A 57,671-nucleotide genomic window follows, 5' to 3' on the forward strand; every position below is an offset into this window, starting at 1 on the left:
TGGTTATTCCGCAGTCTTAGCACAGGAACAGTACGACCACAGGGCTAAGCAAAAAGGTCGGAAGTCTTGTTTAACACCAAAGTTGAAAAAGGAAATTGAGAACGGTTTAAAATCCTCCTGGTCGCCTGAACAGATTTGTGGGCGCTATCAGCTTGAACAAAAGCCAATGGTAGCTTTTAAAACCATCTATAACTGGCTCTATGCTGGTTTGATTGATCTGGATTTAAGCGTCCTCCGTCGTAAAGGAAGAACTCGACAACCCAAAGAAACACGTGGGACATTTAGGATTGGCACGCCGATTGCCAAACGTCCTAAAGAGGTTCGGAATCGTGAAACTTTTGGCCACTGGGAGCTTGATACTGTAGTGTCTTCCAGAGGCAAAAGCAAGGGGTGTTTAGCGACTTTTCTAGAGCGAAAAACTCGTTTTTACTTAGCCTTCAAGATACCAGATAGAACAGCCAAAGCCATGTTTTCAGCCATCGAACAACTTTGTAAGCTATTTCCAAAAGAGACTCTTAAAACCTTCACTTCAGACAGGGGAAAAGAGTTCGCCTGCTATCCTCTAGTAGAGAATTTAGGAATTTCCTTTTTCTTTGCGGACGCCTATTCATCTTGGCAGAGAGGAAGTAATGAAAACGCAAATGGCTTACTAAGAGAATATTTCCCAAAGAAAACAGATTTAGCTGCTATCTCTGATGAGGCTTTGAACAAGGCCTTATATGATATCAATCACCGACCACGAAAATGTTTAGCTTACAGAACTGCTTATGAAGCTCTAGTGGATGAGTTAGAGTAAATGTTGCACTTATTCTTGCAATTTATCTTTTCAAAATCTTCCTGCGCAATGCTGACGTAAATCGTATCACTAGAATCTTTGATAAAAGCCATAACCGTACGGTCCAGCTGTTCAAATAAACCAAGTGTTTCAAAAGGAACTGTTTGCATAGAACTCTTACTTGTTAAATATCCACCAGAAAATAGAAAAGTGATTGATTTTTAACAAGTATAACCTCTCTTTCTTCACTCTTTATCCTTTATTCTATCACAAATATTTTACAAAAAGATAACCTAAGCATACAGGTTATCTTTTTTTGTTGACAAAGGGGCTGTGTCAGCCCACAATCGCTTCTGCAATATCTTCTTGGCTAATTCCAGCGAAATAGCGAGCAATATCTAGTTTTTCAAGAGCATGTAGAACGTCCTCGCGCTCATACTTGACGCCTTTCAAAATTTCTTCTACTGCTGCCACATCTTCGATTCCAAAGAAATCTCCGTAAATTTTGATGTTTTCGATTTTTGACTGAACAACATTGGCAAAGATTTCCACTTTACCGCTAGTAAATTTGGTGACACGACGAACATTGTATTCTGGTGATTTGCCATAATTCCAATCCCAAGTAGCAAATTTGGTTTCCTTGATGTGGTTGATTTCAGCTAGTTCATCATCGGAGAAGACATATTCTGTCATTTCTGGATATTCTTTCTTCATGTAGTCTAGCAGGAGGTCACGAAATTGCTCGACAGTAATCTTTTCAGGCAATTCATCAACGATATTGGTTACACGAGCTCGAACAGATTTGACACCTTTGGACTCGAACTTGTCCTTGGAAACTTTTAGGGCATTCGCCAAGACAGATAATTCGACGTCAAACAGCAAGCAACCGTGGTGCATGATTCGGCCATTGATGTAAGCCTGAGCATTGCCACAGAATTTTTTTCCGTCAATTTCCAGATCGTTACGCCCTGTAAATTCTGCTTTTACACCTAATTCTTCCAAAGTCTTGATGACCGGAATAGAGAAGCTCTTAAAATCAAAGGCTTTGTTCTCAGATTCTTTGGAAATAATGGTGTAGTTGAGATTGTTATAGTCATGATAGACAGCTCCGCCTCCGCTGATACGACGAACAACCTCAATGCCATGCTCTCGGACATAGTCGCGATTGATTTCTTCGATGGTATTCTGATGACGTCCGACAATGATAGACGGTTTATTGATCCAAAGCAAGAAAATCATATCTTCATCAAGGAGATGCTTGAAGGCATACTCCTCAAGAGCAATGTTAAAAGCTGTATCATTACTGTTGTTAATAATGTATTTCATCTCAATCGTGCCTCTTATCTTTTCTTCGGAGCATGAATAGCCAGGCCAAGTACGTCTGCAAATGCTTCGTACATAACTTCTGAGAATGTCGGATGACCGTGAATGGTTTTGAGCATTTCTTCTACTGTTATTTCCATTTCGATGATAGTAGAGGCTTCATTGATTAACTCAGCTGCAGCAGGACCGATGATGTGAACACCGAGAACTTCTCCGTATTTCTTATCAGCAATCACCTTGACAAATCCTTGAGCAGCATCAGATGCAATTGCTCGTCCGTTTGCTGCGAAGTTGAATTTACCGATAGCTATATCGTATTTTTCACGAGCTTGTTCTTCTGTCAGACCGACTGCCGCAACTTCTGGTAAAGTGTAGATAGCTGCTGGAGTTAGATTTAATTTAGCAACTACGTGATTGCCTTTGAGAGCGTTCTCTGCAGCTACTTCTCCCATACGAAAAGCTGCATGCGCCAACATCTTGGTACCGTTAATATCTCCAGGCGCGTAAATTCCTGAAACAGAAGTTTCCATATATTCATTGACCCTGATACGACCGCGGTCTAGTTCAAAGTCAACCTCGCCAATTCCCTCCAAATCAGGCACTCGTCCGATAGAAAGCAAAGCTTTATCAGCTATGATATCTTCCTTTCCTGCAACTTTGATGCGGAGCTTGCCATTTTCTTCGATAATTTCTTCCAACTTGGTCTCTGTCAAAATGGTCATGCCCTTGCGCTCAAGAATGATCCGAAGGTTTTTAGAGACTTCTGCATCCATAGCTGGAACAATCCGATTCATCATTTCGACAACCGTCACCTTACTACCAAAGGTCATAAAAGCCTGTCCTAGCTCAATACCAACAACGCCACCACCAATGATTACTAAACTTTCTGGAACTTCCTTCATATCTAGAATATCATCGCTAGTCATAACAAGTGGTGATTCCATTCCTGGAACGTTAATCTTGCTGACTTTTGATCCACCAGCTAAGATAATCTTCTTGGTCTCAAGAAGTTCAGCACCATTCACCAAGACATTCTTATCTTTGGTAATGGTACCAATTCCTTTGTAAACATCAACGCCGTAGCTGCGAAGCAGACCTGCAACGCCTCCGACAAGTGTATTGACAACCTTGTTTTTAGTTTCCAGAACTTTATCCATATTGACGGTAAAGTTTGGATTTTCAATGATAATACCACGGTTGGCTGCATGGCCCAGATTTTCGATAATCTCTGCATTGTGGAGATAGGTCTTGGTCGGGATACAGCCGCGATTGAGGCAGGTACCGCCCAGTTCAGACTTTTCGACCAGGGCGATCTTGCCACCTAATTGAGCGGCTTTAATCGCTGCCACATAACCAGCTGGTCCGCCACCAATAACCACAATATCATAAGCGTCATCACTCTTGCCATCATGATTTGCAGAAGTCGCAGCAGGTGTAGCTGTTTCTGCGGGAGCAGCAGTTGCACTTGGGATATTTTCTCCTTCTTCGCCTAGATAACCGATAACTTCCGTTACAGGAACAGTCTCACCGTCTCCTTTCAAGATAGCAATCAGATAGCCGTCTTCCTCTGCTTCTAACTCCATGCTGACTTTATCTGTCATGATTTCCAGAAGGATTTCTCCTTCTTTTACAAATTCGCCAACTTTTTTATTCCATTGAACAATCTGTCCTTCTGTCATATCAACGCCGGCTTTTGGCATAATTACTTCTAAGGCCATGTTTTTATTTTCCTCTCATTTTAACTTTTTTTACACCAACATTGAAATCGGATCTTCAATCAGTGCTTTTAGGTCTTTCATGAATTTAGCACCTGCCATACCGTCCACAACTCGGTGGTCAATGGTTAATCCAAGACTCATGATTGGTCGAATAACAATCTCTCCGTTCACTACGACTGGTTTTTCAACGGTTGAGCTAACTCCCAAAATCGCCGAATTGGGCTGATTGATAATTGGTCCGAACGATTGAACACCAAACATTCCTAGATTACTAATCGTAAAAGTTGAGTTTTGCAATTCACTTGGTGCTAATTTTCCATTTAAAGTCCGTTCAATCACATCCTTAAAGGCAACGACTAACTCAGACAGACTCATTTTTTCGGCATTGTAAACCACCGGTGTCATAAGCCCGTTGTCCATACCAACAGCCATAGCCAGATTAACATAATTGTGCATAATAATAGTTTGCCCGTCCTCTGTCAGAGACGAATTAAGATAAGGGTGCTTCATCAAAGTTTTGACAACTGCCATAGAAAGCAAATCCGTGACCGTAATTTTCTTTCCTGTCGCTTCCATAATTGTCTCTAAAACCTTCTTGCGTAGCGCCAGCAGCTCTGTCATATCTACATCATAATTGAGAGTGAAAGTTGGTGCTGTCAGATAAGAATCCACCATTCGTTTTGCAATGACCTTCCGCATTGGCGTCATTGGAAGGCGTTCAATTTCTCCATAAGGAGTGATGGTGTCAGGTATTTCTTCCCCTTTCTCAATCTGAGCAGGTGACTTGATGCTGTCTGACTCAACATTTTCAGGCAGCAAAGCCAGAATATCCTTTTTCATAATCTTGCCGTGCACGCCTGTCCCTTGGATTTCCTGCCAAGCAATATTATGCTCTTTCGCAATCCGTTTTGCAAGCGGGGATATTTTTACAACATTTTTTACTTTATAATTTTCTACATCTTCTTGATGAACACGACCATTGGCTCCTGAACCAAGTACATCGTAGAGGTTGATGCCCAGTTCATCTGCTAACTTTCGAGCCGCAGGGGTCGCTCTTAATTTTTTGTCATCCATGATCTCTCTCATTCTTAAATAATTCATTGGTTGAGGCACTATTTGCCCTATTTCTTTGTTTTCACAAAGTTTCTACTGTTAATATTAGCAAAAATCGGGGGTAAATTTTTAATTGTTTTACATAATTAAGGTTATGTAAAACTAAATTTGCCGTTTATTTCCAGTTTACTCTTTATGATAAGTCTTACGGATAGCATCTTTGATACTTTCAACTGTCGGAATCATAGCGTTTTCAAGGTTTTGAGCATAGGGCATAGGAACATCTTCGCCAGCACAGCGGTGAATTGGTGCATCCAAATAGTCAAATGCTTCTGATTCAGAAATGATAGCGGAAATTTCACCGATATAACCACTGGTTTTGTGGGCATCATTGACCAGAACGACTTTTCCTGTTTTTTTGACTGAGTTGATAATGATATCCTTGTCCAGAGGTACCAAAGTACGTGGATCCACCACTTCTACCGAAATGCCTTCTTCTGTCAATTCTTCAGCTGCTTGCATGACTCTACGGAGCATTTTCCCATAAGTCACAACTGTCACGTCCGTTCCCTTTTTTTTGATGTCACCAACACCGAGAGGAATTGTATAATCAAGGTCAAGTGGAACTTCTCCCTTTTGGTTGAATTCTGATTTGTACTCAAGGATAATAACAGGATTGTTATCGCGGATTGAGGATTTTAACAAGCCTTTCATATCTGTAGGAGTGCCTGGTGCCACGACCTTTAAGCCCGGAATGTGTGTAAACCAAGATTCCAAAGATTGCGAGTGTTGAGCAGCTGAACCGACACCATTTCCAGCTGCGCAGCGGATTGTCATCGGAACCTGACCTTTACCACCGAACATATAACGTGTTTTAGCGGCTTGGTTGACAATTGCATCCATGGCAATCACAGAAAAGTCCATGAAGGTCATATCTACAATCGGGCGTAGTCCAGTCATTGCTGCTCCTGCTGCAGCTCCCGAAATAGCTGCTTCAGAAATTGGACAATCACGTACTCGTTCTGGACCGAATTCTTCTAACATTCCGACGGATGTTCCGAAATCTCCTCCGAAAATGCCGACATCTTCTCCTATTAACAACACATTTTCATCAAGACGCATTTCCTCAGACATGGCAAGGATAATGGTGTCACGGAAGGACATTGTTTTTGTTTCCATTATTATTCAATCTCCTCTCTTTAATCTGCATAAATATCTTCAAAAGCTGACTCAAGTGGTGGGAATGGACTTTCTTCCGCGAATTTTACAGATGCTTCTACTGCTTCTTTAACCTCTGCTTGGATAGCCTCTAACTCTTCATCGCTTACAATCTGATTTGCTAGCAAGTATTTACGAAGATTTTCGATTGGGTCTTTTTTCTTCCACTCTTCTACTTCTTCGCGCGTCCGATATTTACCAGGGTCAGATGAAGAATGGCCCAACCAGCGATAAGTGACACTTTCAATCAAGACAGGTCCATTACCACTTCGAACATGTTTAACAGCCTTTTGAAAACCTTCATAGACATCGATGACATTGTTCCCGTCTGGAATAAACATCCCAGGAATGCCATAAGCGGCACTGCGCTCGTGAATGTGCTCTATATTGGTCATTTTCTTAATATCCGCAGAAATACCATAACCATTATTGATACAATAAAAAATCACTGGCAACTTCCAAATAGAGGCCATATTAACTGCTTCATGAAAAACACCTTCGTTCGTTGCTCCGTCACCAAAGAAACAAACGACAATCTTTCCTGTATGGTGCATTTGCTGAGTAAGGGCTGCACCGACTGCAATTCCCATACCTCCGCCGACAATACCATTTGCCCCTAAATTTCCAGCATCCAAATCAGCAATGTGCATGGAGCCGCCTTTTCCTTTGCAGGTTCCATTGTATTTGCCCATGATTTCTGCCATCATGCCATTTAGGTCAATTCCTTTAGCAATCGCCTGACCATGACCACGATGGTTAGATGTAATCAAATCATCAGGATCGAGGGCCAACATAGCTCCAACACTTGCTGCTTCTTCTCCAACTGAAAAGTGAGTCATACCTGGAACTTTCCCCTTTTTTACGAGTTGAGCAATTTTCAAGTCCATCCGACGGATTTCTTCCATCTTCCGAAACATCTCTAATAAGAGATTTTTATCTAACATTGCCATATTTTTTACCTTTCTAAACTTGATTTCTACAATCACATTCTAACCAATCCTAAAAAAACTGTCAAAATTTATGCTTGCAGAATTTCACAATTCAAATCAGCTCGCCTTACTGGCAAGCTGATTTGAATTGATTGAACTAAAATTTCACAAATTACTGTTTTTCTACTTTTTTCCAAAATCCTCTATCATTTGATCGATTTCCGAACGACTTGGTGTTGTCAAAATATAATGAACATCTCCTTGTAAGTCTGCAAATGCCTTTGGCATGATTTTGACCGCTTTTAATTTATCGCCGTACTTCGCACGCAATTCTTCTTCCGAATACACATAATTTGAGGTTGAACGGCGTGAAGTAACCAAGCCATATTGTGCTTCAACTTGAGGTTGTGGGAAAGGTTCACCATTCACAATATCTGCATACCCACGATAAAGGTCAATGGAGTGAGCAAAGTTATACAAATCAATCGTAAAAGCACCTGCTGGACGATTGTTATATTCTATGGCAATATAATCATCTCCGTCACGGAAAAATTCAATATGGAAGAAACGTTCTTTCATGCCAAACGCTTTAATGATAGCTTCTCCATATTGACGTAATTTTGGATCCATGTCTTTTATAATATAATATGAGTTTTCATAATGATTCAAAACTAAGTCTAAAGGAGTATAAGCATAGTCAAAAGTCGTTGAAAACACAATATTTCCTTTTGAATCCAGTAATCCGTCAAACGTACAAATTTGTCCAGAATCAACGAATTTTTCAAAGAAATAAACGGTTTGCTTATCCCACTCTTGTTTAAATTGTTCAACATCCTCAGTAGTTTCAAGTTTATAAGTTCCTGCTGCACCAACTCCATTGTCTGGCTTCGCAATCATCGGAAGTCCAATTTTACTGACAGCCATGTCAACTGCCTGCAAGGTTTTTACAATTTGACCAGGAACGACAGGAACTCCAGCCTTTTTAAAGAGTTTCTTCATTTCAGACTTAAATTTTGTCTTTTTCAAGTCTTTTGGTTTTGGTCCTACAACATTAAATTGTTCACGCAATTTTGCGTCTTGATCCAACCAATATTCATTGTGTGACTCAATGCGGTCAATTGGTCCATGCTTGTAAAAAAGGAAAGCTACAGCACGTTTCACTTCATCAAGATTTTCTAGATTTTCCACACGAAAATATTCTGTTAAAGCATTTTTCAGAGGTTGATCTAATTGATCATAAGGCTCTTGCCCAATCCCTAAAACAGTAATTCCTTTGTTAGCAAGTTCAACGGTAAATTGTTGAAAATTTTGTGGATAATAAGGTGAAATAACGATATAGTTCATAATATTATTTCCTTTCTAATCATAAGTTTAATTGACTTAGAAAATAAGGCATTTGCTTACGCCACCAAATCCAGTCATGCGAAACATCATATCCCCATTCAGCAAACCATGCAGGAATGTTCTTATGCTCAAAGGCTTCTTTTAAGGTATAGAAAGAAGGTAGTCCGTCCTGCTCCCATGCACCAAGTCCTGTACAGACAATGATATCAGCATTGCGATAGCGGTCAATAAACCAGCCATCGTTTTGATTCCAAATGTAATCTGCTGGTGAATTTTGATAAATTGCTTCATCATCTAAACAATCACCGACAAAGAAGCGGGCATCGTAAACTCCACTGAGGGCGATGACCTTGTTAAAGACATCGGGGTGCTGGAGAAAGAAATTGACAGCATGATAGGCTCCCATAGAACAACCTGTCGTCATCATTGGATCAAACCAACCTGTTTTATGCTTGATAAAAGGAATGGCTTCCTCAATGACATAGCGCTCATAAGCTCGGTGCATTTCTGCGCGGTCGTGAGGAGCTTTCCAATCAGCCAACCAACTTTCACTATCTACACTACTCAAAGTGAAAAATTGGATTTTTCCTGTTTCGATAAACCATGAACAAGCCTCAATCATACCAAAATCTGCATATTCATTGTGACTGCCTCCTGATGAAGCAAAAACGACTACAGGCATCCCAGCGTGTCCATAACGATTCACATACATTTCACGATTTAAATGACCGCTCCAATGACTTAAAAATTCAACATGCATATAAATACTCTCTCCTCATATTTTTAATTGATTTATTTACCATTTTTCACTAAAGAAACGAAGGCAGTCAGGCAAATGCTCAGCCCAGACTACTTCATTGTGTTCTGCCCCAGATTGGATATGAAACAACAGATTTTCCAAATCTAAACCGCCCGCAATTAACTGACGAAAGTAGGTTAATGACGAATCAATATAAGCTTGCTTGATGTTGCCAGCCATCAAGGTTTTATCCGTATCATCGACTTCTTCCGTTCCGACATAAATATAAATACGCTGATCTGCTAATAGGTTATGGCGTTCTATATAACGATTGAACGCTTCCTGGTGTAGCCAGTTTGCAGATGAGAAAACACCTAAGCAACCAATTTGCTCTTGGTATTCAATTCCCATAAACTGCGTAATATTTCCACCCAAGGAAGAACCAATCATGGCTGTATGTGTTCTGTCTGATTTGGTGCGATAATGCTCGTCAACAAAGGGTTTGACAACTTCCATGACAAATTCAGCATACTCTGTCCCCTTGCCCCCAAATTGCATGTCTGGAATAGCCGACTCCTGATATTTCCAAGCAGAATACTCATTCATTCGATTAAAACCGTCATTGTCAATAGCCACCACAATCATTTTTTCAATGTCCGGATTTCGCTTAATTGTTGGAATAATTTTCCAAGAATGACCGCTAAAGGCCTCCTTGCTGTAAAGGACATTTTGACCGTCGTGAAAATAAACTACAGGATAGGATTTCTTAGTATCTTGTTCATAATTTCTAGGAAGAAGCACCCGAACACGACGTTTTTGTTTAGTGTAAGGTACTTCTAATTCATGTTCTCTTACTTCAAGATAGAAATAGGATTGATTCATTATCAGAAAACTTTCTATTTTCAAAATTTTTATCTATTATATCATAAAATATGCAAAAAAGTTAGGAATTTCCTAACTTTTTTAACACTTTTGTAACAAATCCTCATTATTTCTATCTTTTACAGGAGAAAATTAGAGATTTTGATAGTTTTCGATAGCTTGTAGCGCTCGTTCAGCTATTTTTTCATACCGCTCTTTCTTGTCTCGAATCCGAGGACCGTCCAACTCTTTGATAATTCCAAAATTGACATTCATTGGTTGGAAATGTTTGCTGTCAGCATGCGTGATGTAATGAGGTAAACTTCCAATAGCAGTTGTTTCTGGAAAGACCAGTGATTCTGCTCCATTGAAAAGTCTGGCTGCATTGATACCAGCTACCAGTCCAGATGCAGCAGATTCCACATATCCCTCTACACCAGTCATCTGGCCAGCAAAGAAAATGTTCTCTTTCTTTTTAGACTGGAAAGTTTGAGTCAGAAGATTTGGTGAATCCATGTAAGAATTACGGTGCATCACACCATATCGAACGAATTCTGCATTTTCCAATCCTGGAATCATCCGAAAAACACGCTTTTGTTCGCCCCATTTAAGATGTGTCTGAAATCCAACGATATTATAAAGACTTCCAGCTGCATTGTCCTGACGAAGCTGCACAACTGCATATGGTGTTTTAAATTCACCATCACGAAGTCCTTTATAGTCATCTGGATATTCCAAACCAACTGGCTTCATAGGTCCATAGAGCATGGTTTTTATCCCTCTCTTAGCCATCACCTCAATCGGCATGCAGCCTTCAAAGTATTTTTCTTTTTCAAAGATATTTAACGGTGCTTCTTCAGCATTGACTAAAGCATCGTGAAAAGTCATAAATTCACTCTTAGTCATAGGAGCATTGAGATAAGCGGCCTCTCCCTTATCATAACGAGACTTGAGATAAACTTTTTCCCTATCAATCGTATTGATATCTACAATCGGTGCTGCCGCATCATAAAAGTAAAATCCAGTTCCATCATTTAGCGCGTGGATTTTTTCAGCAAGTGCATCACTTGTCAAAGGCCCTGTCGCAATAACAGCAATCGTATCATCAGGAAGTTCAGTAATTTCCTCACGAATAACCTCAATGAAAGGATGGTTACTTAACTCATCGGTGACTGATTTTGAAAAACCGTCTCGGTCAACTGCCAACGCCCCTCCAGCTGGTACGCGTGTAGCTTCTGCTACTCGCATAATGATGGAATCCAAACGGCGCATTTCTTCTTTTAAGAGACCAACTGCATTTGTCAGCGAATCTCCCCGTAGAGAGTTAGAGCAAACTAGTTCTGCAAACTCGCTAGTCTTATGTTGCGGAGTAGATTTCACTCCGCGCATTTCATACAGCTTAACAGGAATACCACGTTTAGCAATCTGATAAGCTGCTTCACTGCCAGCTAGACCAGCTCCGATGACATTGATGTAAGATTGAGACATGAAACGAATACCTCTTTGGGAAGAGATTCCCACAAATCTTTCTAATTATTCTTTACTATTATAACAGAAAAAGCCTCTACTGACGAGTGAGACTTTCTACAATGATTATGCTAATCACTAAATAAAAATAGTTTTATCAACAACATCAACTGATGTTTCTTATCTTCTATCTATTGATTTAAAAGCTTTTCCAAATAGGCAATTTTAGCAAAATCCTTATCATTATTTTGTTCATTCCGATAAGAATCTTGCGAAGATGCTCGGTAAATGCTGAGATATTGCTCTGCGTTAGGAAGGAAATAAACCACTCCCGCTGTTTGATATTTCGCTAATTCATCTAAAGGAATCCCAGCAAAGTCTTCCAAAGTATTCATAGCACCAAACTCAACTGATAGATCTTCCTTTTGAAATTCATGCTCATGCAGATCTACTAAGTGATAACCAAGCCGATTCATAATTACTTCAATCTTTTTAAAATCATAAATCCGCTCCTCATCAGGTGCCTCCCAGCCTCTTGGGTCTCCCGGCACATGGATATCAATATCTCGCACTTGCCAGTATCGACCAGTTACCTGTTCAAGCCCTAGTGAGCCCATAAGCAAAGGAGTGATTCCAATTCCATTCAATTCCTTTGCAATTTTTAAAAATTCATCAAATTTCTCTTTCATACAGTTTCCCTTGCTACATTAAAGAAAATTTACATAAAATAAATTATGTAAACATCTTTAGCTTATTTTACTTTTTCTTCCTCATAGTCACCATTACTGCAGACAACTTGTTTGCCACCACCGCGAACTTTCTTTTCTACAAGATACTGACCACATTTCGGGCAAGAGCGACCAACCGGTTTATCCCAAGAAGTGAAGTCACAATCTGGATAGCGATTACAACCATAGAAAAGGCGATTGCGTTTGGTTTTGCGCTCAATAATTTGCCCTTGATGACATTTAGGACACTCGACACCAATTTCTTTAACAATTGCTTGGGTGTGACGACAGTCAGGGAAATTGCTACATGCATAGAATTTACCATAGCGCCCCAATTTGATAACCATAGGACTTCCACAAACTTCGCAGTCAAATCCAGCAGGCTCGTCTTTGATTTGAATTTTTTCCATTTCAGTTTCTGCTTTTGCAACTTCTTTTTCAAACGGTTTATAAAATTCATCAATAACTTTTTGCCACTGCTCTTTTCCAATCTCAACATCATCTAGCTTGGTTTCCATATCAGCGGTAAACTTCACATTGACAATATCGGGGAAAAATTCAACAATCAAGGAATTGACAATTTCACCAAGTTCAGTTGGCTCAAAGCGCTTAGAAACTAATTTTACATAGTAGCGTTTTTGAATCGTTTCAATTGTTGGTGCATAAGTTGACGGACGACCGACACCATTTTCTTCCAAAGTCTTAATCAAAGTTGCTTCTGAATAGCGTGCTGGGGGTTGTGTGAAGTGCTGTTCAGGATTGGTATTGACCCGTTTCACTGTATCGCCTTTTTCCATATCAGGCAACATTTTATTCTTATCAGAATCATTGTAAATAGCTAGATAACCGTCAAATTTAACTTGACTACCATTTGCAGCAAATTGAACACCGTTTTGTCCCAATTTCACACTCATAGTGTCAAATACTGCTGCAGTCATTTGACTAGCCACAAAACGATTCCAAATCAGCGTGTACAGTTTTAATTGATCTTTATCTAGATATTTTGCGATATTTTCAGGTGTATTGAACACGCTTGACGGACGAATAGCTTCATGAGCGTCTTGTGCACCAGAAGCATTTCGGACTCTGCTGCCATGTTTAGAATATTTCTCGCCAAAACGGTCTGTAATGAAGGTTGCAGCTTCGTTTTGAGCAACTGGACTAATACGAGTGGAGTCTGTACGCATATAGGTAATCAAACCTTGCACACCAGAACCAATATTGATTCCTTCGTAGAGCTGCTGAGCGACCATCATGGTCTTGCGAGTTCGGAAATTGATTTTATTGGCAGCATCTTGCTGCATAGATGACGTTGTGTAAGGCAGCGGTGCATTACGTTTGCGTTCCTTTTTCTCAACGCTTTCGACAGTAAATTCATCGCCTTTGATATGAGAAAGAACGTTTTTTACTTCATCGTTGGTAGCAAGTTTCATCTTCTTACCATTCATGCCGTAAAAGTTGGCTTGAAATTGACGAGTGCCTTTTTTGAAAGTTCCGTCAATCGTCCAATACTCTTCTGGTTTAAAGGCATTGATTTCGTTTTCGCGGTCAATGATGAGCTTCAAGGCAACAGATTGCACACGTCCAGCTGACAATCCCTTTTTGACCTTTTTCCAGAGAATTGGAGAGATAGAATACCCCACAATACGGTCAAGAACACGACGCGCTTGTTGAGCATCTACCAAATCCATATCAATCTGGCGCGGTTCTTTAAAAGCGTTTTTAACTGCATCTTTCGTTATTTCGTTGAAAACAACACGATTTTTATCTTGCTCATCCAGATGTAAGATATGAGCCAAATGCCAAGAAATAGCTTCTCCTTCACGGTCCGGGTCACTCGCAAGATAGACTTGTTTCGCTTTTTTAGCTTCTTTTTTCAAATCATTGATAAGAGGGCCTTTCCCACGAATATTGATATATTCTGGCTCATAGTTGTTTTCAAAATCGATGGACATGGTAGATTTTTTTAAATCGCGAATATGTCCAACACTGGCTAAAACCTTGTAGTTCCGCCCTAAATATTTTTCAATTGTTTTTGCTTTAGCTGGCGATTCTACAATCACCAGATTCTTTTTAGCTGTTGTTTTTTTCTTTGTTTTCGTTACCAATGCAAACACCTTCTAAAAGTAATAAACCTCATAGAGTTTAAACTATTTTTTTTAAGATGTCAACTAGTAGCATTCTCTTATAGGAGAACTTATTTTAAAATTGGAACTCAGAAAGTACGTCAGCGCCTGATGTGATGCACTTTGCACCCTCTTGAATCAAATGATGACAGCCGTCACTCCTTCTGTCTACAATTGACCCTGGAATAGCAAACACATCTCGTCCTTCTTCCATTGCACGCTCACAAGTAATTAGGCTTCCTGAGCGCATTTTGGCTTCAGCGACAATAACGCCTCTGCACAAACCTGCTATAATGCGATTCCGTTCTGGAAAATGAAATTTCAATGGCTCTGATTCGGGACCGTATTCACTAAGCACCAGATGGTGTTCTCCCAAATAAGATTGAAGTTTTTTATTGGCTCTTGGATAAAAAACATCTAAACCTGTTCCAATAACGGCAATAGTACGACCGCCATTTTGCAATGCTGCCATGTGAGCTGATGTATCAATTCCGCGCGCTAAGCCGCTCACGATAACTAGTTCATTGTTTAACTCTTTAATAATTTTTTGAACAGACTGGCTGCCTGTTCGGCTACTATTGCGACTTCCCACAACGGCTACTTTCGGTAATTTCAATAAATCTAAGTTTCCTTTGTAGAAAAGGAGAACAGGTGGATTGTAAATTTCGCTCAAATCCCAGGGATATACATCATCCAAGATAGAAAAGGACGGAAACTTTTCAAATTCTTGACGTAATAAATCATCATCTAACTGCAAGTATTTTTCAATGAAAAGAGCTGGATTGCGGCATTCTGAAACAACTGCCATATCTTTGGCTGACAATTCTTTTTCATGTATTTCTGCATATTCCAATACATTGATAACTTGTTGGTTGGTCAAACCAGCTTCTTTTAATTTATAAATATCAAAATTATCCATTTTATCATTCCTTTTACTTTTTTAATTGCATTTCAAATATATTATTCGCAAAAGAAATTAAAAAATGAGAATTTCTCGCTTTTTACATTTTATCTAATTCTTTAATAATCCGAGCTGGATTCCCTGCTACAACGACATTATCACCATAAGATTTGGTGACAACCGAACCTGCGCCTACTACGACATTATCTCCCAATGTTACCCCAGGCAAAATCGTTACACCACCACCTGCCCAGAAATTATCCCCAATAGTTATCGGCGCACCGTACTCTACACCTGATATGCGCTCTTGGGCGTCTAAAGGGTGGAGAGGAGTCAGGAGTTGACAATTCGGTCCGAACAATGCATTTTTTCCAATTTTAATCGGGCAGACATCAAGCATGGTCATGTTCCAATTAGAATAGAAATTTTCTCCTAAGTGAATGTTGATACCATAATCGCAGACAAAGTTTGGTTTAATCGAAATGTTCTCACCAGTTGATCCAAACCATTCTTTGACTAGTTCACTTCTTTTTTTACTGTCTTGTTCTGCGTTAAAGGCGTATTGAAATCGACGAGAACGAGCTATAAGTTTCCGTAATCCTGAATCTTGCGGATTGTATAATTCTCCCGCAATCATTTTTTCATATTCAGTTTTCATTGACTTTCCTTTTCATTCTTGATAAGTGAATGGTTAGATACATTTGTTCATCATCAGACGTCTGATAATTTCGTGTCTGCTTGAGATATTGTGTGATCTTAACAGTGGTCTCATAAGCTGACGGATACTTGATTTTCAGCAAATCAAACATGTCATTGTCGTCTAACTCTTGATATCCGACGTCTGTTAAAACACGTTCGCAGAAAAATTTCAGATGCGTAATAAATCGTTGGACATAAATATCATCGTCATCTAATGAAATTTCTAAGCTATATTTGACAATCGTCATGATTTCTTCCATTAGCTGTGTCAAATCTTGAGCAGCCACATTGCCGCTATCTAATTCAGCATTGACAATGGTAAGAGCCATAAAGCCGGCTTCATCCAAAGGTAAGTCTTGTCCTAAATAATCACTTAACAATTGATTAGCATACTTCCCCACTTCAAATTCGTCAGGGAAAAATCGCTTAATGTCCCACATCAGAAAATTTTTCATGAAAAATTGATCTTTTGTCCGCAGAACAACACCATACATATGATCAGCCATTACTAAAAAGGCACTATCTTGCAATTTCTTATTTATTTTTGCATGTGCATAAGTAATAATCTTATCGGCCATTTCAATGATGTCAGCAGGCAATTCTAACAACAATTCACGTTTGTTTTCTGATAAAACATATTTTTCTCAATCAGACTGTCCCGAATGTCATCTCCTGCTTTACGACCAAATGCTAGCCCACGTCCCATTAACACAACTTCTTGGTGATTTTCTTCAGAAATGACTACATTATTGTTTAAAACTTTACTAATAATCATATTTAGCTCTCTGTCTTTTCAATCATAGATTTAATGGGTTCAAAGGTTTTTCGGTGAATAGGAGTAATTCCTTTTTTCTTTAAGCCCTCTAAATGATGCTGGGTCCCATAACCAACATTGTGTGCAAAATCATAACCTGGATAAGTCAGCTCATAATCTGTCATCATGCGATCTCTCGTTACTTTTGCCACAATCGAAGCGGCCGCAATAGAGAGCGAATTGGCATCTCCTTTGATGATAGACAGTTGTGGTATTGAAACATCTAGCTGCATAGCATCAATCAAGAGATGTTGCGGAGAGATTTCAAGATTTCCCACTGCTTCTAACATGGCTAATTTCGTCGCTTCATAGATATTCACCTTATCAATCACTTGATTATCCTTAACACCAATACCAACTGCAACGGCTTGTTTTAGCACTTCTTGATAGATTTCTTCATGTTTTTTCTTGGGTATTTTCTTGCTGTCATTGAGACCTTTGATTTTACAATTTTGAGGTAAAATAACGGCCGCTGCCACAACAGGTCCCGCTAACGGACCACGCCCAACCTCATCAATACCAGCAATGTATTGACAACCAGTAGCATAAAGTTCCTTTTCATAGCGCAACATTTGCTCCAAACGATGGTCTTCGTCCAATTCAGCTTGGATTTGTTTTTTACGCTTCATAATGATCTTGTGGACACCAGCCCGACTATCATCTCGAAATTGCTCAAAAACGGGACTATCTATGTCTGTTATTTCAGATAATAGCTTTTGCACTTCTTTAATCGTTGTCATTTATATCACCTAAAGTATCCAAGGTATAACGCCCTAATTTACCATCGCGAATATCTTTTATGAAAAGACGATAAAAGCGGTCATAATCATCTCGAAATCCTAATTTTTGTGTCATATCCATAATGATTTCCGGTGCGTCTTCTTCCAAGTCCATTTGCGTGAACCGTTCTTGAAGTTCCTTTGGATAATGTTCTTTGAAATAATTGATCCCAAAAATAGTAACCTCATCCATTGGAAGTAAATCGTCTTTAATCGCTCCTGTTAAAGCGAGTTTCAAAGCAACTTTTTCATCTTCAAACTTAGGCCAGAGAATCCCTGGAGTATCTAAAATTTCCAAGTCCTTATTCGACTTGAGCCACTGCTGTCCTTTGGTAACACCTGGTTTATTTCCAGTCACAGCGATTTTTTTACCAGCTAAACGGTTCATCAGGGTGGATTTTCCGGCATTAGGAATACCAATAATCATCGTTCGCAATGTTTCAATTTGAATGCCGCGCTCTTTTTGCCGAGCGATTTTCTCTTTCATCAAAGACTTAGCTGCTTCTGTGACTTTTTTTACAGTTGATTGTTCTTTTGAATTGATTGCCAATGTCTTGATGCCTTGACTTTCAAAATATCTTCGCCACTCTTTCGTCAAATCAGCATCAGCTAAATCTGCCTTATTTAAAATAAGGAGCTTAGGCTTATCGCCCACGATTTTAGTTAGCATGGGATTTTGACTGGATAATGGCAAACGCGCATCTACTAAAATTGTCACAAAATCCACAAATTTGATATTTTCTTGTACTTGTCTCCGAGCCTTTGACATGTGTCCTGGAAACCATTGAATTGTTGCCATGAAAACCTCTTTCTTACAGTAATCTAACATCTTCATTATATCAGAATTTTAAATAATCCGCATTGATAAGTAGAGCAATAAAAAAGCCTTTCAAAAATAAAAGGCAATTTTCAAATTTTAATGATATAAAGCAGGTTTTCTATCTTGCTTATCGGTAAATGGAAGTCTTGGTTCACGAATTCTTTTTACATAATCAACTATTTCTTTTCCTTCATAGTCAAATTCTGCAACGGCAAAAAATTGATCATGATAAAAGAAAAATTTATAATGATTTTCAAATGCTTCCTTGAGCCATTTTTCTTTTGCAATGATAGAACGCATGGGATAATCATCTACAGCAGCAACCCACACAGGCTTACGATGCGCGTGGGTTAAGAGCAAATCTGCCATATGGATCATCGTTTCCTTTCCCTGTTTCAGCAAAATAATGCTATGACCATTGCTATGACCGCCCGTATGAACCAGTTGAATTTCTGGAATGACATTTAAATATTCAGTAAATGTCTCAACCTGATGTTGAATTGGTTCCCAATTTTCTCTGAGATACGTTCCTCGCGTTCGATTGTTTGGATTCATCATTTCGTACCATTCAATGTCATTGACAAAAATCTTAGCGTTGGGAAAGGTTGAAACCAATTGATTATTCTCATCTAGTTTCGTTAAACCACCAGAATGATCGTGGTGCATGTGGGTCATCAACACATAAGAAATATCTTCAGGAGTTAGACCTAAAATTTCTAAACTTTCCTCAATTCTGCTTTCAGACAGAATTCCTAGATTTCGTCTCTGTTTATCAGAAAGTTTAGCAGTATTAAAACTTGCATCAATTAAATAATTTTTGTTCTTGTATTGAATCAATATTGGATCAGTTAACTCAATCATCATATTTTCTTCAGTTGTTGGATAATAGCGTGACCAAACAACTTTTGGCACAGGACCAAACAAGGTACCTGCATCCGTCATTTTATCAGCTCCACGTAACCAAGTCAATTTCATGTCTCCAAATTGATACTCTTGTAGAGTGAGTTTTGTCATTTATTACTCCTTTAGCCATCTTTCGGCAATTTCTCGTCTAATCGAATTTCCAGACCGACCATAATTTTCAATAGTTTTAGCGTCTTGTAAATAACGTCTGATATTGATTTTATCAAACTTTTGAAAAGGCCCGATAAGTCTAATAATTTCATCGGATATTTCAATTGCCACTTTAGTTGTGTATAATTTTATGCGAGAAACAAATTTTGCATCTTCTTCTATCTGACTAGGATAGGAGGCAAAATAAGCTTCTGCCGAGCATAGTTTATTATATAAATCAGCAAACTTATTTTGGTGAACCTCGACATCAATCAAGCGTTTACCAAATTCTCTTTTCACTTTTGCAAATTCAATTCCTTTCTTAAAAGCCCCCTCAGCAATCCCTAACGCAATAGCACTTAATCCAAGTTGCATATTTTTGATTATATTCGCGAATTGGATATCTCCAAGCAATTCACCTCCCAGCAAAGCATGCTGTGGAAGAAAGACATTTTCTAAAGTAACTGAACTCAAAGGAAGGCCTATTAACCCTGGCTTTTCAATTTGTTCACCAATAAGAACATTTGAATCATTCGGATCAACAATAAAGAGTCCGTACTTCTCCTTCTTACCTTGTTCTTTTACTTTTGCCAAAATCAACAACATATCTGCAACACTACTATTAGAAATCATAGCTTTTTTTCCTGAGAGATACCAGCCCTGCTCGGTTTTTGTCGCATAAGTTTCAAGATCTTCCAGTCCATTTAGGTGCTTATACTCACAAAATCCCAGACCTGCTATATAGTTGCCTTTCAGTAATTTTTCAAGGTATAATTCCTTTTGCTCTGTTGTCCCAAAATTTAAAATAGAATAGATACCATAGCAACCTTGGGTTAATAAAATAGCTGAAAGAGCAGCAAATTCATTCGCAATTTTTCGGATAAATGTGATGAAATCAGAACTCAAGGTGTGATTTTTTTCAGATAAAATAGGCGAAAATATCTTTATATCATTCGCTAAATCATCCCATATCTCTCTTGGGAAATAATGTGACTCATCATATTCTCTTACATAGTTTCTGATTGCTGTATTGACATAGGAATCAAGCATCATTGCTGTAGTGCTATTTTTTGACATTGATTCTCTCCTTTATTAAGTATCAAGGCTCTGAAATAGGCTGATAATAATCTTTTAAAAGTTCTTCATAAACATATGCTTCAACTTCATTATAATTTGTTTTATAAGGTCTGCAGAACCAAATATTAAATGGTATAGGATCTTTAAAACGGACAACTTTAAATTTATCTTTATCTACAAAGTATTCTACTGGACGAGGTAAAATGGCAATCATATCGTTTTTATAAGTAGACTCTGTTAAAAAGTCCCATGTCGATGATAAATATGTAAAATTCGTTTTAATTTTTTTATTTTTTAATTTCTCTGTTATCAATTCATAAGTGGTAAATGATTTATTAAATGTTGCTAAATCATAAGCGGCGATATCTTTCCATTCTAGAAATTCTTTCTCTGCTAAAGGATGATTTTTATCCATATAAGCTGCATATTCATCGACTTGTATGATGTATTGCTCGTATTTTTTGGTATCCAAACTAGTTGGTTCAATCAATAAAACAAAATTCAGATCACCTTCGACAAATTTTTGGCGTAAATCCTTACTGCCTCCCTCTACGACTTGAATATTGATGTGTGGATTATCCTTTAAAAATTTAGGAAGAGCACTAGCAAAGTAAACGCGTAAAACCAAAGAAGGAATACCTAAGCTAATGGTTCCTTTTTGTTTTTGAGCTTCCATATGAATCATGGACTGCATTTCTTCATGGCGATTGACAATTTCGGTAGCAAATCGATAAATTTTCCCACCAGCTTCTGTCAGACTTTCTAGTCTTCCATTTCTACGATTAAAAAGCTGAAGTCCTTCAGTAGTTTCAAAATTTGTGACAAATTGACTCAAAGCAGATTGACTAATATGAATTTTTTTAGCAGCAATCGAAAGATTACATCCGCATTCGACGATATTAATAAAGTAAGTCATTTGAATAATATCCATGTTAATCATCTCCTATCTTTCAATATTTTGTAATATAATTGTCAGGAATAAAATAGCAACTGATCTTTTTAATGCAGATGAACAGTTGCTAATATTTTGATTAAAAACTTATCATCGATAAAGTTAGTTATAAGCATATAGTAACACACTTTATGGCAAACAGTAGCTATATTTGCTTGATATTTTAACTAGATAGACATTGTTTTTAAGTCATCTGACACGATTACTTCTCCTTCTGTCTTTTCAAGAACTTCTTCCAAAGAGACATCAGGAGCTAATTCTTTCAAAAGGAACTTCCCATCTTGAAAGCCAAATACTGCTAATTCTGTAATGACCAAATCCAAAACTCCTTTAGCTGATAATGGCAGTGTGCATTCTTTCAGCAGTTTTGATTTGCCGTCAACGGTAGTATGTTGGATGGCCGCGATAACCCTTTTGGCACCAACTAGAAGATCCATAGCTCCTCCCATTCCTGGAGCAAACTTATCGGGGATAATCCAGTTTGCAATACTACCATCTTGGCTAACTTCTAACGCTCCTAAAACTGTAGCATCAACGTGGCCTCCACGAATAATGGCAAACGAAGTTTGAAGGTCAAATAAAGATGCTCCTGGTAAAAGAGTGATGGGTGCTCCCCCAGAATTTGCCAGATTGGCATTGTAGTTTTCTTTTGTCGGTGTTTCACCAAAGCGAAGAGCACCATTTTCTGCTTGAAGGATAACATTCACGCCTTTGGGAATATAATCAGCAGAAGCATTTGGAATACCAAATCCAAGGTTGATGACATCTCCATCTTTAAATTCAAGTGCCACACGTCTTGCAATAATTTCTTTTGATTTCATATTACATTACCCCTGCCAATTTTTTTGTCTCCATCCAGAGGTCACCCATCATTTTATGATGTTCTTTAGAAGTTAAGCTTTTAACAACATAGTCTACAAGAATTCCAGGAATGTATATATCGTTGGGATCAATTTCACCAACTTCAACAATTTCATTTGTTTCAACAATCACTATATCAGCTGCAAGAGCCAGCTGCAATGAAATATTTTTAGTTGTTCCATCGATATATAAATTACCATATTTGTCTGACTTGGTAGCTTTAATCAAAGCAACATCGATTTTCAAAGGATCATAAACAAGATATTCTCTGCCGTTGCGAGATACTTTTTCATAATCATTTTCCAAAATGGTACCTACACCAGTAGGAGTCAAGACGGCCCCCAAACCGGCTCCAGCAGCGTGAAGCCGTTCTACCACAGTTCCCATTGGTGTGAATTCAACTTCCATATCACCACTAAAGTATTCATGCTGTACTGCGGCAGAAGTTCCCACATGAGCTGCGATATATTTTTTTACTTGGTGGTTTTCACATAAACGACCAACACCCACTTCTTTACCTGGTTGTGAGGTTACCACCGATACTATTGTTAAGTTTTGTTGATGTTGTCGAACCAATTCTTCAATAAGTTCAAATGGTTCACCTACTCCAAGAAACCCCGATATCCCCACTATATCTTCGGATTTAATATTAGAAATCGCTTCTGATAATGTTACAATTTGCATACCAATATCTCCACTTATTTACTTACGATTGAAAACAGGTTTGCGCTTTTCTACAAAAGCACGCATCCCTTCTACTTTGTCCTCTGTAGAGAATAATAATGCTTCCGCTTCGGTTTCGAGTCTAATAGCATTTTTAAGTGGAAGTTCAGAGCCAACCTGAATAACATGTTTAGCTTTTTCTACTGCTAACGGTGCATTCTTCATCATTGCAGCCGCCAATTCTTCAGCTGAAGTTAACAGTTCTTCTGCAGAAACCAACTTGTTAAGAATCCCCAGTTCATAGGCTTCTTGACCTTTCACTGTACGAGCAGTGAAAATCAATTCTTTCGTACGGCTTGTTCCAATTAAACGAGACATACGTTGAGTACCAGCGAATCCCGGAATAATGCCCAAGCCAACTTCTGGAAAGCCAACGACCGTTTTTTCAAATCCAACACGGATATCTGCCGAAAGCGCTAACTCCATTCCACCTCCAAGTGCGTACCCATTGAGTACTGCAATTGTTGGTTGGCGTAAGTCAGAAAGTCGAGTAAAAGTATTGTTTGCAAATGTCATATATTCAAAAGCTTGAATTGGCGACATCAAGTCCATTTCTTTAATATCAGCCCCAGCTACAAATGCTTTTTCTCCTGCCCCTGTTATAATCACAACACGAATTTCTTCACTTTGTTCAACTTGATCAAGAACATCATTCAAATCAGTTAATACCTGAAAACTCAAAGCATTTAATGCTTCAGGACGATTGATAGTAATGTAGCCGATTCTGTTTTTTACTTCTAGTAAAACAGTTTTACTCATTTTAATGCTCCTACTTATAAAATTTGAATTATTAAGTATAGTGTCAACAAATACTTGAACCAAAAATGTAAGAGCTTACAATGCTATGATATCTCATTTTTCTACTCTCGTCTACTTAATCTTAATTTATAATTCTATAAGTTGAACTTATAGAATTATAAAAAATTCTAAGACCTTTCTGATTCTCGGAACAAAAAACAAATTCTATTAAGAATCAGAAACATCTTAAATAGAATTTGTTTTACAGAGTAAAAAATCAAATGGTAAATTAAATTTAGTAGGTAATTATTTTTAACGTTCTACAATGACTGCTGTGCCCATTCCACCACCGATACAGAGAGTTGCAAGGCCACGTTTGGCATCACGTTTTTCCATTTCATGCAATAAAGTAACCAGAATACGACAGCCTGATGCTCCGATAGGGTGTCCAAGCGCAATAGCACCGCCATTTACATTGACTTTTTCTGGGTCCAGATTTAACTCTTTTCCAACAGCACATGCTTGAGCTGCAAATGCTTCATTGGATTCAATTAAATCGAGATCTTCAACCGCAAAACCGCCTTTTTCAAGCGCTTTACGAGAAGCATAAATTGGTCCACAACCCATAATTTTTGGATCTAATCCTGCACTTGCATAGGATTTTATAGTTGCCAAAACAGGAATGCCCAGTTCTTTTGCTTTTTCTGAACTCATGACAACAACTGCTGCCGCTCCGTCATTGATCCCAGAAGCATTACCCGCTGTGACAGTTCCGCCTTCCTTAAAGACAGGGCGTAATTTAGCCAAACCTTCTAGTGAGGCATCTTTTCTTGGAAATTCATCTGTATCAAAAATAACTGGTTCGCCTTTTCTTTGTGGAATAACCACTGGAACAATTTCTTCTTTGAAACGTCCAGCTTCTATGGCAGCTACAGCACGTTGTTGTGATTGAACTGCAAAGGCATCTTGAACTTCACGAGAAATATCATACTGCTCTGCTACATTTTCAGCAGTAATACCCATATGGAAACCACCAAAAGCATCTGATAAGCCATCACGAATCATAGTATCAACAACTTTAGAGTCTCCCATACGAGAACCCCAACGTTGATTTTGCAGTACGTATGGTGCTTGACTCATATTTTCTGCACCACCTGCTACGATAATATCTGCATCTCCGCATAGAATAGCTTGAACTGCCAACTGAACAGTTTTAAGCCCTGAACCACATACTTTATTCACTGTAAACGCTGGGGAAGAGACTGGAATACCCGCATTGACACTCATTTGGCGTGCCACATTCTGACCAAGACCTGCTCCTAAGACATTCCCCATGATGACTTCATCAACTTGTTCTGCTTTCAAATTTGCGCGTTCCAGCGCACTTTTGATAACCAAACTTCCCAAATCAACAGCTGAAATATTTTTCAAACTTCCACCAAAAGAACCTAATGGTGTACGAACTGCTGATACAATAACTGCTTCTTTCATTTCTTGCTCCTCATCTTAGTATTTAAAAAAACCTTCCTTAGTCTTACGTCCAAGTTTATTAGCTTCAACCATTTTTTTCAACAATGGAGCAGGACGATATTTCGGATCACCAAATCCATTATTCAACACTCCCATAATAGCTAAGCAAACATCCAAACCAATCAAATCAGCTAATGCTAATGGTCCAATAGGATGGTTGGCTCCGAGTTTCATAGCTTCATCAATTTCTTCAGCCGATGCTACTCCTTCTCCAAGAATGAAAATAGCTTCATTGATCATAGGAATCAAGACGCGATTAACGACAAAACCATAAGAATCTCTAACATCAACTGCTGTTTTACCGATTTTTTCAGTCAATTCACGAACAGTTTTAACTACTTCTTCTGATGTTTGAAGTGCTTTGATCACTTCGACCAATTTCATAACGGGAGCAGGGTTAAAGAAATGCATACCAATAACTCGTTCTTGATGCACTGTTGCTGCAGCAATGTCAGTAATTGACAAAGATGATGTATTTGACGCTAAAATTGTTTCTGGTGTTGTTAATTCATCTAATTGTTTAAAGATACTCAGCTTGATGTCTCGATTTTCAGTAGCTGCTTCAATAACTAACTGAACATTTTTTGCATCTTCGTATGAGGTTGAGGGAATCAACTTACTCAAAATACTATTTTTATCAGCTTCTGACAGACGACCTTTCTCAACAGAGCGTGTCAATTGCTTGGTAATATTTCCGATTCCTCTTTCAACGAATTCTTCTTTAATATCGTTCAAATACACCGTAAAGCCTGATTGTGCAAAAACTTGCGCAATACCGCTTCCCATTTGACCTGATCCGATAATCATCACTTTTGAAATATTCAATTTTTTCTCCTATTCAATATTAACATTAAAAAAACTAAAATGAAAGAATAGGAACGATTGATGATCATACTCTCCAATCGCTCCTGATTCGTCATTATACAAATGCACCTAATCCAGTGATTTCACGACCAACAATCAAAGCGTTAATCTCATGAGAACCTTCATAAGTATATACAGCTTCTGCATCAGCAAAGAAACGTGCAACATCGGTTTCAAGAGTAATTCCGTCACCTCCACATGCTTCACGAGCAAGCGCAACAGTTTCACGCATAACTAGTGAATTATGCATCTTAGCAAGGGCAGAATTTAGCATCAATTCATTGCCAGCTTCTTGCATCTCAGCAAGACGAACTGAGTAAGCAATGGCTGCCACAGCATTCGCTTGCATTCTAGACAATTTTTCTTGAATGATTTGGAATTTAGCAACTGGACGTTTAAATTGTTGGCGGTTTGTAGTATATTTCAATGCTGCAACAAACGAACCGCAAGTTATACCCATGGCAATATGAGCAACATCCGCACGAGTAAATGTAAGAATACGAGCTACATCTTCAAATCCATTGATATGAACCAAACGGTCTGAATCTGGAACTTCAACATTTGTCATAGTGATATGACCATTTCGGACGCAACGAAGTGCTGTTTTATGTTGGATGACTTCTACATCGTAACCAGGAGCTCCTTTACGAACGATAAAGCATTTAATTTTACCATCTGCAACGTCGCGAGCAAATACTGGAACAACGTCTGCTGTATCTGAACCACCAATCCAACGTTTTTCACCGTTAATAATCCATTTATCTCCAACGCGTTCAGCAGTTGTTGCAAGACCGCCTGTAATATCTGAACCAGAAAGTGGTTCTGTCAAAGCAAAACATCCTTGCAAATCAAATGCCGCCAATTTAGGAAGAAATTCTTTTTGTTGGCGTTCATCACCACCAAGTAAAATAGTGTTATAGCAAAGTCCGCCATGAACGGTATAGAAGGTAGCCATTGATGTATCAAAACGAGCGAGTTCTAAATACAAGAAAGCAATATAAAGTTCTGATGGTTTGTAACTGCCTTCACGTCCTTCAAACAATTTAGGATTGTTCATAATTTGAGCACCTTTGGCAACTGCGTAAAATTGTTCAAATGGAAAATCAGGTTTTTCCCAATGTTCATTGATAACAGGACGAAGATGCTTTTCAATCAAACGACGAGTTTCTTGTAAGACTTCCGCTTCTCCTAATGTCAAACCATCTGCATAATGGAAAAGATCTTCAGGATATAATTCACGTAAAATTTCTTCTTTGGTTGCCATAGTATGGACTCCTTTGTATATAATATTATAAGAGCGCTTTCATTTTTAAGGCTCAGTATTTGTTGACGCTTTCATTTTATATCGAACATGCTATAATGTCTACTTAAGATAAATTAAACGTCCCATAAGTTACCATTATACTCATTGATTTTATTGACTTTTCAAGGTATAAAATCTAATTTATGAAAATAAAAATTTTTTCAGAATCTAAAAATTTCTTTCCGCTACATGTAGTAGCTAGACAAATCCTACAGAGCAAAATACAGGCATTTTCAAAATGGATGTGTTACAATGCTTATAAAAACAGAGGAAAAATCATGTTAATATACGATTTAATTGTCATTGGTTTTGGTAAAGCTGGAAAAACATTAGCAGCAAAAATGGCAACGCAAGGAAAAAAGGTTGCTTTAATTGAACGTAGTAAAGCTATGTACGGTGGAACTTGTATCAATATCGCTTGTATCCCGACCAAAACTTTGCTGGTAGCTGCAGAAAAGGGATTATCTTTTGATGAAGTAATGGCTGAGAAAAATGCAGTTACTAGCAGACTTAATGGAAAAAATTACGCAGCCATCAGCGGTGCTGGAGTCGATATTATCGATGCAGAAGCTCATTTTCTATCCAATAAAGTCATTGAAATTGTCTTAGGTGACGAAAAACAAGAATTAACAGCGGAAAATATTGTCATCAATACGGGTGCTATCTCTAACATTCTACCAATTCCAGGACTTACTACAACAAAAAATGTTTATGACTCAACAGGCATCCAAAATCTTGCTACATTACCTAAACGTCTTGGCGTCCTTGGTGGTGGAAATATTGGTCTTGAATTTGCCGGACTGTTCAATAAACTAGGAAGCAAGGTTACTATTCTCGATGCCGCTGATACCTTTCTTCCCCGTGTAGAGCCTTCTATCGCTGCCATGGCCAAACAATACATGCAAGAAGATGGCATTGAAATTCTTCAAAATGTCTTTACTCAAGAAGTTAAAAACGATGGTGACGAGGTGATGGTCGTTACTAAAAATAAAACTTTTCACTTTGATGCTTTGCTTTATGCGACCGGTCGCAAGCCAAATATTGAGCCATTAAAACTTGAAAATACAGATATTCAAGTAACAGATCGTGGTGCTATCCAAGTTGATAAACATTGTCAAACTAATGTTCCTGGCATTTTTGCTGTTGGGGATGTCAACGGCGGACCACAATTTACCTATATCTCATTAGATGATTTTCGTGTCGTTTTCAGTTACTTAGTGGGCGATGGTACTTACACACTTGAAGAACGTAAAAATGTACCGACTACTATATTCATCACTCCTCCACTAGCGCAAATTGGTTTGACTGAAGCCCAAGCTAAAGAACAAGACTTACCTTATGCTACCAAAGAAATTCCAGTTTCAGCCATGCCACGTGGACATGTGAATGCCAACCTCAGAGGAGCATTTAAAGCTATTGTCAATACAGAAACAAAAGAAATCATAGGTGCTACCATTTTTTCACAAGGTGCCCAAGAAATCATTAACATTCTAACTGTAGCTATGGACAATAAAATCCCTTATACTTATTTCACAAAACAAATCTTTACTCATCCAACTCTAGCTGAAAATCTTAATGATCTGTTTGCGATTTAATCACGCTCTGCTGCACTTCAACAAAAAATTCCACACTCAAATGAGCATGGAATTTTTTTACATTATTTCACATGGTTTTTCAAATCTTCTTGCGCTTCTGCATTCGATTTTTCTTTTTCTTCTGTCCATTTTTTCTCTGCAACTTCGTACTCTTTTGTGGTCACGATATCTTTTTGAATCTCCATATACTTGAAGACATAAGCATCTCCTTTGATCCCAACAAGTGAGTAAGCTTTGCTAAATGGTACAGTTTTCCGAACTCCTGGGTTTCCACCGTTTGATTGAGTCGTTATCACTAACGAACTATCTGTCAACCAAGCTTGAGCAGCTGCGTATTTGGTATAACGAGCAACTGTATCTTGCTTTTCTTCACTAGCAGCTTTATTTAATTTTTGGAACTCATACAAACCAAGCTTTTCGGCAAGCTCTTTGTTTTCACCAGGTTCTAAACCAAAATCTCTCAGCATAGCTCCTGAATCTGGATCAAAAATCTCTAGATAAGTAGATGGATCTTGGAAATCTGGCGCCCAACCTGACAACGTAATATCGTAATCTTTTTGGGCAGCTGTTGCCGCAAAATAGGTAATGTTGTTCATATTATCATCAGACATTTGCTGAACATCAATGACAACATTTTCTTTTCCTAAAGTTGACTCAACTGATTGTTTAAATGAATTGGCTTGTTGCACAAGAAGGGTGCTTGTTTGATTGACTGGCAGATCTAAGTGAATCGGGAATTCTACACCTTGCGCTTGAAGGGCTTCTTTTGCTTTAGCAAACTCCGCTTTGGCTTTGTCAGCATTATAGAAAGCGTCTTGGGCATCATCTAGTTTCACGTCTTTCCACTCATCTCCGTAGCTCACAAGATCTGATTCTACAACTGAACCAAAGGTCTTGTCACCAACTTGAACAAAAGTTGGTGGAACCAGAAGGTTTCTCAAAGTCTTCGTCGCTCCGTCTTCCCCATTTTGTTGCGCTCCATAAGAAGTTCGGTCAAAGGCAAAGTTAATGGCCTGACGGAAATCTTTATTTTGTACTGCTGCAGTTGTCGCAGCTTTTTGCGCATCGGTTGTTTTAGAGGTAAAGTTGTAAGCCTTACGATTGTGGTTAAAGGCATAATAGAAACTTGTAGCATCTTGTGGTGAGTATACAATATTGTCTTTATACTGTTTTTGAACAGAAGCATAACTTGAGCTGTTCGGATAGAGACGTGCTGTTGTATAAGCTCCATCTGTGAAGTTCCGAACGAGGGCTTCTTGGTCAGAACCATCATAGAAAGTGAGTTTTACATCCGTAATCTTTACATTATCCTTGTCCCAGTAATTCTCATTTTTCTTGTATTCGATAGAAGATTTTGAAGTATAAGACTTAAGAAGGTACGCACCGTTATAAAGAAGGCTTGATGGTTTTACTGTCCCGAACTCTTTCCCTGTTGATTTCAAAAAGTCCTCATTGATAGGAAACAGAATTCCCATAGTAGTCTTGGAGTTCCAATAGCTTTCCGGCTGGTTGAGAGTGTATTCCACTGTATAATCATCAACTGCTTTCACACCAACTGTTGAAAAATCCTTACTTTCTCCTCGTACATAAGCGTCTAGGCCTTTGATAGAAGTTTGTACAATCGGCAAAGCAGCTGATTGATTATCTGCCGCATGTTTCAAACCTGTCACAAAGTCTTGAGCTTTTACTTCTGCATATTCATCCCCTTCATGAGTGTACCATTTGACTCCCTTACGCAGTTTGTAGGTATAGGTTAAACCGTCCTTAGATACCGTCCAGTCTTCCGCCAAAGATGGTATAAAATTACCATATTTGTCATTTTCAAGCAAGCCATCGATTAAGTTGACAATGACATCGGAAGTCACAGCACGATTTGATACGGTATAGTCTAACGTATCAGGATCATACGAATAAACGTACGAGTATGTCGTATTGGCTCCTGACGGGGAAGACTTTCCACATGCTGCTAACAAAAACACTGAAGCAAGCGTCATTCCCATTGCAGCTAAGCTTTTTACTGATTTCATTGGCACATCTCCTTTATTTGTTATTTGTATTATTATACTCTATTTTTTTATAAAAATAAATATTTTTTGAAAATATTTTTACATTTTTAATTTTCTTCTATATAAAGCAGCTGTTATTATAGCTTTTTGCTGTTTTTCGAAACAAGAACCAAAGAATGCAGAATAAACTGATTTTTATGTTTATTCATCTATTCGTCCCTTAAATGAAACAATAAGGCAGACGAAATGCCTCATGAGATGGCTAAAAAGATTTCTCATTTCTTTTTATAGTACAAAGAGAAGAGTATCTTGTCTTGATTTGGTGGCAAAATTTTATCGAGTTCGTCAATGAAAAATTATAAGAAACAAGACTCAGCTATAACAAAATCTCCCTATCTTATGCTCTAACACGCTAGCGGCTTACCAGATACATTCATTTTTCTTTTAGTAATCATCATTGTCCTGTAAGTATCTTGCCTGCTAACGAGCCCTAAATCAAATAAGAACTTTATCCATCATTTTCTACTTTAATTCAAGGGAATAATAGGTGTGACTCTTCTTATTAAGTATATTCGGTCCATAACGATGAATCAGTCGTAGAAGATAATAACAGCTCTATTAACTCCAATATTGGTTAGCTAACTGGTTAAAACTTATACCTTTTTGTTTTAACTCATAAATCTGAATCTTATCATTAGAATTTAACTCCATAGAAAAAGCACCTCAATCGTTAGATTTTATCTCTAACTTTTGGAGTGCAATTCATGGGCAAAATGGTGGTTTGTATTATAGTTGCATTTGATTATATGTTTTACTAAATGCATTCAAAATTTCTTTTGGTGCGTCTTTGTAAGAAGTCTCTCCTTCTAGCGTTCCTTTAACAATCGTTCGCGAAGTAGCTGCAGCATCTTCACAAGTTACTAAAGTTACCTCATTTACCCCTTCACGATCGTTAATCACATCTACTCTGTCAGGTGAGACATTTTCAACAGAAGTAATGGAATAAGTATAAATCTTCTCTTTATCTGTTAGGTAAATTTTCATTCCAGATTTTGCACGATCTAATGGAGAAAACAACATATTGCTTGCACCTGTAATCCCGAATACATGGTGACTGGCTAAAGTATAATTTCCTTTCCCCATTTGCTGCGTTTCTTTCATCGTACCTGCACCATAATAAAGCCCCACATTATCCAAGCCTTTAAAAATTGGCAAATTCATTGAAAGTTCTGGAATAGCAATTCCACCAATAACTGGCAACTGCTGAGCCTGCCATTGAGCGTTAATCACATCTTCAGTTGACAATGATTTCACTTTATCAAAATTAAAGCTAGTCTTAGCCTTTTTATTTTGAGTGATTTTATCTTTTGAAACATTGCTCACTTGATACTTATTTGTGTGCCAAACCATAATCATATTACGAATAGAAGAGTTGAAAATAAGTGCAAGTGCTACGATAATTAACAACGTCGCAACAATGTTAATCAGAATATTTTTTCTTTTATTATGCTTTTTTCCTGTTGATGACATAACATTTCCTTTTATCTAATTTATTCTTCATCCACTTCTTTTTCATTTTCTGCTTCAACACTTGTAAAAGTGACAATCTGCGCTCCCTTATCTAGCCGCATCACTTTAACACCCAATGTGGCACGCCCTGTTTGAGAAATATTGGCAACATTTGTCCGGATAATAACCCCTGTATTTGTGATAATCATTAGATCTTCATCACCATTCACAGCCATAAGCCCCGCTAATGGACCATTTTTCTCAGTAATATTAGCCGTTTTCATTCCTTTTCCGCCACGACCTTTCGTAGCGTATTCACTGGCTAAAGTGCGCTTGCCATATCCCTTTTCTGTGATGACTAACACTTCTTGATTATCCGAAATAACGCTGGCGCCCACAACATAATCATCTGTACGCAAATTCACTCCACGCACACCGGTCGCAGCTCGTCCCATATTTCGAACTTGATTTTCATTAAATCGTACAGCATAGCCCATTTTGGTTCCAATAATGATATCGGCTTGACCATTTGTCAAAAAGACATTGATGAGCTCATCCTCATCTTTTAAATTCAGAGCTTTCAGCCCGTTTTGACGAATATTAGCAAACTCTGTTACACTCGTCCGTTTGACTACGCCATGGCGCGTGGTGAAAAAAAGATATGAATTGTCATCATGATCAGCTTGAACATTGATAATCGTCTGAATTGTTTCACCTTCGTCCAATCTCAACAAATTGACAATCGGCAGTCCTTTAGCTGTACGACCGTATTCAGGAATTTCATAGCCTTTCAAACGATAAACGCGTCCTTTATTGGTGAAGAAGAGCAGACGATCATGTGTGCTAGTAGAAACTAATTCACGGACAAAGTCGTCATCTTTAACGCCTGTGCCTTGAATACCACGACCACCACGTCTTTGCGCAGTAAATTCATCTTGATTTAGCCGTTTGATATAGCCTTTGTTGGAAAGCGTAATTAAAACATCAGCCTCTTCAATTAAATCCTCATCTTCAAGAGATAACACTTCCCCAACCATTAGTTCAGTACGACGCTTATCAGAGAATTTACGTTTGACTTCTTCCAACTCTTCTTTGATAATTGCAATAACTCGTTCTGGTTTTGCCAAGATATCTATCAAATCTGCAATCAATTTCATCAAGTCGTCATATTCAGACTGAATTTTATCCCGTTCCAATCCTGTCAAACGACGAAGACGCATATCCAAAATCGCCTGACTTTGACGTTCGGACAATTCATAGCGTGCCATCAATTCTGCTTGTGCTTCTGCATCCGTTTCACTATTTCGGATGATACGAATCACTTCATCAATATGATCAAGTGCAATCAACAAACCAGCCAAAATATGTGCACGAGCTTCTGCCTTTTCCTTATCAAAAACCGTTCGGCGTGTCACTACTTCTTTTTGGTGTTCAATATAAGCAAGCAAAATTTCACGAAGGGAGAGAATTTTAGGAACTCCATTTTGAATTGCTAGCATATTGAAACTGAAATTCGCCTGCATTTGCGTGAGTTTAAACAAATTATTCAAAATAACATGCGCACTTGCATCACGCTTCACTTCAATGATAAAGCGAACACCTTCGCGATTAGACTCGTCACGAACTGCTGTAATACCATCAATACGCTTTTCTTGGACTAACCGCACAATATGTTCATGAACTTTTGTTTTATTGACCATATACGGAAATTCGGTAACAACAATCCGTTCGCGACCAGATTTAGTTTCTTCGATTTCTGTCCGAGCACGTAAAACAATGGATCCTTTACCAGTTTCATAAGCCCGATGAATCCCCGATCTTCCCATGACCAAAGCGCCCGTTGGAAAGTCTGGACCAGGCAATACTTCCATAAGATCACGTGTTGTCACATCTGGATTGTCCATGACTAATTTTACAGCATCAATGGTTTCACCAAGATTATGAGGAGGAATATTGGTAGCCATTCCCACAGCAATACCAGTCGCTCCGTTAACCAATAAATTAGGGAAACGCGCTGGCAATACCAATGGTTCACGCTCGCTGCTATCATAGTTATCCGCAAAATCAACTGTATTTTTGTTAATATCGCGCAACATTTCAAGCGATATTTTACTCATACGAGCTTCTGTATACCGTTGCGCTGCAGGCCCGTCTCCGTCCATAGAACCAAAGTTTCCGTGGCCATCTACTAACATGTGACGGTAAGACCACCATTGCGCCATCCGCACCATAGCTTCATAGATAGAGGAATCTCCGTGCGGGTGATACTTACCCATAACATCACCCGTGATACGAGCAGATTTCTTATGTGGTTTGTCAGGAGTCACCCCCAGCTCATTCATCCCATACAATATTCTACGATGAACAGGCTTTAAGCCGTCTCGAACATCTGGAAGAGCACGAGCAACAATGACACTCATGGCATAATCGATGAAACTCGTCTTCATTTCGCTCGTTAAATTCACATTTACTAAATTATTATCCTGCATTAAAAAATGCCTCTCTTCAATTTATATGACCATATCATTATAACATAAATTGGGATTTTTTTCAGTAAACACCCTTTATGGTAAAAACGTTTACATAAGATGATATGTATTATATTCGTGACAAAATGTTACAAAAGTGATAGAATGGAGTTGTAAAGGGAAAACGTTCCCCAATAAAATAAAGGAGATGTTTAGCAAAATGACTCTTACTAAACAACATAAAAAAGTCATCCTTGTCGGTGACGGTGCTGTAGGTTCTTCTTACGCATTTGCTCTTGTCAACCAAGGTATCGCTCAAGAACTTGGTATTGTTGATATTTTCAAGGAAAAAACGGAAGGGGATGCTGAAGACCTTAGCCATGCTCTTGCTTTCACTTCACCTAAGAAAATCTATTCAGCAGAGTACGCTGATGCGCACGATGCAGATCTTGTCGTTTTGACTGCTGGTGCACCACAAAAACCAGGTGAAACTCGTCTTCAATTGGTTGAAAAAAAACTCCGCATCAATAAAGATGTTGTTACCAAAATTGTTGAGTCAGGATTTAACGGTATTTTCCTTGTGGCTGCTAACCCAGTTGATATCTTGACTTACTCAACTTGGAAATTCTCTGGATTCCCTAAAGAACGTGTCATTGGTTCAGGTACTTCTCTTGACTCAGCACGTTTCCGTCAAGCACTTGCTGAAAAATTAGATGTAGATGCTCGTTCTGTCCATGCTTACATCATGGGAGAACATGGTGATTCAGAATTCGCTGTTTGGTCACATGCCAACGTTGCAGGTGTCAACCTTGAAAATTATCTTCAAGACGTAGAAAACTTCAATGCTGCTGAATTAGTTGACTTGTTTGAAGGTGTCCGTGATGCTGCATACTCAATCATCAATAAAAAAGGTGCAACTTTCTATGGTATCGCAGTTGCCTTAGCTCGTATCACAAAAGCTATCCTTGATGACGAAAATTCAGTTCTTCCACTTTCAGTATTCCAAGAAGGTCAATATCCTGGCGTTACAGATTGCTACATTGGACAACCAGCTATTGTTGGCGCACATGGTATCGTACGTCCAGTAAATATCCCGTTGAATGACGCTGAAAAACAAAAAATGCAAGCTTCTGCTAAACAACTAAAAGATATCATCAACGATGCCTTTTCTAAAGAAGAATTTGCTTCAGCAGCTAAAAACTAAAGAATTTCCTTTCTTACTCCTTGTTTTATCAAGGAGTTTTTTCATTTAAAAACAAGAACAAAACAGAACTAAAATAAGACGAGAGTGGGACAGAAATCAGTAGTTTCGTAGAAACTTGATTTCTGTCCCACCTCCGCAAAGTTGAGTAGGGCTGTAAAAGTTGATTTATCAACGTATTAGAGTCCACTCAACCACTGCGTCTTAATAATTATAACTATATAAGCAACAAAGGAAGTTGAGCACTTTTGTCTCAGCTTCGTCTTATTTTATAACTTATTCTAATATATCTTTTAAATATGGTACAACTGATTCTTCTTTCATATCTGACAAGGTCCGAATCCAGCGAAACGCTGTATGCTCTTCCAAATCAAGTTTAATCTCTCTATATTCCAGCAATTTCGCCTTATACACTAGACGCGTAAAAACGATACCCTTTGTATCATCATAACAGCTATCCTCATGAAGAATCGAACTTAATTGTACCTTTTGGTTGACTTCTTCCATCGCTTTACGTACAGCACCTTCGCGTGGCAATTCGTCTTCTTCCACACGACCTCCTGGAATATCCCAATATTCGGGATACATGTTTAGAGAACCACGTTTTATTTTACTTCGTTTGATGAGCAAATATTTTCCATCTTTTTCAATTAAAGAATGAGCAATCAATTTCACAGGCATTCGTAATCTCCCTTGTAAAAATAAAAAATCTTGCACAAAACAAGATTTTTCAGTAATGAACACAATCCACCCTGAGAGAATCGAACTCCCATCTCAAGAACCGGAATCTTACGTGATATCCATTACACTAAGGGTGGCAACCATTTTATTATACAAAAATTTTATAAAAATAACAAGTAAAAAAGGACTGAAATGATAAATTCCAATCCTTTTATTTTGATTACAATTCAATATCACCAAATAAGTCAGCCATTGAGAATCCAGTTTGAGTTTCTGGAAGTTCAAAGTCATGTTTTTCTTGACGTTTTTGACGACGAGGACGTGATTGACGTTTTTCTTTTTGATCATCTTCTTGTACTGGACGTTCTTCAAGAGCTTTGATAGAAAGTGATACACGCTCTGCATCAGCATTTACATCAAGAACTTTCACAGTTACTTCTTGACCAACTTTCAGCACATCTTTTGGATTTTCAACACGTTTATGTGAAATTTGTGAAATATGGACAAGTCCGTCAATACCTGGTAATACTTCAACAAAAGCACCGAAATCTGTTAAACGTTTCACTGTACCTTCGATAACATCACCGGCAACAAGTTTTTGTTCAACACCGTCCCATGGTCCAGGGGTTGTAGCTTTAAGAGAAAGTGATACACGACCTTCTTCTTCGTTCAAATCAAGAACTTTTACTTCAATTTCATCACCAACTGATACAACAGATTTTGGTGAAACATTGCGCTCATGTGACAATTCAGTTAAGTGAACAAGTCCGTCAACACCACCAAGATCAATGAAAGCACCAAAGCTTGTGATGCGTGCAACTTTACCAGTTACGATGTCACCAACAGCTAATTTACCAAACACTTCAGCACGTGCTGCTGCTGCTTGAGCTTCTACAACTTCACGACGTGAAAGAATAAAACGATTTTCTTTTGGATCCACTTCTTTAATTTTCGCTTCAAATTCTTGACCTACAAAACGTTCAGTGTTACGAACGAAACGAGTATCTAACATTGAAGCAGGAATAAATCCACGAAGTCCTTCAAATTCTACTGAAAGTCCGCCTTTAACAGCGCGAGTCCCTTTTACAGTAACAACTTCTTCTTCACGTCCAACCAACTTGTCCCATGCCTTGCGAGCTTCTAAACGTTTTTTAGATACAAGGTAAGTAACTGTATCAGTATCTTTACCAACTACTTGACGAAGAACAAGCAATTCAAGTGTTTCACCTGGTTTTACAAGGTCGTTAATGTCAGCATCACGATCGTTTGTCAATTCACGAAGGGTCAAAACACCTTCCACACCAGTTCCAGCGATTGCAACATTAGCTTGGTTCGCATCAACAGTCAATACTTCAGCAGTAACGACGTCGCCTGGCTCAACTTGGCTAACACTATTTAGCAAATCTTCAAATTCATTCATCTAAAAAAATCCTCCAACAATCAAGCACTTTTCGCTTGACATACTTATAATATTTTTCCTAAGCACCGCAATGACATTGAACTATCTTTAACGTTTCTCACCCTATAAAGAAATAAAATACCCTAAGATATTTTACCATTTATCTGATATATTACCTAAGAACTGGGGTAGCTGGATTCGAACCAACGCATGAGGGAGTCAAAGTCCCTTGCCTTACCGCTTGGCTATACCCCAAAAAGAACGCGGTCATATCCTTTAAACACTAAGTACGCTCATGGAGAGGGAGGGATTCGAACCCCCGAACCCGAAGGAGCGGATTTACAGTCCGCCGCGTTTAGCCTCTTCGCTACCTCTCCTGTATAATCAACAGTATTCATTATACCATTGATGAAAAGAAAATACAAGCATTTATTTACTCAAATTATAGGTTTCAATCAATTTTTCCACAGCATTTTCAAGTTTTTTATAAAAACTATCAACATTTTCATTTTTTATGATAGCAAATTGCCCGTCAAACTCAGCAATTTGACCAATGACTTTTTTACCAATTGATAGAACATAACCTTCGTACTGGTCAGTTCCTACTTTAACTTTGCTGTCTGCTAATTGGATTTCAATCTTTTTATCTTTTTTACTCATCATATACCTCTTTCAAGTCTCTATTTTACAAAAAAATAGGAAAACTAGCAAGTGCTACGTGAAAATAAAAGCTACCTCAACCGAGAGATAGCTTCAAAAATTTTTAAACTTTTACAATCCATCCTTCTGGTGCTTCAACATCGCCAAATTGGATGCCAGTTAATTCATCATAAAGTTTCCGAGTGACAGGTCCAACTTCTGTTTCACTGTAAAAGACATGGAAATCATCACCGTGCTGAATACCACCAATTGGAGAGATAACCGCTGCTGTACCGCAAGCCCCTGCTTCAGCAAAACGATCCAAATCATCAATTGGTACATCTCCTTCGATAGCTTTTAAGCCCAAACGATGTTCTGCTAGGTATAAAAGAGAATATTTTGTGATAGAAGGCAGGATAGATGGGCTATATGGTGTTACAAATTCATTGTCTTTGGTAATTCCAAAGAAGTTTGCCGATCCTACTTCTTCAATCTTCGTGTGAGTAGCTGGGTCTAGATAAATGACATCAGAGAATTTCTTTTCATGGGCCATTTTTCCTGGAAGCAAGCTTGCTGCATAGTTACCACCAACTTTAGCAGCACCTGTTCCATAAGGAGCAGCACGGTCGTACTTGTCGGAAACGATAAAGTTTGTCGGAGTCAAGCCCCCTTTAAAGTAATTTCCAACCGGCATAGCAAATACGGTAAAAATGTATTCATCAGCTGGTTTTACGCCAATGATGTCACCGATACCTAGCAACAGCGGACGAATATAAAGAGTACCTCCTGTTCCATACGGTGGAACGTATTCTTCATTTGCACGAACAACTTGCTTTACAGCATCAACAAACATATCAGTCGGAACTTGTGGCATCAAGAGACGGTCTGAGGTACGTTGCAGACGTTTCGCGTTTTGATCTGGACGAAATAGTTGAACACTGCCATCTTTCGTGCGATAGGCTTTCATTCCCTCAAAAGCCTGCTGCCCATAATGAAGGCAAGGAGAAGATTCGGACATATGCAAAGTAGCATCTTCGGTCAATTCTCCTTTTTCCCATTGGCCATTTTTATAATAAGCAAGATAACGATAAGGTAATTTCATATAGGAAAAGCCGAGGTTTCCCCAATCAAGATTTACTGACATAACATTCTCCTTTTTGAATTTATGCTTTTTATTTTACACTATTTTTAGATATTTTCAATAGCTTTTTGCAAAATTCTGAAAATTTTTTAATTTCAGTTTATAAAGACAATAAAAAATCAGCCACTTGGACTGATTTTCAATTATTTAAGATTCGCAGAGAACACTTCTTCATCCGAAATGGTATCAGAGATAAAGCTTCCGTTGCTGGTTCTTTCAGACAAGCTAAGGTCAGCAAGATTCACTTGGTAAGTCGTTCCCTTGTTAGAAACAATAGAAAGAATCTGCTCTTCTTCTGCTGTTGGATTGTCTGAACTAAAGAGGTCTAGTTCTACAGGATGCTCTCCAAAGACAGGACCTGCTTGGAAAACACGATGTGGCTTGGACTTCAGCTCGCGCAACACTTGCAAGCCACGATTTGCTCGGCTGGTCACAGGAATATCTGCAACTGCCATTCGCTTGAGCGCTCCGCGCTGGGTCAAGATATAAAGTGAATCAGTATTGGCAACAAAAGCTGCTACTAAGACATCATCTTTTTTGAGGTTGATAGCTTTGACACCTGCTGCTTTAGCACCAACAACTGGTACTTCTTCGATATTGAAGCGCAAGGCATAACCGTTCTTGGTCACTAGCATAACATCGTCTAGCTTGATTGGAGAGAGTGTGATAATTTGGTCGTATTCATTTTTTAATTTAGCAAATTTGACAGACTTGGACTTATAGGTGCGCCAAGGACTGAATTCTTTTCGTTCTACGCGCTTGATTTGTCCTAGTTTTGTTACCGCAAAATAAGTTCCTTCGTCAAAATTATCAACCAATTCTGTATAGAGTACTTCTTCGTTTGTCTCAAAATTGGTAATGGTCTGACTGAGGTGTTCCCCGATTTCTTTCCAGCGAATGTCTGCTAGCTCATGAACCGGCCGATAGATGACATTGCCAAGATTGGTAAAAATCAAAAGGTGCTGAGTGGTTTTCGCCGAGCTGACAAAAATCAGACGGTCGTCATCTCGCTTGCCGACCTCGTCAACCGTTGATGAATTGAAAGAACGTGGACTGGTGCGTTTGAGGTAGCCGCCACGAGTGACGCTGACAAAGGTTTCTTCTTCTACAATCAGACTAGCCGTATCAATCTCAATGGCGTTAGCCGTATCTTGCAATTCACTAAGACGAGGATTGCCAAATTTCTTTTTGACCTCACGGAGTTCGCGCTTCATCAGATTGTACATGGTCCGCTCATCACCGATAATGGCAGAAAGCATGGCAATTTTCTCACGTAATTCCGCCTGCTCTTCCTCCAGAATTACCACGTCTGTATTGGTCAAGCGATAAAGTTGGAGAGTGACAATGGCCTCTGCCTGCTCTTCGGTAAAATCATAGCTGACCTTGAGATTTTCCTTGGCGTCAGCTTTATTTTCCGATGCACGAATGAGCGCAATCACTTCATCCAAGATAGAAATCACTCGAATCAATCCTTCTACGATATGCAGGCGTTTTTCTGCTTTGGCCTTGTCAAATCGGCTGCGCGCCAGAATAATCTCTTTTCGATGGGCAATGTAACTGGTCAGAATCGGTACAATCCCTACCAAACGCGGTGTGAAATGATCAATCGCCACCATGTTAAAGTTGTAATTGATCTGCAAATCCGTGTATTTAAAGAGATAATTCAGAATCAGGTCGGTATTGGCATCTTTTTTCAGCTCAATAGCGATACGAAGCCCGTCACGGTCAGACTCATCCCGCACTTCTGCAATACCAGCTACCTTATTATTGACCCGAACGTCATCAATCTTCTTGACCAGAACAGCCTTGTTAATCTCGTAAGGAATCTCGGTGACAACAATCTGCTCTTTGCCGCCTTTGAGCTTTTCAATCTCCGTCCGAGAACGCACGACAACGCGCCCCTTTCCAGTCTCATAGGCTTTCTTAATCTCATCTCGCCCTTGCACAATGGCTCCCGTTGGAAAGTCAGGGCCCGGCAGAAACTCCATGAGTTTGTCAACCTTGGCTTTGGGGTGGTCAATCATATAGACCACCGCATCAATGACCTCAGCCAGATTGTGAGGCGGAATGTCCGTCGCATACCCAGCAGAAATCCCCGTCGCCCCATTCACCAAAAGATTTGGAAAGGCAGCAGGCAATACGGTCGGCTCTTTCTCTGTATCGTCAAAGTTCCAAGCAAAAGGCACGGTGTCCTTTTCAATGTCTTGGAGCAAGTAGCCTGCAATCTCAGATAAACGAGCTTCGGTGTACCGCATAGCGGCTGGCGGATCACCATCCATAGAACCGTTATTTCCGTGCATTTCCACTAAAATCTCACGGTTCTTCCAGTCCTGAGACATACGCACCATGGCGTCGTAGATAGAGCTGTCACCATGCGGGTGGAAATTCCCCATGATATTTCCGACGGACTTGGCAGACTTGCGGTAGCCCTTGTCAAAGGTGTTGCCGTCCTTGTTCATCGAATAAAGAATCCGACGCTGCACGGGCTTGAGTCCGTCACGAATGTCGGGCAAGGCCCGCTCCTGAATGATGTATTTGGAGTAGCGCCCAAAACGCTCTCCTATGATGTCCTCCAAGGACATGTTTTGAATGTTACTCATAGGATACTAAGCCCGTAAAATGCAAATTCACACAGCATTTAGGGCGAGTTCAACTCCTTTCGAAAATTGTAGAGTAGGTTGTAATAAAAAGCGGAAAAAATCCCATAAAGATAGACAAATCACATACAGAAAAACATACGCAATTCCTCTCTGGCTATTTTTATTCTTGAAAACTCATTTGATATAAAACTTACACATTGATCTTCGTCAAAGTTTTCTGAAATATATTTCGATGAAGAGTTTATCGCTCTTAATAATTTATTAAAACAACCTAGAGCTAATGGAGGGACATCTACATTGTCTAAATAATTAATCTCGACTTCAATCAGATCTTCTATTGCCGCAAAAATTTCATCTACCTCATCCTCAATATCAGAAGATATCCTCTTCTTAGCATTAAAATCACTAACAGATTTCGACAATGTGCTATATTCCCATTCAAAATCATCCAAAGCTCTAAAGAATATCGGAAAATCATTTTGAAATTTTATAAGATTTGACCTTCTCGATTGCTGAGCTAACTCTGTAAGTTCTCTTAGATTTTCTTCAACTTTTTCTTGAGTTTCTGACAGTTTAGCCTGTTGTTCTGTTAGTTTTAAAATATTTTCAGCAATTAACTTTTGCTTGTCTTCTAACTTTATTTGTCGATCATCTAACACCTTGTTATCTTTTTTAGAAATCCACATTGCATAACAAATAGGCAATGCTGCCGCAAAAATCTGAATGATATATCCCTTTATATCTGGCTCACTCAGTATTTTTATCAATCTTTCAAACATTTCTGGTGTCATAGTTACTCCTATTGTTTATTTCCCCCACAAACCCACGTTTATACTTGATATGACTGGCAATGTTACTGTCCACATCTTTTTTATCCCATAGTTGGAGTTCCCAAGGGTAGTAAAAATTGCTTTTGTTCTTAAAATAGATATGAATCCCAACATAACCATCTTTGTCACGTAAATACCAGTTTTTCAGACCGTACTGTTCTTGCCAAGCGTCAAGTCGTTCCATGACTTGAGCGATTTCCTCAGATGTTAAAATCATGCGGGCGCCGAAAATATCATTGAGAACTGAATTGACCGGATAGCCCTCTTGTCGCTCAGAAAAGCGAGCAATCTTATCTAGGATAGATTCGGATGTCTTAACCCGATAGACATAAGAAATATCCTGCACATCTGCCTTCATCAGATAGTCATTGATGGACTCATGGAGGTTGAGGCGGTAGGCAAGAATCGCCTCGGTTGGCACCTTAGCGAAGGTATGTTTCAGATTGATTTTCTCTACCTTACCAGTTTCAAAATAATCTTTAGAGTATTCTAAGTGAATACGATTAATTTCTGTAATGAGGCGTTCTACTTTTTCTAGCATGAGAATCACTCCTGTCATTTATTTACTAAGGCTTGAACCTTATCCTACACTTTCTGCTTTTGTTACTTTCTTAACCGCTTTGCGTTTTTTGTAGCGACTGCGAATGGTATTGAGGTGGTCGCGAAGATCTGCATAGTGGCTTCTTTCTGGGTAGGCATAGGTCATGATAGCGGTGAAATCCAGCAGGAAATCGTAGATTTCTTGTAGCTGAATGCGGAGTTGCTTGCTTTGACTAGGCACTTTGCCTTTTAATTCAGTCAAGCGCTCCTTGTAAGCTTCTTCAAACCGCTTTTGCGCAGTCACCAAGCTTTCCACATGAGCTTCCAAGTGCAGTTTTGCCAGCGCCGTTTGATAGGTCGATTTCTTCAGCTCTTGGAGCAGGTGGTTGATGCCCTCTGTCTCTTTTTCATAGTTGGCAGCCGCAATCCCTGCGTAATTTTTCAGCAAGCCTGCCAAGGTGTCGTAGGCTTCTTTTGTTGTCGTCTCCTTGACCCGTGAAAACGCCCGCACCAAAGCAGTCAGCGTCCCCAAAGCATCGTCTCGCTCGCGGTCGGCTTGGTCTAAACTGGTCACCAAGCGACTGGCTTTCGTCTGATGAAGCCCCTCCTGAAACTTAGCCAAATGCTGGCTCATCTCTTCCAGCTTACTCGTATAAATACTTTCAACCTTGTGCGCCTTGTTAAAAGCAGCAATCGCCTCTTTCGACTCGGTCATGAGCTGGGAAAATTCACTTTTATCCAGAGTTTTCGTGTCCAATGTAGTGATTCCGTATGTCAATTTCATTATTCTCTCCTAATTCTTTTAAATTCTAATCTATTTCATATCATTTTTACATTGTTCAGTTTCGGAAAAGGCTTTTTACTCAAAAACCGTTCGTCCGAAATCGGAATGTTCGTCTTTTGCTCTAAAAACCCTTGTCCGAAAACAGAACAATCGGGATTTACTAAAAAGTCGCTTGTCCGAAAGTTGAACGACTTTACTTTTGCTCTAGCGAGCTTGTCCGAAACTCGGACAGTGAGAGTTTATTATTGTACTTGAGAACATCATCTCAGATATAGATAATTTCTTTTTAATTCACACTATATTTTTGCATTAGCAAACTTTCTGGCTGCATAATATTTATCATAAATCAAATCGCTCTTTAAAGATTTGATTAGATCTTTGTTATAATCAACATCTTGATTTAATTCAATTCTTTGATCTTGTAAAAATATATAAAAGTCTCCATAAAATCCTCCCTTTTCTTGTTTATACACAGGAATTCGAATATCTAAAGAGTATTTTTCTTTACCTTTTATTATTTTTTCGCCACTTTTGATAGCAACATCATATTTCAAACTACAACTTCTATCAACCAAAATGTAAAAATTAACATCATTAGCTCCCGCAGTTAATTTTTGAGAGCAAGTAACAGATTTTTGAGTAGTATCTTCAATTAGATTAATTAATGGAACTTCACCTATACTAGAACCAACAGAGCCTCGTGCCACAATATGGAATCTCTTTTCTCTGCTATCATAAGCTACTACTAACATCAGATTAGGAATTTCTTTTCCCTTGCTATTGAATACTGATACTTTAAGAAGATATAATTTGCTATTCTGTTCAAATTCAGAAACGAATTCATCAAATGAACATATAATTAAACTCCTAATATCTCCTGGTTTTAAAATTAGAGATTCTTGTAGAACTTTCTCTGTTTCATAAACTTCCTTAAAAGTGTCTTTCTCACACCTAATAAACTTAACAGTGCATTGCTCTACAAACGACTCTTTGGTTCCATTATTATATGCTAGAAGCACAAATTTTTGATTTCTATCATAAAAACCACCATCATATTGAATATCAGGAAAATCATTATTTTCCTTCTTTATATTATATAATTCAATTTCTGTTACTGATTGAGTAACACTTCTTTTATTTTCTACAGCTAGAGTGTTTAATAAGAAATTTGAATATATTGGTGATTCAGAAGTTGCTTGTTCGGGAACTCCACTTCTGTTATTTATGTTTGAAATACTATTTCCAACTATCTCTATCTTTTTCTCATTATCAAATCTGTTTTTAGAACGATGTACTATAATTGGCCCCACAATCACAGTTACTATCAGACTTAAGATTAGCCACCACCACTGTTGGGATAGCTGAAAACCACTTTGCTGAACATTTTGTTGTACTGCTATAAACATACTTTTTCTATATCTCCTAAAAAATAACTTCCCCACTCTCCTCCAGCGTAAACTTAACATTATCTTCAATCCATTTACGGCGAGGTGGGACTTTGTCGCCCATGAGGACATTGACGCGGCGCTCGGCACGAGCCAAGTCGTCAATGGTGACGCGAATGAGGGTGCGGTTTTCAGGATTCATAGTGGTTTCCCAGAGCTGGTCGGCATTCATTTCTCCAAGCCCTTTGTAGCGCTGCAGCATGGCACCTTTGCCAAATTTCTTGCGCAGGTCTTCTAGATCGCCGTCCGTCCAAGCATACTCGACAACCTCGTTCTTGCCTTTACCTTTGGACATTTTATAGAGAGGGGGCAGGGCGATATAGACATGCCCCGCTTCTACGAGTGGGCGCATGTAGCGGTAAAAGAAAGTCAGCAAGAGCGTCTGGATATGGGCGCCGTCCGTATCGGCATCGGTCATGATGATAATCTTGTCATAGTTGGCATCTTCGAGAGAGAAGTCCGAACCAACACCTGCACCAATGGTGTAAATCATGGTGTTGATTTCTTCGTTTTTGAGAATGTCTGCCATTTTAGCTTTGGCGGTATTGATAACCTTACCGCGCAGGGGCAGAATCGCCTGAAACTTGCGGTCGCGTCCTTGCTTAGCAGAGCCACCAGCTGAATCTCCTTCAACCAGATAGAGTTCGTTTTTAGCTGGATTTTTGGATTGAGCTGGCGTTAGTTTTCCAGATAAAAGCCCCTTGTCTTTCTTGTTTTTCTTGCCGCTTCGGCTTTCATCTCTCGCCTTGCGGGCTGCCTCGCGCGCATCTCTCGCCTTAATTGCCTTGCGGATAAGATTAGACGCCAGTTCCCCATTTTCCAAGAGGAAGAAAGTCAACTTGTCTGATACAATCGAATCCACCGCAGGACGAGCAAGCGGACTGCCCAGCTTATCCTTGGTCTGCCCCTCAAATTGCAAATGCTCTTCTGGTACTAAGATAGAAAGAACAGCCGCTAAGCCCTCACGGTAGTCAGAGCCTTCCAGATTTTTATCCTTTTCTTTCAGCAATCCAGTCTTTCGTGCATAGTCATTCATGACCTTGGTAATAGCAGACTTTAGTCCTGTCTCGTGCGTTCCTCCGTCCTTGGTGCGAACGTTATTGACAAAAGAAAGAATATTGTCTGAATAACCGTCATTGTACTGGAGAGCCACTTCCACTTGAAAACCACCCTCTTCTCCTTCAAAATAAAGAACTGGTGTCAAAGTTTCCTTGTCTTCGTTCAGATAGCTAACAAAATCCTGCACCCCATTTTCATAATGAAAATCAACAGACTCGCCCGTTCGCTCATCTGTCAGAGAAAGATGAACATTTTTCAAAAGAAAGGCTGATTCATTGAGCCGCTCCGAAATCGTATTGTACTTGAAATCTGTCGTTGAGAAAATCGTATCGTCTGGCATAAAGGTCACTTTTGTGCCTGTTTTTGATTTGGGAGCTTTGCCAATCTTTTCCAGACTGGTAACAGGTTTTCCACCCTGCTCAAATCGTTGCCGATAAACTGTTCCGTCACGTGTGATTTCAACTTCCAGCCAGCTAGACAGCGCATTAACAACAGAAGAACCAACACCGTGGAGACCCCCAGAGGTCTTGTAGCCACCCTGACCGAACTTGCCGCCAGCGTGGAGCACCGTAAAGATAACTTCTACTGTCGGGATTCCCATAGCGTGCATACCGACCGGCATTCCCCGACCGTGATCTGCTACAGTCAAACTCCCGTCTTTGTTAATCGTCACGTCAATCTTGTCGCCAAAGCCAGACAGAGCCTCATCAACTGCATTGTCCACAATTTCCCAGACCAAATGGTGAAGCCCAGTTGCATCTGTTGAACCGATATACATACCAGGACGCTTACGAACCGCGTCCAAGCCTTCTAATACTTGAATGGCATCATCATTGTAATTGTTAATATTGATTTCCTTTTTTGCCACAAGGAACCTCCTGAATCATTCATCCTTTCTATCTTACAAGTTTTTAGCAAATTTTGCAAAGATTTTTAGAAAATAGTGTATTCTTTCTGCTTCTCACCACCATTTTTTCAGCCTAGACAAATTTTATAAAATATTTCTGGTCGTTCAACTATCAAAATCAAAATTCATGGTATAATAAAAGCATGATAAAGATAGTTTTTACATTGATAGTAGCTTATTTGATTGGTTCAATCCCTGCTGGGCTTTGGATTGGACAAGTATTTTACAAGAAAAATCTCCGCGAATACGGCAGCGGAAATACAGGAACGACCAATACCTTTCGTGTCCTTGGGAAAAAAGCAGGCATCATCACCTTTATTTTTGACTTTTTTAAAGGAACATTTGCGACACTATTGCCTCTTTTCCTTCATATCAACGGCATTTCTCCTCTCGTTTTTGGACTTTTAGCCGTTCTTGGACATACCTTCCCCATTTTCGCAGAATTTAAAGGCGGTAAAGCCGTGGCAACCAGCGCAGGTGTCATTCTTGGCTTTTCACCGACTTTCTTCACTTATTTAGCTGTCATCTTTTTCAGCTGCTTGTATTTGACTAGTATGATTTCTTTTTCAAGCGTGACAGCTGCTACCTCTGCTATTCTGGGAGTCTTAATTTTCCCACTATTTGGCTTTCTTTTGTCACGTTACGATGTGCTTTTTACCGTGATTGTGCTCGCACTAGCGCTTATCATTATCGTTCGACACAAAGATAATATCCAGCGAATTCAGATGAAACAAGAAAACCTCATTCCCTTTGGATTGAATATCACAAAACAACAACCTAAACAGAAATAAAAGAAGCTAGGATTTTTATCCTAGCTTCCTTTTATTTTATTCTTTGTGAGCTTTTTTAAATTTGGATAATCCTAAAAGTCCAACAACAAAGCCGAGTAAACTGATAAAGGCAGTATCTGTTGTACCTGTTTCTGGCAAGCTCTTTTGACCTGAGGGCACAAATTGTTTGTGTACATTAACTGGAATAGTTGCCGTTCTTTGATGTTTATTTGTTTGAACTGCTGGTACAAGTTCTTTTTGTCCAGTTTCATTTGGCTTCACTTGGTTAGCAGCTTGATCCTGAAGTTTCTGGTATTGTGCAGTTGAGATTGAAATAGTCCGTGAATTAGGATTGACAACCGCATAAGCTGTTAAGTCTGTTTTTGCCAAGAAATCAGCAAAAGCAACGTCCATTGAAGGACCTTCTTCGCGAGCTCCGCCCAACATACTATAACCGTCACCACCTGCAGCCAAGAAGTCATTGGTTGTCAGATAGTAGATTTTCTCAAGGTTTAATTTTTCGTATTTTCCTGTTTCAGGATTTTTAATTTCAATGCCAAGAATACGCTTATCGGCTGGCAAGGTTGTGTCATAATAAACTTTTGCGCCAGAAACTTGAAGGAAGCCGCCGCTTGGTTCAAGTAACGGTTGGCCATTTTCATCTAAGACTGGTTTTCCGTCTTTTTCTTGTAAAATAGAACCTAAAGACTTAGCAAACATGTCTGCGATATTTTGCCCAGTTACTTTTATTTGAGTAATGGTATTTCCAAATGGCAGAACCGCAATGATATCTCCCTTGGTGATTGGTTTTCCTTTCGCAATTGTTTCACGAAGTCCGCCACCGTTAGTTACAGCAAGGTCTGTCTTATGACTAAATCCTGTTTGCCCGTATTCATAGAGCGCATCTGCTACGACATTTCCAAGATTGGTTTCCCGCACACGGACATTTTCTCGGTTACCATTTAACTCAACTGGGCTATTAGCAACAACCTCTTTTGCGTTTTCTTGGTCGTATTTCTCTTTGATTTTGTTTACTAATTGCTGAATAGCTGGATCTGGGGTAACGCCTTTTACTGAATCAGCTGAGATTTGCTGAGGATTTCCTAGAAGTTGACCAGATTTGTATGTTACTTTTCCAATATTATGCAAGTAACTACCTGTTTGATTATAAGTGACATTGTCTCCATAGGTTACTGATTCTACAGTATGTGAATGCCCGTCAATCACCGTCACACGTTTCCCTTTTAGCAAAGGATTTTTTGATAATGCTTCTGCCAAGGTAGAACCGCGCCATTCAACTGGTGTTGTCGTATCTACACCCAAATGCGCCAAAACGACATAATGTTTATAAGTTTTACCTTCCGCTTTCGCACGGGATTCCACTTCTTCGATGACTTTATTGACTTCTGAAATTGGATCTGTAAACGTAACCCCTTGAACATTGCGTGGGTGTGTTTTTGTTGCAGTTTCTGGCGTTGTCACACCAATAACCACAAATTCATCTCCCTCAACATTCTTGTCTTTATCAACAATCGTAGAAGCTTGGAAAAGACGTGCTCCATTGACATAAGTATTGGCGCTAAGAAGAGGGAATTTCAAAATTTCTTTGTATTTTTTCACCTCATCCAAACCAAAATCAAATTCATGATTTCCGACCGCCATTGCATCATAGCCAATCTTATTTAAAATATTCGCGCGCTCTTCTCCTTTTGAGCTATTGGAAATCGGAAGTCCTTGAAAAGCATCGCCTGCGTCCACAACGAGTGTTGTTTGATCGGTCTTTGCACGTTCTTGTTCAATGACTGCTGCTAATTTAGCATCGCCAATGACACCTTTTTCTTCCACAATACGACCGTGCACATCATTTGTATGAAGAATAACCGTATCCTTTTCAGATTGAGTTACAGCCGCAGTAACAGCTTGATTTGCCGGAGTTGTAGAATCTGCTGGGGTTACAGAATTTTCAACTTGTCCCCCCTCGCTCTTTTCTGCAGCTTTCTCCGTAGAAACTTCAGTAGCAGGCGAAACTGTTGAATCTCCTTGAGCGGTCGTAGGGGAAACCGACTGATTTTCTTTAGGAGTTTCTACTTGCTCTACAAGAGTTGTTGAAGTAGCTGGATCTACAGCATCAGCAGAAACCTGATGTGCTAAAATTGCTGGAGCAATTAGCAATGTCGACAAAATAGGGACAATGAATTTGTTCTTCTTCATAATCAATCCTCTTTTATTATTTTTTGATTCTATTATACAAGATTTTCTGGTAAAATAAAACCTTATTGAACAAGCTTTGTCTCATCGTTCGCTAAAATTGTCATAAAAAGAAAAATATTCTAACTTTTACATTAGAATATCTTATTTCACAAACATTATTTACAAACTTCTACCTTGTGAGTTTATCTGTATCATCAAGTCTTTCAGTCTTGCTGCTCCAACGGTATCACCTGCTTTTTCAAAACACGCCAGTGCTTTTTGAGCATCAGATTTAGCCATTTTTATATCTCCCTTAGCTAACATTACCTCAGCTAAGCTACGATAAGCACAAGCATGATTGACTAAGTCATCTGTCTGCAATGCTAAATTTAGTGTTTCTTGCAAAAGTTTCTCTGCAAGGTGAATATTTCCAAGCTTGAACTGTAAATATCCCTGTTCGTACAAATTGACAGATTTCTTTAGGACATCATCGGGGAAATGCTCTGTAATAATTGCAGCTTCTGCCATTATCAAGTCATAAGCTTTTTGAAAATGCTCTTCTTCTCGTTCGACCATCGCTAATTGATGCAAGCCTATATGCTGTTCTTCCAGATTCTTTTCAGACACAGCTTGAGCATAATAGTCTTTAAAAAACTGACGAGCCAACTGAAAATCCTTTTCTTCCAAAGCAATATAAGCTTTTAAATTCAGTGTACTATAACTATCTTGGTCTATTTGATAAACGAATTGCTTGGCAAGCTGATATTTCCCGTCAAACAATGCTTGCCATGCTTTTTGAAGTTGTTCTTCTGTCATATTTTCTTTCCTTTTATTCATAGAAAACAAAATGTCACACTTTAAAAGTTATATCAAATCAGTCTCCGAGATTGCCTCTTTCACTTTTTCGATTGGCAGATGTACTAGCTCAACTTTCTTTTCGCTATATAAATAACGCGCATAATCATCCATACGATATTGATTGATATAAACCACTCGCTTGCAACCAACTTGTAAAAGCTGTTTCGTACAATTGAGGCAAGGGAAATGCGTGACATAAACAGTAAATCCTTTCGGGATTCCGCGCTCTGCACCTTGCAAAATCGCATTTACTTCTGCATGTAAAGTCCTCACACAATGCCCGTCGACTATCAGGCATTCATGATCGATGCAGTGTTCCGTTCCTGAAACGGATCCATTATATCCTGTTGAAATAACTTTATTATCCTTTACAATAACCGCACCAACGCTTGCTCGTTTGCAGGTTGAGCGATTTGCAATCAAGAGTGCTTGTGCTGCAAAATATTCATCCCAAGCCAATCTTTTTGTAACCATATTGCCACCTTCTTTTCTTACTTATCACTCAGTTTATCATTTTTTCGATGTGGAAAAAGCGGAAGTCCGAGCGATGCAATCTTTTCTGCCGGAACCCTCATGCCGTCTTTTGTCCATTTGATTAAAACAGAAACCACCGCCGAACTCCAAAAGGAATTCATGTAAGTTGAAGCTTCTTTTCTGGAACTATTTTGTTTTTCCAAAAAATCAAACACAGCACTTGTCAACAGTTTTTCTAAATTATAATCCACTGCTAAGCTAAGGATTCGTGCTTCTTTTTTGACTTCCTTAAACAAGAACAGCCATACTTGATAAAGCTCGGTTCTCATATTGAATTGTTCCAATTTATCGGTAATCTTTTGTACTGTTCGTTGGAAAATCTCTTGTAAAATTTCTTCTTTTGAATCATAATTTCGATAAAAAGCTGCGCGCGAGACACCCGCTCTCTCTACTAATTCAGAAATGGTAATTTTGGTCAATTCTTTCTTTTCCAACAATTGCAACAAAGAAATTTCCAATGATTCTTTTGTAATTCGGTTAGATTCCTGATTTGATATTTTTAGATTTTCTAAAGATTTTTTCGATATTTTACGTTCCGACATAACATTTTCTTTCTACGTGTAACAACCGACTGTAAAGGCTTTCTAAAGCAGAAGTTTCATGATATAATTGTAAAAAAAGACAAAACTTTTGTCAATGTCTAACTAGTTTACTACTCAACTAAAGGAGAATGCAATGACTTGGAAGATTGTAGCTGATTCAGGATGTGATTATAGAACTATCGAAAACCTTGCTGTTGACACCTTATTTGAAAGTGTTCCTTTGACCATTCAAGTAGGTGATGAAATCTTTATAGATAATGCTCAGCTCAATATTGATAATATGATGGAAAAAATGTATGCCACTTCCTCGGCTTCAAAATCTGCCTGTCCTAGTCCAGATGACTATATGAAAGCTTTTGAAGGAGCTTCAAATATTTTTGTGGTCACTATTACAGGAACATTATCAGGAAGCCATAATAGCGCACAAGTGGCTAAAAAACTCTATCTTGAAGACCATCCTAACGTGAATATTCATGTTATTGATACTCTTTCTGCTGGCGGTGAAAATGATTTGATTATCAAACAACTTAATCTTCTTATCGGTCAAGATTTAAGTTATGAAGAGGTCGTAAAAGAAATTACAGCCTATCAAACCAAGACAAAATTACTTTTTGTTCTTGCCAAAGTTGACAATCTAGTCAAAAACGGGCGACTGAGCAAATTACTTGGAGCTGTTGTAGGATTATTGAATATCCGTATGGTAGGCGAAGCCAGTCAAGACGGTAAACTAGAGTTACTTCAAAAGGCGCGTGGTGCTAAAAAATCACTCATTGCAGCTTTTGATGAACTCATTAAGGCAGGCTATTCTGGCGGACAAATTATTATTGCTCATCGAAATAATCCCAAGTTTTGTCAGCAATTTTCCGAAATGGTTCGTGAAAAATTTCCTCAGGCTGTTATTGAAGTCATCCCAACTTCTGGACTTTGTAGCTTTTATGCTGAAGAAAATGGTCTCCTCATGGGTTATGAAATTCAATAATATAACATAAAGAAGTCAGTCAAACAGGTGACCATGATTCACTGGACAATCACTCGCAAACGAATGTCATCTGAGAAAATTACGTATACGAACCAAAATTTGAAAATTTTTAGTTCCTAGTCTCACTCCTACAAGGCTCGAACCGTCTGGCTTGAAAAACGAACGAATCTGTTCAGCAGGCTCTAATTACAAGCGCTTTGAGCAACCTGCTGCTGCGCCCTTCCCTTGGTTTATTATCTTATATACTTTGAAGCTAGGAATTTTTCGTCCTAGTTTTTTTATAAATAAAGCAAACCGAAAACAATGAGCACACTAATCATGCTAAAAAGTGAGCCAATGAGGTAATATTCCGCAAAGGACTGGCTTTCAGAAATTTTGTTATACCGTGCGATTGACTTGGCGGTAAAGACTAAGCCAACTGAGGCGAATTGTCCAAATATGAGAGATAAAGCCATAATATAACGCTCCAAAACCCCAATCATCGCCCCTGCACCTGCTATAGTGTCTTGGTTATCTCCCTTCGACTGATACCTACTGAAGAAAAGCTTGAATAAAATATTAACAGGTTTTCCAACGATAGCCAAAAATAAAAGTGTCTGAGGCACTGCAGCACTATTTTTTAGCCAAAGTGGACTGGTTTTACTCGCCAATAAAGCATAAAATAGAAAAATGCAAACCAGATGAAGTGTTTGGTCAACAATAAAAGCCTGTTTGGTAAATCTTTTTGTTTCTATAAAAGTATTGAGCCTATATTTCAAGAAATCAATAACTACATGACTAAGCCAAACCGCAGCAAAATATAGACTATTTTTCGGGAAAAAGACACTCAAAATCAGTAACGGAAGAAAAACGATGATCAAATGCAATATTAAATATGGGAATTTCCGACTTTTTAAGTCGGCCATTTTTTGACTTTGCCATTGAAAATCGGCTAAAATATGTGCCGATAATGTTAATAATAAGATTGGATTTTGTAAGAAAAAATCTGAAAATCCCCATAAATTAGACATGCCTCTTCTCCTCCTTGTCTATCGCATTTAACATCAAATTCATAGCAACTCGTTTATTTCTGAGATAAATTTTTAGACCACTCGCCTTGATACGCTTGTTGAAAGCGCTTGGAGTGATACCGAGCAGTTTTGCCATTTCTTTATGCGAAAATGTTTCATCGTATACATTTTCAGCCAGTAATTGCTTGAGCACATCGTATTGAACATCTGTCCACTTAGACTGAATAAAAGAACACGCAGCTAACATAGTATTGATAGTCTGACTGACATTTTCATCTGCCATAGAAACTGAAATGTGATTGATGCCATAATCATTCTTGTCATGAATGTAGGTGATCGCTTCTCTTGCCAGCCAGTACGCTGGACCGTCAGAGCCAATACTTTGTTCTTTGTTGATTTCTGTAATCATATCTCCAACGCCAATTCCAAATCGAATTTCGTAAGGAGCAAATGCAACAGAAAGCTGATCTATGATTTGAAACATGTAAGAATTGGGCGAGAACAAGGCTTGAAATTCATCGCCTGCTGTGACCGTAAAGGGGGAAATCAAATCATTCTGATATTGCTGGTTCAACTCTTTCATCAATTGCAACAATTGCTGTTGTGCCTGCGCTCGATCTTGTATTTTTTTTGATTCAATAACGTCTCCAATAAGAGCAATGTACATCATCTTCTCACCTCTTTTTGTCTATTATAATGGAAATTTTTAAAAATTTCCATTATAAAGGACATTTTCTGAAATTTCCGTCACAAAGGACATTTTTAACATATAACCTGTTCTTTAATTTTTAAATCAGCTATCCGTTTATTTTCCATACCTCACTCAGCACTTCTCCAATCTTGCCCTTGATAACCAAATCAGCTTGATTATCTTGTACTATATTACTTTTATTGATAAGGACTAGCTGTCGCCCTTGAAAATAATGAACCAAACTTGCCGCTGGATAAACAACGAGCGAAGTTCCACCAATGATGAGCAAATCAGCTTGACGAATAGCCTGAATGGCTTGAGAAAAGACGTCCATATTTAGCGATTCCTCATAAAGAGTCACATCCGGCTTAACTACGTAACCGCAAGTCTCGCAATAAGGAATGGTTCCAGGTAATTTCAAAAAATCCTCTAAGTCATAAAAACGATGACAGTTGGTGCAATAATTTCGGTCCACACTACCATGAATTTTCAATACATTTTTGCTTCCTGCTATTTCATGTAAACTATCAATATTCTGTGTGACAACTGCTTTTAATTTCCCTATCTTTTCTAAATGAGCTAAATAATCATGAGCTGCATTTGGCTTAGCATCAGGATAAATGAGATATTTTTTGTAAAAGTCAAAAAACTGTTCTGGATAAAGTTCAAACATCGTATGGGAAACTAGTTGCTCTGCTGTAAAATGCTGATTTAATTCAATATTGTAAATACCATTTGAGCTGCGAAAATCCGGAATACCAGATTCAGTTGAAACACCTGCACCACCAAAGAATACAATATTTTGACTACTTTGAATGATATGAGCCAGTTCTTCAATCTTGTCCATATCGCCCTCCTAAAAGTTACCAATATTATTAAAGAAAAAATCGGCTAGAAGAACTAGCCGATTCATGTTATAACTGAATTATTTTGACAAGTTATAGAAAGATTTCAAACCACGGTATTCAGCTACTTCACCAAGTTGGTCTTCAATACGAAGCAATTGGTTGTATTTAGCAATACGGTCAGTACGTGACAATGAACCAGTCTTAATTTGTCCAGCATTAGTTGCAACTGCGATGTCAGCAATTGTTGAATCTTCAGTTTCACCTGAACGGTGTGATACAACGGCAGTGTAACCAGCTTCTTTAGCCATTTCGATAGCATCAAATGTTTCAGTAAGAGTACCGATTTGGTTAACTTTGATAAGGATTGAGTTAGCAGCGCCTTCTGCAATACCTTTTTCAAGGTAAGAAGTGTTTGTTACGAAGAAGTCGTCACCAACAAGTTGTACTTTCTTACCAAGACGATCAGTAAGTTTCTTCCAACCATCCCAGTCATTTTCATCCATACCATCTTCGATAGTGATGATTGGATATTTGTTTACCAATTCTTCAAGGTAGTCAATTTGTTCATCAGCTGTACGAACTGCAGCTCCTTCACCTTCGAATTTAGTGTAATCATAAACTTTACGTTCTTTGTCGTAGAATTCTGATGATGCACAGTCAAAACCAAGGAATACATCTTTACCAGGAACATAACCAGCAGCTTCGATAGCAGCAAGGATAGTTTCTACACCATCTTCAGTTCCGTCGAAACGAGGAGCAAATCCGCCTTCGTCACCAACAGCTGTTTCAAGACCACGAGATTTAAGAATTTTCTTAAGAGCGTGGAAAATTTCAGCACCCCAACGAAGAGCTTCTTTGAATGTAGGTGCACCAGCAGGCACAATCATGAACTCTTGGAAAGCGATTGGAGCATCTGAGTGAGAACCACCGTTGATGATATTCATCATTGGAGTTGGAAGAACTTTAGTATTGAATCCGCCAAGGTAGCTGTAAAGTGGGATTTCAAGGTAATCAGCAGCAGCACGTGCCACAGCAATAGATACACCAAGA

The 57,671-nt window shown here is 38.8% G+C and carries 50 protein-coding genes, 3 tRNA genes and 2 pseudogenes (1 of these 55 running past the window's edge); 5 read left to right on the forward strand and 50 right to left on the reverse strand.

Annotation, left to right across the window (positions count from 1 at the left end):
• Window positions 1–796 (forward strand): IS30 family transposase (locus FQ204_RS05415; protein ID WP_144207726.1); only part of this gene is annotated, 796 nt, incomplete at its 5' end.
• Here the strand turns inward: FQ204_RS05415 and FQ204_RS05420 are convergent.
• The 26 genes and pseudogenes from FQ204_RS05420 to FQ204_RS05545 all read right to left on the reverse strand — a co-directional run bounded on the left by FQ204_RS05420 (window position 766) and on the right by FQ204_RS05545 (window position 27,356).
• Entirely contained in the window at window positions 766–945 is a 180-nt protein-coding gene (locus FQ204_RS05420; RefSeq protein WP_144209571.1) for a hypothetical protein, read from the reverse strand. The two genes, FQ204_RS05415 and FQ204_RS05420, sit on opposite strands and share 31 nt — an antisense overlap.
• Window positions 946–1,111: 166 nt before the next feature.
• Window positions 1,112–2,101 (reverse strand): lipoate--protein ligase, encoded by a 990-nt coding sequence (locus FQ204_RS05425; protein WP_144209574.1) that lies wholly within the window; start codon window positions 2,099–2,101, stop codon window positions 1,112–1,114.
• A 14-nt stretch (window positions 2,102–2,115) separates the two neighbouring features.
• On the reverse strand, window positions 2,116–3,816 hold the full coding sequence (lpdA, locus tag FQ204_RS05430) for a dihydrolipoyl dehydrogenase (protein ID WP_144209577.1): 1,701 nt from the start codon (window positions 3,814–3,816) through the stop codon (window positions 2,116–2,118).
• Window positions 3,817–3,846: 30 nt separating this feature from the next.
• On the reverse strand, window positions 3,847–4,890 hold the full coding sequence (locus tag FQ204_RS05435; protein ID WP_144209580.1) for a dihydrolipoamide acetyltransferase: 1,044 nt from the start codon (window positions 4,888–4,890) through the stop codon (window positions 3,847–3,849).
• Between the two features lie 165 nt (window positions 4,891–5,055).
• Window positions 5,056–6,048, reverse strand: coding sequence for an alpha-ketoacid dehydrogenase subunit beta (locus tag FQ204_RS05440; RefSeq protein ID WP_144209583.1), 993 nt, complete (start codon window positions 6,046–6,048; stop codon window positions 5,056–5,058).
• A gap of 20 nt (window positions 6,049–6,068) precedes the next feature.
• A complete protein-coding gene (locus tag FQ204_RS05445; protein ID WP_144209586.1) occupies window positions 6,069–7,037 on the reverse strand; it encodes a thiamine pyrophosphate-dependent dehydrogenase E1 component subunit alpha in 969 nt (322 codons plus the stop codon).
• Between the two features lie 162 nt (window positions 7,038–7,199).
• Entirely contained in the window at window positions 7,200–8,360 is a 1,161-nt protein-coding gene (locus FQ204_RS05450; protein WP_106079310.1) for an acetyl-CoA carboxylase biotin carboxylase subunit family protein, read from the reverse strand.
• 19 nt (window positions 8,361–8,379) lie between these two features.
• Complete coding sequence (locus tag FQ204_RS05455; RefSeq protein WP_106100409.1) at window positions 8,380–9,120, reverse strand: esterase family protein; 741 nt, start codon at window positions 9,118–9,120, stop codon at window positions 8,380–8,382.
• Between the two features lie 36 nt (window positions 9,121–9,156).
• Window positions 9,157–9,981: an alpha/beta hydrolase gene (locus tag FQ204_RS05460; RefSeq protein WP_144209589.1), complete on the reverse strand. Its 825-nt coding sequence runs from the start codon at window positions 9,979–9,981 to the stop codon at window positions 9,157–9,159.
• A gap of 132 nt (window positions 9,982–10,113) precedes the next feature.
• Window positions 10,114–11,448, reverse strand: a complete 1,335-nt coding sequence (gene trmFO, locus FQ204_RS05465; protein WP_144209592.1) for a methylenetetrahydrofolate--tRNA-(uracil(54)-C(5))-methyltransferase (FADH(2)-oxidizing) TrmFO — start codon at window positions 11,446–11,448, stop codon at window positions 10,114–10,116.
• 170 nt (window positions 11,449–11,618) lie between these two features.
• Window positions 11,619–12,116 (reverse strand): nucleotidyltransferase family protein, encoded by a 498-nt coding sequence (locus FQ204_RS05470; protein WP_144209594.1) that lies wholly within the window; start codon window positions 12,114–12,116, stop codon window positions 11,619–11,621.
• Window positions 12,117–12,178: 62 nt separating this feature from the next.
• Window positions 12,179–14,272 carry a type I DNA topoisomerase gene (gene topA, locus FQ204_RS05475; protein WP_144209597.1) on the reverse strand — a complete coding sequence of 698 codons (2,094 nt, stop codon included), beginning with the start codon at window positions 14,270–14,272 and terminating at the stop codon, window positions 12,179–12,181.
• An 85-nt stretch (window positions 14,273–14,357) separates the two neighbouring features.
• Window positions 14,358–15,200 carry a DNA-processing protein DprA gene (gene dprA, locus FQ204_RS05480; RefSeq protein WP_144209600.1) on the reverse strand — a complete coding sequence of 281 codons (843 nt, stop codon included), beginning with the start codon at window positions 15,198–15,200 and terminating at the stop codon, window positions 14,358–14,360.
• A gap of 82 nt (window positions 15,201–15,282) precedes the next feature.
• A complete protein-coding gene (locus FQ204_RS05485) occupies window positions 15,283–15,840 on the reverse strand; it encodes a sugar O-acetyltransferase (protein ID WP_144209603.1) in 558 nt (185 codons plus the stop codon).
• A pseudogene (locus FQ204_RS05490) lies at window positions 15,830–16,656 on the reverse strand (PRD domain-containing protein). The gene FQ204_RS05485 and the pseudogene FQ204_RS05490 overlap by 11 nt, the downstream one beginning before the upstream one ends.
• A gap of 2 nt (window positions 16,657–16,658) precedes the next feature.
• Window positions 16,659–17,435, reverse strand: a complete 777-nt coding sequence (locus FQ204_RS05495) for a ribonuclease HII (protein WP_144209605.1) — start codon at window positions 17,433–17,435, stop codon at window positions 16,659–16,661.
• On the reverse strand, window positions 17,422–18,273 hold the full coding sequence (gene ylqF, locus FQ204_RS05500; protein WP_144209608.1) for a ribosome biogenesis GTPase YlqF: 852 nt from the start codon (window positions 18,271–18,273) through the stop codon (window positions 17,422–17,424). Before ylqF ends, FQ204_RS05495 begins: the two co-directional genes overlap by 14 nt.
• Before the next feature lie 117 nt (window positions 18,274–18,390).
• Window positions 18,391–19,308, reverse strand: a complete 918-nt coding sequence (locus FQ204_RS05505; RefSeq protein ID WP_144209611.1) for an MBL fold metallo-hydrolase — start codon at window positions 19,306–19,308, stop codon at window positions 18,391–18,393.
• Window positions 19,309–19,311: 3 nt separating this feature from the next.
• A complete protein-coding gene (locus FQ204_RS05510) occupies window positions 19,312–20,424 on the reverse strand; it encodes an acyl-CoA dehydrogenase family protein (protein WP_144209614.1) in 1,113 nt (370 codons plus the stop codon).
• Window positions 20,425–20,446: 22 nt separating this feature from the next.
• Complete coding sequence (locus FQ204_RS05515; RefSeq protein ID WP_144209616.1) at window positions 20,447–21,355, reverse strand: LysR family transcriptional regulator; 909 nt, start codon at window positions 21,353–21,355, stop codon at window positions 20,447–20,449.
• 188 nt (window positions 21,356–21,543) lie between these two features.
• A complete protein-coding gene (locus FQ204_RS05520) occupies window positions 21,544–22,197 on the reverse strand; it encodes a 3-oxoacid CoA-transferase subunit B (RefSeq protein ID WP_144209619.1) in 654 nt (217 codons plus the stop codon).
• A gap of 1 nt (window position 22,198) precedes the next feature.
• Window positions 22,199–22,921 (reverse strand): CoA transferase subunit A, encoded by a 723-nt coding sequence (locus tag FQ204_RS05525; protein WP_144209622.1) that lies wholly within the window; start codon window positions 22,919–22,921, stop codon window positions 22,199–22,201.
• 18 nt (window positions 22,922–22,939) lie between these two features.
• Window positions 22,940–23,719 carry an enoyl-CoA hydratase/isomerase family protein gene (locus FQ204_RS05530; protein WP_144209625.1) on the reverse strand — a complete coding sequence of 260 codons (780 nt, stop codon included), beginning with the start codon at window positions 23,717–23,719 and terminating at the stop codon, window positions 22,940–22,942.
• A 291-nt stretch (window positions 23,720–24,010) separates the two neighbouring features.
• The gene (locus tag FQ204_RS05535) at window positions 24,011–25,189 is read right to left on the reverse strand and encodes an acetyl-CoA C-acetyltransferase (RefSeq protein ID WP_144209628.1); all 1,179 of its coding nucleotides are present in this window, start codon (window positions 25,187–25,189) and stop codon (window positions 24,011–24,013) included.
• Between the two features lie 15 nt (window positions 25,190–25,204).
• The gene (locus FQ204_RS05540; protein WP_144209631.1) at window positions 25,205–26,053 is read right to left on the reverse strand and encodes a 3-hydroxybutyryl-CoA dehydrogenase; all 849 of its coding nucleotides are present in this window, start codon (window positions 26,051–26,053) and stop codon (window positions 25,205–25,207) included.
• Between the two features lie 94 nt (window positions 26,054–26,147).
• Window positions 26,148–27,356 carry an acyl-CoA dehydrogenase family protein gene (locus tag FQ204_RS05545; RefSeq protein ID WP_144209634.1) on the reverse strand — a complete coding sequence of 403 codons (1,209 nt, stop codon included), beginning with the start codon at window positions 27,354–27,356 and terminating at the stop codon, window positions 26,148–26,150.
• Window positions 27,357–27,673: 317 nt separating this feature from the next.
• Here FQ204_RS05545 and FQ204_RS05550 point away from each other — a divergent pair, with 317 nt between their 5' ends.
• On the forward strand, window positions 27,674–28,990 hold the full coding sequence (locus FQ204_RS05550) for an FAD-containing oxidoreductase (RefSeq protein WP_144209637.1): 1,317 nt from the start codon (window positions 27,674–27,676) through the stop codon (window positions 28,988–28,990).
• Between the two features lie 62 nt (window positions 28,991–29,052).
• On the opposite strand, the gene FQ204_RS05555 is transcribed toward FQ204_RS05550, so the two are convergent.
• From FQ204_RS05555 to gyrA, 3 genes are all read right to left on the reverse strand, one after another.
• The gene (locus FQ204_RS05555) at window positions 29,053–31,017 is read right to left on the reverse strand and encodes a peptide ABC transporter substrate-binding protein (protein WP_144209640.1); all 1,965 of its coding nucleotides are present in this window, start codon (window positions 31,015–31,017) and stop codon (window positions 29,053–29,055) included.
• A 765-nt stretch (window positions 31,018–31,782) separates the two neighbouring features.
• Window positions 31,783–32,526 carry a class A sortase gene (locus tag FQ204_RS05560; protein ID WP_144209644.1) on the reverse strand — a complete coding sequence of 248 codons (744 nt, stop codon included), beginning with the start codon at window positions 32,524–32,526 and terminating at the stop codon, window positions 31,783–31,785.
• Between the two features lie 20 nt (window positions 32,527–32,546).
• Window positions 32,547–34,994 (reverse strand): DNA gyrase subunit A, encoded by a 2,448-nt coding sequence (gene gyrA / locus FQ204_RS05565; RefSeq protein ID WP_222103232.1) that lies wholly within the window; start codon window positions 34,992–34,994, stop codon window positions 32,547–32,549.
• Window positions 34,995–35,193: 199 nt separating this feature from the next.
• On the opposite strand from gyrA, the gene FQ204_RS05570 reads away from it, so the two are divergent.
• The gene (locus tag FQ204_RS05570; RefSeq protein ID WP_144209650.1) at window positions 35,194–36,177 is read left to right on the forward strand and encodes an L-lactate dehydrogenase; all 984 of its coding nucleotides are present in this window, start codon (window positions 35,194–35,196) and stop codon (window positions 36,175–36,177) included.
• Window positions 36,178–36,450: 273 nt separating this feature from the next.
• Here the strand turns inward: FQ204_RS05570 and FQ204_RS05575 are convergent, their stop codons facing one another.
• The 13 genes and pseudogenes from FQ204_RS05575 to parE all read right to left on the reverse strand — a co-directional run bounded on the left by FQ204_RS05575 (window position 36,451) and on the right by parE (window position 48,160).
• Window positions 36,451–36,855, reverse strand: a complete 405-nt coding sequence (locus FQ204_RS05575) for an NUDIX hydrolase (RefSeq protein ID WP_144209653.1) — start codon at window positions 36,853–36,855, stop codon at window positions 36,451–36,453.
• 65 nt (window positions 36,856–36,920) lie between these two features.
• Window positions 36,921–36,992 (reverse strand) — tRNA-Arg (locus FQ204_RS05580).
• An 83-nt stretch (window positions 36,993–37,075) separates the two neighbouring features.
• On the reverse strand, window positions 37,076–38,275 hold the full coding sequence (gene rpsA / locus FQ204_RS05585; protein ID WP_144209656.1) for a 30S ribosomal protein S1: 1,200 nt from the start codon (window positions 38,273–38,275) through the stop codon (window positions 37,076–37,078).
• 162 nt (window positions 38,276–38,437) lie between these two features.
• Window positions 38,438–38,509: transfer RNA gene (locus tag FQ204_RS05590), tRNA-Gln, on the reverse strand.
• A 41-nt stretch (window positions 38,510–38,550) separates the two neighbouring features.
• A tRNA-Tyr gene (locus tag FQ204_RS05595) sits at window positions 38,551–38,631 on the reverse strand.
• Between the two features lie 52 nt (window positions 38,632–38,683).
• Window positions 38,684–38,914 carry a DUF2969 domain-containing protein gene (locus tag FQ204_RS05600; protein WP_144209658.1) on the reverse strand — a complete coding sequence of 77 codons (231 nt, stop codon included), beginning with the start codon at window positions 38,912–38,914 and terminating at the stop codon, window positions 38,684–38,686.
• A gap of 103 nt (window positions 38,915–39,017) precedes the next feature.
• Window positions 39,018–40,049, reverse strand: a pseudogene (locus FQ204_RS05605) (branched-chain amino acid aminotransferase); the annotation flags it as partial.
• 128 nt (window positions 40,050–40,177) lie between these two features.
• A complete protein-coding gene (parC, locus tag FQ204_RS05610) occupies window positions 40,178–42,634 on the reverse strand; it encodes a DNA topoisomerase IV subunit A (protein ID WP_144209665.1) in 2,457 nt (818 codons plus the stop codon).
• A gap of 119 nt (window positions 42,635–42,753) precedes the next feature.
• The gene (locus tag FQ204_RS05615) at window positions 42,754–43,425 is read right to left on the reverse strand and encodes a DUF1090 domain-containing protein (RefSeq protein ID WP_144209669.1); all 672 of its coding nucleotides are present in this window, start codon (window positions 43,423–43,425) and stop codon (window positions 42,754–42,756) included.
• Complete coding sequence (locus FQ204_RS05620) at window positions 43,406–44,005, reverse strand: GTP pyrophosphokinase (protein ID WP_144209671.1); 600 nt, start codon at window positions 44,003–44,005, stop codon at window positions 43,406–43,408. Before FQ204_RS05620 ends, FQ204_RS05615 begins: the two co-directional genes overlap by 20 nt.
• 39 nt (window positions 44,006–44,044) lie before the next feature.
• Window positions 44,045–44,788, reverse strand: a complete 744-nt coding sequence (locus FQ204_RS05625; protein ID WP_144209674.1) for a DUF6261 family protein — start codon at window positions 44,786–44,788, stop codon at window positions 44,045–44,047.
• A 296-nt stretch (window positions 44,789–45,084) separates the two neighbouring features.
• Window positions 45,085–46,194, reverse strand: coding sequence for a hypothetical protein (locus FQ204_RS05630; RefSeq protein ID WP_144209677.1), 1,110 nt, complete (start codon window positions 46,192–46,194; stop codon window positions 45,085–45,087).
• A 16-nt stretch (window positions 46,195–46,210) separates the two neighbouring features.
• Window positions 46,211–48,160: a DNA topoisomerase IV subunit B gene (gene parE, locus FQ204_RS05635; RefSeq protein ID WP_144209680.1), complete on the reverse strand. Its 1,950-nt coding sequence runs from the start codon at window positions 48,158–48,160 to the stop codon at window positions 46,211–46,213.
• A 182-nt stretch (window positions 48,161–48,342) separates the two neighbouring features.
• Here parE and plsY point away from each other — a divergent pair, with 182 nt between their 5' ends.
• Window positions 48,343–48,990, forward strand: coding sequence for a glycerol-3-phosphate 1-O-acyltransferase PlsY (gene plsY / locus FQ204_RS05640; RefSeq protein ID WP_144209683.1), 648 nt, complete (start codon window positions 48,343–48,345; stop codon window positions 48,988–48,990).
• 36 nt (window positions 48,991–49,026) lie between these two features.
• Here plsY and nt5e read toward each other — a convergent pair whose 3' ends face one another.
• The 4 genes from nt5e to FQ204_RS05660 form a co-directional block, all read right to left on the reverse strand.
• Window positions 49,027–51,180 carry a cell surface ecto-5'-nucleotidase Nt5e gene (gene nt5e / locus FQ204_RS05645; RefSeq protein WP_144209686.1) on the reverse strand — a complete coding sequence of 718 codons (2,154 nt, stop codon included), beginning with the start codon at window positions 51,178–51,180 and terminating at the stop codon, window positions 49,027–49,029.
• A gap of 159 nt (window positions 51,181–51,339) precedes the next feature.
• A complete protein-coding gene (locus FQ204_RS05650) occupies window positions 51,340–51,975 on the reverse strand; it encodes a tetratricopeptide repeat protein (protein WP_144209689.1) in 636 nt (211 codons plus the stop codon).
• A 48-nt stretch (window positions 51,976–52,023) separates the two neighbouring features.
• Entirely contained in the window at window positions 52,024–52,491 is a 468-nt protein-coding gene (locus FQ204_RS05655) for a deoxycytidylate deaminase (RefSeq protein ID WP_059220764.1), read from the reverse strand.
• A gap of 17 nt (window positions 52,492–52,508) precedes the next feature.
• Entirely contained in the window at window positions 52,509–53,093 is a 585-nt protein-coding gene (locus FQ204_RS05660; RefSeq protein ID WP_106387948.1) for a TetR/AcrR family transcriptional regulator, read from the reverse strand.
• Window positions 53,094–53,226: 133 nt separating this feature from the next.
• Between FQ204_RS05660 and FQ204_RS05665 the strand changes: the two genes are divergently transcribed.
• Window positions 53,227–54,072: a DegV family protein gene (locus tag FQ204_RS05665; RefSeq protein WP_144209692.1), complete on the forward strand. Its 846-nt coding sequence runs from the start codon at window positions 53,227–53,229 to the stop codon at window positions 54,070–54,072.
• A 278-nt stretch (window positions 54,073–54,350) separates the two neighbouring features.
• On the opposite strand, the gene FQ204_RS05670 is transcribed toward FQ204_RS05665, so the two are convergent.
• The 4 genes from FQ204_RS05670 to eno form a co-directional block, all read right to left on the reverse strand.
• The gene (locus FQ204_RS05670; protein ID WP_144209695.1) at window positions 54,351–55,082 is read right to left on the reverse strand and encodes a DUF3307 domain-containing protein; all 732 of its coding nucleotides are present in this window, start codon (window positions 55,080–55,082) and stop codon (window positions 54,351–54,353) included.
• A complete protein-coding gene (locus tag FQ204_RS05675; RefSeq protein ID WP_144209698.1) occupies window positions 55,075–55,752 on the reverse strand; it encodes a SatD family protein in 678 nt (225 codons plus the stop codon). Before FQ204_RS05675 ends, FQ204_RS05670 begins: the two co-directional genes overlap by 8 nt.
• A gap of 127 nt (window positions 55,753–55,879) precedes the next feature.
• Window positions 55,880–56,620 (reverse strand): NAD-dependent protein deacylase, encoded by a 741-nt coding sequence (locus FQ204_RS05680; protein WP_144209701.1) that lies wholly within the window; start codon window positions 56,618–56,620, stop codon window positions 55,880–55,882.
• Between the two features lie 78 nt (window positions 56,621–56,698).
• Window positions 56,699–57,671 carry the 3' portion of a surface-displayed alpha-enolase gene (gene eno, locus FQ204_RS05685; protein ID WP_144209704.1) on the reverse strand. 332 nt of this gene lie beyond the right edge of the window, so the window shows 973 of its 1,305 coding nt (coding positions 333–1,305); the start codon falls outside the window, past its right edge; its stop codon occupies window positions 56,699–56,701.

The organism is Streptococcus constellatus (genome assembly GCF_902167705.1).
Lineage (GTDB): Bacteria > Bacillota > Bacilli > Lactobacillales > Streptococcaceae > Streptococcus > Streptococcus constellatus_A.

Excerpts from the sequence above, each read along its gene's own strand:
- FQ204_RS05420 (WP_144209571.1), bottom strand. The coding sequence starts at position 945 with ATGCAAACAGTTCCTTTTGAAACACTTGGTTTATTTGAACAGCTGGAC.
- FQ204_RS05425 (WP_144209574.1), bottom strand. The coding sequence starts at position 2,101 with ATGAAATACATTATTAACAACAGTAATGATACAGCTTTTAACATTGCT.
- lpdA (WP_144209577.1), bottom strand. The coding sequence starts at position 3,816 with ATGGCCTTAGAAGTAATTATGCCAAAAGCCGGCGTTGATATGACAGAA.
- FQ204_RS05435 (WP_144209580.1), bottom strand. The coding sequence starts at position 4,890 with ATGGATGACAAAAAATTAAGAGCGACCCCTGCGGCTCGAAAGTTAGCA.
- FQ204_RS05440 (WP_144209583.1), bottom strand. The coding sequence starts at position 6,048 with ATGGAAACAAAAACAATGTCCTTCCGTGACACCATTATCCTTGCCATG.
- FQ204_RS05445 (WP_144209586.1), bottom strand. The coding sequence starts at position 7,037 with ATGGCAATGTTAGATAAAAATCTCTTATTAGAGATGTTTCGGAAGATG.
- FQ204_RS05450 (WP_106079310.1), bottom strand. The coding sequence starts at position 8,360 with ATGAACTATATCGTTATTTCACCTTATTATCCACAAAATTTTCAACAA.
- FQ204_RS05455 (WP_106100409.1), bottom strand. The coding sequence starts at position 9,120 with ATGCATGTTGAATTTTTAAGTCATTGGAGCGGTCATTTAAATCGTGAA.
- FQ204_RS05460 (WP_144209589.1), bottom strand. The coding sequence starts at position 9,981 with ATGAATCAATCCTATTTCTATCTTGAAGTAAGAGAACATGAATTAGAA.
- trmFO (WP_144209592.1), bottom strand. The coding sequence starts at position 11,448 with ATGTCTCAATCTTACATCAATGTCATCGGAGCTGGTCTAGCTGGCAGT.
- FQ204_RS05470 (WP_144209594.1), bottom strand. The coding sequence starts at position 12,116 with ATGAAAGAGAAATTTGATGAATTTTTAAAAATTGCAAAGGAATTGAAT.
- dprA (WP_144209600.1), bottom strand. The coding sequence starts at position 15,200 with ATGGATAATTTTGATATTTATAAATTAAAAGAAGCTGGTTTGACCAAC.
- FQ204_RS05485 (WP_144209603.1), bottom strand. The coding sequence starts at position 15,840 with ATGAAAACTGAATATGAAAAAATGATTGCGGGAGAATTATACAATCCG.
- FQ204_RS05495 (WP_144209605.1), bottom strand. The coding sequence starts at position 17,435 with ATGACAACGATTAAAGAAGTGCAAAAGCTATTATCTGAAATAACAGAC.
- ylqF (WP_144209608.1), bottom strand. The coding sequence starts at position 18,273 with ATGGCAACAATTCAATGGTTTCCAGGACACATGTCAAAGGCTCGGAGA.
- FQ204_RS05505 (WP_144209611.1), bottom strand. The coding sequence starts at position 19,308 with ATGACAAAACTCACTCTACAAGAGTATCAATTTGGAGACATGAAATTG.
- FQ204_RS05510 (WP_144209614.1), bottom strand. The coding sequence starts at position 20,424 with ATGTCAAAAAATAGCACTACAGCAATGATGCTTGATTCCTATGTCAAT.
- FQ204_RS05515 (WP_144209616.1), bottom strand. The coding sequence starts at position 21,355 with ATGGATATTATTCAAATGACTTACTTTATTAATATCGTCGAATGCGGA.
- FQ204_RS05520 (WP_144209619.1), bottom strand. The coding sequence starts at position 22,197 with ATGAAATCAAAAGAAATTATTGCAAGACGTGTGGCACTTGAATTTAAA.
- FQ204_RS05525 (WP_144209622.1), bottom strand. The coding sequence starts at position 22,921 with ATGCAAATTGTAACATTATCAGAAGCGATTTCTAATATTAAATCCGAA.
- FQ204_RS05530 (WP_144209625.1), bottom strand. The coding sequence starts at position 23,719 with ATGAGTAAAACTGTTTTACTAGAAGTAAAAAACAGAATCGGCTACATT.
- FQ204_RS05535 (WP_144209628.1), bottom strand. The coding sequence starts at position 25,189 with ATGAAAGAAGCAGTTATTGTATCAGCAGTTCGTACACCATTAGGTTCT.
- FQ204_RS05545 (WP_144209634.1), bottom strand. The coding sequence starts at position 27,356 with ATGGCAACCAAAGAAGAAATTTTACGTGAATTATATCCTGAAGATCTT.
- FQ204_RS05550 (WP_144209637.1), top strand. The coding sequence starts at position 27,674 with ATGTTAATATACGATTTAATTGTCATTGGTTTTGGTAAAGCTGGAAAA.
- FQ204_RS05555 (WP_144209640.1), bottom strand. The coding sequence starts at position 31,017 with ATGAAATCAGTAAAAAGCTTAGCTGCAATGGGAATGACGCTTGCTTCA.
- FQ204_RS05560 (WP_144209644.1), bottom strand. The coding sequence starts at position 32,526 with ATGTCATCAACAGGAAAAAAGCATAATAAAAGAAAAAATATTCTGATT.
- gyrA (WP_222103232.1), bottom strand. The coding sequence starts at position 34,994 with ATGCAGGATAATAATTTAGTAAATGTGAATTTAACGAGCGAAATGAAG.
- FQ204_RS05570 (WP_144209650.1), top strand. The coding sequence starts at position 35,194 with ATGACTCTTACTAAACAACATAAAAAAGTCATCCTTGTCGGTGACGGT.
- FQ204_RS05575 (WP_144209653.1), bottom strand. The coding sequence starts at position 36,855 with ATGCCTGTGAAATTGATTGCTCATTCTTTAATTGAAAAAGATGGAAAA.
- rpsA (WP_144209656.1), bottom strand. The coding sequence starts at position 38,275 with ATGAATGAATTTGAAGATTTGCTAAATAGTGTTAGCCAAGTTGAGCCA.
- FQ204_RS05600 (WP_144209658.1), bottom strand. The coding sequence starts at position 38,914 with ATGAGTAAAAAAGATAAAAAGATTGAAATCCAATTAGCAGACAGCAAA.
- parC (WP_144209665.1), bottom strand. The coding sequence starts at position 42,634 with ATGAGTAACATTCAAAACATGTCCTTGGAGGACATCATAGGAGAGCGT.
- FQ204_RS05615 (WP_144209669.1), bottom strand. The coding sequence starts at position 43,425 with ATGACACCAGAAATGTTTGAAAGATTGATAAAAATACTGAGTGAGCCA.
- FQ204_RS05620 (WP_144209671.1), bottom strand. The coding sequence starts at position 44,005 with ATGCTAGAAAAAGTAGAACGCCTCATTACAGAAATTAATCGTATTCAC.
- FQ204_RS05625 (WP_144209674.1), bottom strand. The coding sequence starts at position 44,788 with ATGAAATTGACATACGGAATCACTACATTGGACACGAAAACTCTGGAT.
- FQ204_RS05630 (WP_144209677.1), bottom strand. The coding sequence starts at position 46,194 with ATGTTTATAGCAGTACAACAAAATGTTCAGCAAAGTGGTTTTCAGCTA.
- plsY (WP_144209683.1), top strand. The coding sequence starts at position 48,343 with ATGATAAAGATAGTTTTTACATTGATAGTAGCTTATTTGATTGGTTCA.
- nt5e (WP_144209686.1), bottom strand. The coding sequence starts at position 51,180 with ATGAAGAAGAACAAATTCATTGTCCCTATTTTGTCGACATTGCTAATT.
- FQ204_RS05650 (WP_144209689.1), bottom strand. The coding sequence starts at position 51,975 with ATGACAGAAGAACAACTTCAAAAAGCATGGCAAGCATTGTTTGACGGG.
- FQ204_RS05655 (WP_059220764.1), bottom strand. The coding sequence starts at position 52,491 with ATGGTTACAAAAAGATTGGCTTGGGATGAATATTTTGCAGCACAAGCA.
- FQ204_RS05660 (WP_106387948.1), bottom strand. The coding sequence starts at position 53,093 with ATGTCGGAACGTAAAATATCGAAAAAATCTTTAGAAAATCTAAAAATA.
- FQ204_RS05665 (WP_144209692.1), top strand. The coding sequence starts at position 53,227 with ATGACTTGGAAGATTGTAGCTGATTCAGGATGTGATTATAGAACTATC.
- FQ204_RS05670 (WP_144209695.1), bottom strand. The coding sequence starts at position 55,082 with ATGTCTAATTTATGGGGATTTTCAGATTTTTTCTTACAAAATCCAATC.
- FQ204_RS05675 (WP_144209698.1), bottom strand. The coding sequence starts at position 55,752 with ATGATGTACATTGCTCTTATTGGAGACGTTATTGAATCAAAAAAAATA.
- FQ204_RS05680 (WP_144209701.1), bottom strand. The coding sequence starts at position 56,620 with ATGGACAAGATTGAAGAACTGGCTCATATCATTCAAAGTAGTCAAAAT.